This window comes from Agromyces sp. P2_B3 (genome assembly GCF_056404815.1).
In genome coordinates this window covers 1-55,603 of the sequence record NZ_JBFUDH010000012.1, presented here as the reverse complement: position 1 = coordinate 55,603, position 55,603 = coordinate 1, and the positions used below count along the sequence as shown (strand labels likewise).

Annotated in this window: 54 protein-coding genes (1 of these 54 cut by a window edge); 26 read left to right on the top strand and 28 right to left on the bottom strand. The window is 69.6% G+C overall.

From position 1 onward, the window contains the following. The 7 genes from AC1DZA_RS15740 to AC1DZA_RS15710 form a co-directional block, all read right to left on the bottom strand. Positions 1–309, bottom strand: the 5' portion of a protein-coding gene (locus tag AC1DZA_RS15740; protein ID WP_476773452.1) for a MarR family winged helix-turn-helix transcriptional regulator. 183 nt of this gene lie to the left of the window's left edge; 309 of the gene's 492 nt are visible here — the first part of the coding sequence; its start codon is at positions 307–309; its stop codon lies off the left edge, out of view. Further along, a complete protein-coding gene (locus AC1DZA_RS15735) occupies positions 306–1,493 on the bottom strand; it encodes a CE1758 family FMN-dependent luciferase-like monooxygenase (RefSeq protein ID WP_476773451.1) in 1,188 nt (395 codons plus the stop codon). The genes AC1DZA_RS15740 and AC1DZA_RS15735 overlap by 4 nt, the downstream gene beginning before the upstream one ends. Before the next feature lie 81 nt (positions 1,494–1,574). Beyond that, the gene (locus tag AC1DZA_RS15730; RefSeq protein WP_476773450.1) at positions 1,575–2,129 is read right to left on the bottom strand and encodes an HPP family protein; all 555 of its coding nucleotides are present in this window, start codon (positions 2,127–2,129) and stop codon (positions 1,575–1,577) included. 112 nt (positions 2,130–2,241) lie between these two features. Next, positions 2,242–4,230 carry an acyl-CoA dehydrogenase family protein gene (locus AC1DZA_RS15725; RefSeq protein WP_476773449.1) on the bottom strand — a complete coding sequence of 663 codons (1,989 nt, stop codon included), beginning with the start codon at positions 4,228–4,230 and terminating at the stop codon, positions 2,242–2,244. 32 nt (positions 4,231–4,262) lie between these two features. Next, entirely contained in the window at positions 4,263–4,868 is a 606-nt protein-coding gene (locus AC1DZA_RS15720) for a TetR/AcrR family transcriptional regulator (RefSeq protein ID WP_476773448.1), read from the bottom strand. Further along, the gene (locus AC1DZA_RS15715; protein ID WP_476773481.1) at positions 4,858–5,877 is read right to left on the bottom strand and encodes an NADP-dependent oxidoreductase; all 1,020 of its coding nucleotides are present in this window, start codon (positions 5,875–5,877) and stop codon (positions 4,858–4,860) included. The genes AC1DZA_RS15720 and AC1DZA_RS15715 overlap by 11 nt, the downstream gene beginning before the upstream one ends. 80 nt (positions 5,878–5,957) lie before the next feature. After that, positions 5,958–6,818, bottom strand: coding sequence for an alpha/beta fold hydrolase (locus tag AC1DZA_RS15710; RefSeq protein ID WP_476773447.1), 861 nt, complete (start codon positions 6,816–6,818; stop codon positions 5,958–5,960). Between the two features lie 173 nt (positions 6,819–6,991). On the opposite strand from AC1DZA_RS15710, the gene AC1DZA_RS15705 reads away from it, so the two are divergent. After that, positions 6,992–7,699 carry an SDR family oxidoreductase gene (locus tag AC1DZA_RS15705; protein WP_476773446.1) on the top strand — a complete coding sequence of 236 codons (708 nt, stop codon included), beginning with the start codon at positions 6,992–6,994 and terminating at the stop codon, positions 7,697–7,699. Between the two features lie 9 nt (positions 7,700–7,708). Here AC1DZA_RS15705 and AC1DZA_RS15700 read toward each other — a convergent pair whose 3' ends face one another. The 3 genes from AC1DZA_RS15700 to AC1DZA_RS15690 form a co-directional block, all read right to left on the bottom strand. Further along, a complete protein-coding gene (locus tag AC1DZA_RS15700; protein WP_476773445.1) occupies positions 7,709–10,627 on the bottom strand; it encodes a hypothetical protein in 2,919 nt (972 codons plus the stop codon). 120 nt (positions 10,628–10,747) lie between these two features. Beyond that, positions 10,748–12,145: an NERD domain-containing protein gene (locus AC1DZA_RS15695; RefSeq protein ID WP_476773444.1), complete on the bottom strand. Its 1,398-nt coding sequence runs from the start codon at positions 12,143–12,145 to the stop codon at positions 10,748–10,750. Between the two features lie 81 nt (positions 12,146–12,226). Next, positions 12,227–13,561, bottom strand: a complete 1,335-nt coding sequence (locus AC1DZA_RS15690; RefSeq protein ID WP_476773443.1) for a low temperature requirement protein A — start codon at positions 13,559–13,561, stop codon at positions 12,227–12,229. A gap of 114 nt (positions 13,562–13,675) precedes the next feature. On the opposite strand from AC1DZA_RS15690, the gene AC1DZA_RS15685 reads away from it, so the two are divergent. Continuing rightward, a complete protein-coding gene (locus tag AC1DZA_RS15685; protein WP_159601346.1) occupies positions 13,676–14,026 on the top strand; it encodes a metallopeptidase family protein in 351 nt (116 codons plus the stop codon). Positions 14,027–14,106: 80 nt separating this feature from the next. On the opposite strand, the gene AC1DZA_RS15680 is transcribed toward AC1DZA_RS15685, so the two are convergent. Together AC1DZA_RS15680 and AC1DZA_RS15675 are read right to left on the bottom strand one after the other, a co-directional pair. Then, a complete protein-coding gene (locus AC1DZA_RS15680; RefSeq protein WP_476773442.1) occupies positions 14,107–14,592 on the bottom strand; it encodes a peptidoglycan-binding domain-containing protein in 486 nt (161 codons plus the stop codon). A 143-nt stretch (positions 14,593–14,735) separates the two neighbouring features. Then, positions 14,736–15,962 (bottom strand): serine hydrolase domain-containing protein, encoded by a 1,227-nt coding sequence (locus tag AC1DZA_RS15675; RefSeq protein WP_476773441.1) that lies wholly within the window; start codon positions 15,960–15,962, stop codon positions 14,736–14,738. Positions 15,963–16,186: 224 nt separating this feature from the next. Between AC1DZA_RS15675 and AC1DZA_RS15670 the strand changes: the two genes are divergently transcribed. Then, positions 16,187–16,549, top strand: coding sequence for a hypothetical protein (locus tag AC1DZA_RS15670; protein WP_476760828.1), 363 nt, complete (start codon positions 16,187–16,189; stop codon positions 16,547–16,549). Positions 16,550–16,559: 10 nt separating this feature from the next. Here AC1DZA_RS15670 and AC1DZA_RS15665 read toward each other — a convergent pair whose 3' ends face one another. Continuing rightward, positions 16,560–18,290, bottom strand: coding sequence for an HNH endonuclease signature motif containing protein (locus AC1DZA_RS15665; protein WP_476773440.1), 1,731 nt, complete (start codon positions 18,288–18,290; stop codon positions 16,560–16,562). 43 nt (positions 18,291–18,333) lie between these two features. On the opposite strand from AC1DZA_RS15665, the gene AC1DZA_RS15660 reads away from it, so the two are divergent. Both AC1DZA_RS15660 and AC1DZA_RS15655 read left to right on the top strand, forming a co-directional pair. After that, a complete protein-coding gene (locus AC1DZA_RS15660) occupies positions 18,334–19,548 on the top strand; it encodes an NAD(P)/FAD-dependent oxidoreductase (protein WP_476773439.1) in 1,215 nt (404 codons plus the stop codon). Positions 19,549–19,623: 75 nt separating this feature from the next. Further along, complete coding sequence (locus AC1DZA_RS15655) at positions 19,624–20,364, top strand: ABC transporter permease (protein ID WP_476773438.1); 741 nt, start codon at positions 19,624–19,626, stop codon at positions 20,362–20,364. Between the two features lie 82 nt (positions 20,365–20,446). Here the strand turns inward: AC1DZA_RS15655 and AC1DZA_RS15650 are convergent, their stop codons facing one another. Next, positions 20,447–21,346: an NAD(P)H-binding protein gene (locus AC1DZA_RS15650; RefSeq protein ID WP_476773437.1), complete on the bottom strand. Its 900-nt coding sequence runs from the start codon at positions 21,344–21,346 to the stop codon at positions 20,447–20,449. Positions 21,347–21,386: 40 nt separating this feature from the next. Beyond that, complete coding sequence (locus tag AC1DZA_RS15645) at positions 21,387–22,262, bottom strand: sigma-70 family RNA polymerase sigma factor (RefSeq protein WP_476773436.1); 876 nt, start codon at positions 22,260–22,262, stop codon at positions 21,387–21,389. Between the two features lie 224 nt (positions 22,263–22,486). On the opposite strand from AC1DZA_RS15645, the gene AC1DZA_RS15640 reads away from it, so the two are divergent. After that, on the top strand, positions 22,487–22,792 hold the full coding sequence (locus tag AC1DZA_RS15640) for a nitroreductase family deazaflavin-dependent oxidoreductase (protein WP_476773435.1): 306 nt from the start codon (positions 22,487–22,489) through the stop codon (positions 22,790–22,792). Positions 22,793–22,816: 24 nt separating this feature from the next. Here AC1DZA_RS15640 and AC1DZA_RS15635 read toward each other — a convergent pair whose 3' ends face one another. The 5 genes from AC1DZA_RS15635 to AC1DZA_RS15615 form a co-directional block, all read right to left on the bottom strand. Further along, positions 22,817–24,613 carry an ABC1 kinase family protein gene (locus AC1DZA_RS15635; RefSeq protein WP_476773434.1) on the bottom strand — a complete coding sequence of 599 codons (1,797 nt, stop codon included), beginning with the start codon at positions 24,611–24,613 and terminating at the stop codon, positions 22,817–22,819. Between the two features lie 5 nt (positions 24,614–24,618). Next, positions 24,619–25,188: a PadR family transcriptional regulator gene (locus tag AC1DZA_RS15630; protein WP_476773433.1), complete on the bottom strand. Its 570-nt coding sequence runs from the start codon at positions 25,186–25,188 to the stop codon at positions 24,619–24,621. Positions 25,189–25,421: 233 nt separating this feature from the next. Then, positions 25,422–25,658 (bottom strand): hypothetical protein, encoded by a 237-nt coding sequence (locus tag AC1DZA_RS15625; RefSeq protein WP_476773432.1) that lies wholly within the window; start codon positions 25,656–25,658, stop codon positions 25,422–25,424. A gap of 514 nt (positions 25,659–26,172) precedes the next feature. Beyond that, on the bottom strand, positions 26,173–27,123 hold the full coding sequence (locus AC1DZA_RS15620; RefSeq protein WP_476773431.1) for an HAD family hydrolase: 951 nt from the start codon (positions 27,121–27,123) through the stop codon (positions 26,173–26,175). Further along, positions 27,123–27,539: a hypothetical protein gene (locus tag AC1DZA_RS15615; protein ID WP_476773430.1), complete on the bottom strand. Its 417-nt coding sequence runs from the start codon at positions 27,537–27,539 to the stop codon at positions 27,123–27,125. Before AC1DZA_RS15615 ends, AC1DZA_RS15620 begins: the two co-directional genes overlap by 1 nt. Positions 27,540–27,837: 298 nt before the next feature. Here AC1DZA_RS15615 and AC1DZA_RS15610 point away from each other — a divergent pair, with 298 nt between their 5' ends. The 8 genes from AC1DZA_RS15610 (at position 27,838) to AC1DZA_RS15575 (ending at position 39,058) form a co-directional block, all read left to right on the top strand. Beyond that, positions 27,838–28,779: a thymidylate synthase gene (locus tag AC1DZA_RS15610; RefSeq protein WP_476773429.1), complete on the top strand. Its 942-nt coding sequence runs from the start codon at positions 27,838–27,840 to the stop codon at positions 28,777–28,779. Then, the gene (locus AC1DZA_RS15605) at positions 28,752–29,585 is read left to right on the top strand and encodes a metallophosphoesterase family protein (protein ID WP_476773428.1); all 834 of its coding nucleotides are present in this window, start codon (positions 28,752–28,754) and stop codon (positions 29,583–29,585) included. The genes AC1DZA_RS15610 and AC1DZA_RS15605 overlap by 28 nt, the downstream gene beginning before the upstream one ends. Next, positions 29,585–30,475 carry a hypothetical protein gene (locus tag AC1DZA_RS15600; protein WP_476773427.1) on the top strand — a complete coding sequence of 297 codons (891 nt, stop codon included), beginning with the start codon at positions 29,585–29,587 and terminating at the stop codon, positions 30,473–30,475. The genes AC1DZA_RS15605 and AC1DZA_RS15600 overlap by 1 nt, the downstream gene beginning before the upstream one ends. 16 nt (positions 30,476–30,491) lie before the next feature. Then, positions 30,492–31,205: a MazG nucleotide pyrophosphohydrolase domain-containing protein gene (locus AC1DZA_RS15595; RefSeq protein WP_476773426.1), complete on the top strand. Its 714-nt coding sequence runs from the start codon at positions 30,492–30,494 to the stop codon at positions 31,203–31,205. Next, complete coding sequence (gene tmk, locus AC1DZA_RS15590) at positions 31,202–31,879, top strand: dTMP kinase (protein ID WP_476773425.1); 678 nt, start codon at positions 31,202–31,204, stop codon at positions 31,877–31,879. The genes AC1DZA_RS15595 and tmk overlap by 4 nt, the downstream gene beginning before the upstream one ends. Positions 31,880–31,982: 103 nt before the next feature. After that, positions 31,983–34,565: an ATP-dependent Clp protease ATP-binding subunit gene (locus tag AC1DZA_RS15585; protein ID WP_476773424.1), complete on the top strand. Its 2,583-nt coding sequence runs from the start codon at positions 31,983–31,985 to the stop codon at positions 34,563–34,565. Between the two features lie 284 nt (positions 34,566–34,849). Beyond that, positions 34,850–35,683 carry a hypothetical protein gene (locus AC1DZA_RS15580; RefSeq protein ID WP_476773423.1) on the top strand — a complete coding sequence of 278 codons (834 nt, stop codon included), beginning with the start codon at positions 34,850–34,852 and terminating at the stop codon, positions 35,681–35,683. A 210-nt stretch (positions 35,684–35,893) separates the two neighbouring features. Next, on the top strand, positions 35,894–39,058 hold the full coding sequence (locus AC1DZA_RS15575) for a glucan 1,4-alpha-glucosidase (protein ID WP_476773422.1): 3,165 nt from the start codon (positions 35,894–35,896) through the stop codon (positions 39,056–39,058). Between the two features lie 8 nt (positions 39,059–39,066). On the opposite strand, the gene AC1DZA_RS15570 is transcribed toward AC1DZA_RS15575, so the two are convergent. Continuing rightward, positions 39,067–39,897, bottom strand: coding sequence for a hypothetical protein (locus tag AC1DZA_RS15570; protein WP_476773421.1), 831 nt, complete (start codon positions 39,895–39,897; stop codon positions 39,067–39,069). Between the two features lie 58 nt (positions 39,898–39,955). Then, the gene (locus AC1DZA_RS15565; RefSeq protein WP_476773420.1) at positions 39,956–40,351 is read right to left on the bottom strand and encodes a nuclear transport factor 2 family protein; all 396 of its coding nucleotides are present in this window, start codon (positions 40,349–40,351) and stop codon (positions 39,956–39,958) included. 120 nt (positions 40,352–40,471) lie between these two features. Between AC1DZA_RS15565 and AC1DZA_RS15560 the strand changes: the two genes are divergently transcribed. After that, positions 40,472–41,356: a hypothetical protein gene (locus tag AC1DZA_RS15560; RefSeq protein WP_476773419.1), complete on the top strand. Its 885-nt coding sequence runs from the start codon at positions 40,472–40,474 to the stop codon at positions 41,354–41,356. Positions 41,357–41,453: 97 nt separating this feature from the next. After that, a complete protein-coding gene (locus AC1DZA_RS15555; protein WP_476773418.1) occupies positions 41,454–42,146 on the top strand; it encodes a hypothetical protein in 693 nt (230 codons plus the stop codon). A 4-nt stretch (positions 42,147–42,150) separates the two neighbouring features. Here AC1DZA_RS15555 and AC1DZA_RS15550 read toward each other — a convergent pair whose 3' ends face one another. Next, a complete protein-coding gene (locus AC1DZA_RS15550; protein ID WP_476763744.1) occupies positions 42,151–42,558 on the bottom strand; it encodes a hypothetical protein in 408 nt (135 codons plus the stop codon). 80 nt (positions 42,559–42,638) lie between these two features. On the opposite strand from AC1DZA_RS15550, the gene AC1DZA_RS15545 reads away from it, so the two are divergent. The 5 genes from AC1DZA_RS15545 to AC1DZA_RS15525 all read left to right on the top strand — a co-directional run bounded on the left by AC1DZA_RS15545 (position 42,639) and on the right by AC1DZA_RS15525 (position 46,755). Beyond that, entirely contained in the window at positions 42,639–43,262 is a 624-nt protein-coding gene (locus AC1DZA_RS15545) for a glyoxalase (RefSeq protein WP_476773417.1), read from the top strand. Beyond that, entirely contained in the window at positions 43,259–43,648 is a 390-nt protein-coding gene (locus AC1DZA_RS15540; protein WP_476773416.1) for a hypothetical protein, read from the top strand. Before AC1DZA_RS15545 ends, AC1DZA_RS15540 begins: the two co-directional genes overlap by 4 nt. Positions 43,649–43,738: 90 nt before the next feature. Next, positions 43,739–45,331, top strand: a complete 1,593-nt coding sequence (locus tag AC1DZA_RS15535) for a carboxylesterase/lipase family protein (RefSeq protein WP_476773415.1) — start codon at positions 43,739–43,741, stop codon at positions 45,329–45,331. An 83-nt stretch (positions 45,332–45,414) separates the two neighbouring features. After that, positions 45,415–46,233 carry a CPBP family intramembrane glutamic endopeptidase gene (locus AC1DZA_RS15530; protein ID WP_476773414.1) on the top strand — a complete coding sequence of 273 codons (819 nt, stop codon included), beginning with the start codon at positions 45,415–45,417 and terminating at the stop codon, positions 46,231–46,233. Positions 46,234–46,284: 51 nt separating this feature from the next. Further along, positions 46,285–46,755, top strand: coding sequence for a GNAT family N-acetyltransferase (locus AC1DZA_RS15525; protein ID WP_476762878.1), 471 nt, complete (start codon positions 46,285–46,287; stop codon positions 46,753–46,755). A gap of 27 nt (positions 46,756–46,782) precedes the next feature. On the opposite strand, the gene AC1DZA_RS15520 is transcribed toward AC1DZA_RS15525, so the two are convergent. After that, the gene (locus AC1DZA_RS15520; protein WP_476773413.1) at positions 46,783–47,517 is read right to left on the bottom strand and encodes a DUF2306 domain-containing protein; all 735 of its coding nucleotides are present in this window, start codon (positions 47,515–47,517) and stop codon (positions 46,783–46,785) included. Between the two features lie 98 nt (positions 47,518–47,615). On the opposite strand from AC1DZA_RS15520, the gene AC1DZA_RS15515 reads away from it, so the two are divergent. Then, the gene (locus AC1DZA_RS15515) at positions 47,616–48,485 is read left to right on the top strand and encodes a hypothetical protein (protein ID WP_476773412.1); all 870 of its coding nucleotides are present in this window, start codon (positions 47,616–47,618) and stop codon (positions 48,483–48,485) included. 12 nt (positions 48,486–48,497) lie between these two features. Here AC1DZA_RS15515 and AC1DZA_RS15510 read toward each other — a convergent pair whose 3' ends face one another. Next, positions 48,498–49,532: a GlxA family transcriptional regulator gene (locus AC1DZA_RS15510; protein WP_476773411.1), complete on the bottom strand. Its 1,035-nt coding sequence runs from the start codon at positions 49,530–49,532 to the stop codon at positions 48,498–48,500. A gap of 62 nt (positions 49,533–49,594) precedes the next feature. Here AC1DZA_RS15510 and AC1DZA_RS15505 point away from each other — a divergent pair, with 62 nt between their 5' ends. Beyond that, positions 49,595–50,173 carry a TetR/AcrR family transcriptional regulator gene (locus AC1DZA_RS15505; RefSeq protein ID WP_476773410.1) on the top strand — a complete coding sequence of 193 codons (579 nt, stop codon included), beginning with the start codon at positions 49,595–49,597 and terminating at the stop codon, positions 50,171–50,173. A gap of 120 nt (positions 50,174–50,293) precedes the next feature. Then, entirely contained in the window at positions 50,294–51,115 is an 822-nt protein-coding gene (locus AC1DZA_RS15500; protein WP_476773409.1) for an alpha/beta fold hydrolase, read from the top strand. 60 nt (positions 51,116–51,175) lie between these two features. On the opposite strand, the gene AC1DZA_RS15495 is transcribed toward AC1DZA_RS15500, so the two are convergent. The 3 genes from AC1DZA_RS15495 to AC1DZA_RS15485 all read right to left on the bottom strand — a co-directional run bounded on the left by AC1DZA_RS15495 (position 51,176) and on the right by AC1DZA_RS15485 (position 54,488). Beyond that, on the bottom strand, positions 51,176–51,946 hold the full coding sequence (locus AC1DZA_RS15495) for an alpha/beta fold hydrolase (RefSeq protein ID WP_476773408.1): 771 nt from the start codon (positions 51,944–51,946) through the stop codon (positions 51,176–51,178). Between the two features lie 183 nt (positions 51,947–52,129). Continuing rightward, positions 52,130–52,963, bottom strand: coding sequence for a hypothetical protein (locus AC1DZA_RS15490; RefSeq protein WP_476773407.1), 834 nt, complete (start codon positions 52,961–52,963; stop codon positions 52,130–52,132). Positions 52,964–53,045: 82 nt separating this feature from the next. Continuing rightward, positions 53,046–54,488 (bottom strand): MFS transporter, encoded by a 1,443-nt coding sequence (locus AC1DZA_RS15485; protein WP_476773406.1) that lies wholly within the window; start codon positions 54,486–54,488, stop codon positions 53,046–53,048. Between the two features lie 106 nt (positions 54,489–54,594). Between AC1DZA_RS15485 and AC1DZA_RS15480 the strand changes: the two genes are divergently transcribed. Both AC1DZA_RS15480 and AC1DZA_RS15475 read left to right on the top strand, forming a co-directional pair. Continuing rightward, positions 54,595–55,164 (top strand): TetR/AcrR family transcriptional regulator, encoded by a 570-nt coding sequence (locus tag AC1DZA_RS15480; RefSeq protein WP_476773405.1) that lies wholly within the window; start codon positions 54,595–54,597, stop codon positions 55,162–55,164. A gap of 210 nt (positions 55,165–55,374) precedes the next feature. Beyond that, positions 55,375–55,542, top strand: a complete 168-nt coding sequence (locus AC1DZA_RS15475) for a hypothetical protein (protein ID WP_476773404.1) — start codon at positions 55,375–55,377, stop codon at positions 55,540–55,542. Positions 55,543–55,603: the final 61 nt, after the last annotated feature.

The following is a 55,603-nucleotide window of genomic DNA, read 5'->3' as shown; positions in this document are numbered from 1 at the left end:
GTCTGGCGTGAGACGGATGCGACGTGCCCGGCCGTCGGCGGCGTCGTCGACCCGTTCGACGAGACCTCGTGCCTCGAGGCGCACGATGAGGCGAGACATGCCCGGCTGGGTGATGAGCACGTCGTCGCCCAGCTCGGTGATCCTGAGCCCGTCGGGCTCCGACGAGAGGGCGAAGAGCACCGCGTACTCACGGGTGAGCAGCCCCTCCCAGATGTCGGCGTCGGTGAGCTCGCGGGCGATCGTGGCCTGGGCGCGGTAGTACGCCTCCCAGGCCTCGTTCGCGAGCCGCGCCTCGTGCGCCACGGTCACGCCGCCAGGGGGAAGCGAGCCGGAGCGTTCGGGTCGCTGTCCTGGTAGGGCGAGGCGCCCGACAGGTTGTCGCCGCGGTTCGGGTTCGGTCGCGGCTGGCGGGGCTCCGCGTCGCCGTACTTGGCCCTGACGAGACTCGCGTGCTTCGGGGCATCCGGAACCCCAGGTGCGCGCCGCGCCGCCATCTCCTTGCGCAGCACGGGCACCACCTCGGTGCCGAGCAGCTCGACCTGCTCGAGCGCGACCTCGACGGGAAGCGCCAGGCCGTCGAGCGACCACAGCTGGCGCTGGTAGTCGCCGAACCCCTCCTGGAACGTGAGGGTCTTGTCGATGACCTCCTGCGGGCTGCCCACGCTGAGCGGCGTGCGGGCCATGAAGTCGTCGAGCGAGCTGCCCTTGAAGAGCGGGTACTCCTCGAAGTACGGCCGGAACGCGGCGACGGCGTCCTGCGAGCGCTTCGCGATGAACGCCTGTCCGCCGAGGCCGACGATCGCCTGGTCGCGAGTGCCGTGACCGTAGTGCTCGAACCGGTCGCGGTAGAAGTCGACGAGCGGCTTGAAGTGGAAGTTCGGGGCGAGCACGTTGTTCGCGAAGTAGCCGTTGCCGTAGAAGGCGGCCTGCTCGGCGATCTCGGGAGTGCGGATAGAGCCGTGCCACACGAACGGCGGGACGTCGTCGAGCGGGCGCGGGGTCGACGTGAAGCCCTGCAGCGGTGTGCGGAAGCTGCCCTCCCAGTCGACGACGTCCTCACGCCAGAGCCGGTGCAGCAGGTTGTAGTTCTCGAGCGCCAGCGCGACGCCCTGGCGGATGTCCTTGCCGAACCACGGGTACACGGGGACCGTGTTGCCGCGACCGACCATGAGGTCAAGGCGCCCCTTCGCCACGTGCTGGAGCATGGCGTAGTCCTCGGCGAGCTTCACCGGGTCGTTGGTGGTGATCAGGGTGACCGACGTGCTCAGCACGATCTGCTCGGTGAGCGCCGCGATGTGCGCGAGCAGCGTGGGCGGCGACGACGGCACGAACGGGGGATTGTGGTGCTCGCCGAGTGCGAACACGTCGAGGCCCACCTCGTCGGCCCGCTGCGCGACGCGCACGAGGTTGCTGATGCGCTCCGCCTCGCTCTGGGTGGTTCCGGTGGTGGGGTCGGGGGCGATGTCGCCGACGCTGAAGATGCCGAACTGCATGGGGTCCGCCTTTCTGCGGTCGTTCGAGAAAGGTAAACAACATGACTGAGCATGTATTCCCCGGATGCCGCAGGCGGCGCCTCACCCCTCCGGGCGGGACGGACTCATGCCGAGCAGCATGTTCAGCCCCCAGCCCGCGATGATGACGAACGCGAGGGCCGACGCCATCGAGAGGATGCCGATCGGGTCGGCGATCACGCCGAGGCTGATGATCATCGTGGTGGCTCCGGCGGGCGGATGCGGCAGCTTCAGGGCGCTCAGCACGAACGCCGTGACGGCCACGGAGAACGCAGCTGCCAGGAGGTATCCCGGTGTGAGGCCCTGGTCGGGCGCCGACGGCTGGCCGTCCATGCCGAAGACGATCAGGCAGAGCACGCCGGCGCCGATGCCGACCCCGTGCCCGACCGCGGCGTTCAGCGGTCGCGACGACGGATCCTTGGCGGCGCCGAAAATCAGCATGACCGTCGGGCCGAGGCTCGGGAACAGCCACGGCGTGCGCAGGGCGAGGCCGATGGCGCCGGATGCCGCGAGCACGACGAGGCTGAGCACGCCCACGTATGCTCCGGTGCCGGGGGAGCCGGCCGCCTTCGTCAACCGGTCGAGCACCGGCCGGCGGGTCGAATCGTCTACGGTCATCGCAGTCTCCATCCCGGTCTGTTGGGGTGGAAGCTACGCGCGGGTTCGACGGGTGCACAACGGGCTTGCGTTCACGCGAACGCGGACTCGCGGGGCGCTCGCGCCGAGCCCCCTACGGCGAGCGGATGACGCGGCGCGCGACGTTCTCGGATGCGTCGGCCGGCACCGCCTCGGTGATCCACGGGCCGGTGCCCTCGCTGCGGTCGAGGATCCCGTGCTCGAGCCACTCGTACGCGCCGTCGAGCACCCGTTCCGAGAGGCGCTCGTCAGCGGCATCCGTGTTGTGCCAGAGCCCGTCGAGCAGTCGTTCGGTGCGAAGACGGGACTGCTCGGCGAACGTGTCGGCGAGCTGGTAGGCCGCCTTGCCGTGCTCGGGGGTGTCGGCGGCGATCATCATGGCGCGAACGCACGAGGCCGAGACGGCGAACAGCTCAGCGCCGATGTCGACGACCCGTCCCAGGAACCCCTGCTTGCGCTCGAGCGCGCCCTGCCAGCGCGTCATCCCGTAGAAGGTCGCTCGGGCGAGCTTGCGGCTGGTGCGCTCGACGTAGCGGAGGTGCGCGGCGAGCGGGCCGAACTCGTCGAAGGAGGTCGGCAGGTCGCCCTTGCCGGCCACGAGCTGCGGCAGCCAGCGGGCGTAGAACCCGCTGGCGGATGCGGCGGCCTTGAGCTTGCGGGCGAGTTCGAGGTGCGGGTCGATGAGGTCTCCGGCAGCGGTGAGATGTGCGTCGACGGCCTCCCGGGCGATGAGCAGCCGCATGATCTCGGTCGAGCCCTCGAAGATGCGGTTGATCCGCATGTCGCGCAGCACCTGCTCGGCCCCGACGGCGCGCTCGCCGCGGGCGGCCAGCGACGCCGCGGTCTCGAACCCGCGGCCGCCGCGGATCTGTACGAGCTCGTCGGCGATGCGCCACCCCATCTCGGACGCCCACATCTTCGCGAGCGCCGCCTCGATGCGGATGTCCTTGCGGTCCTCGTCGGCGAGCACGCCCGACAGGTCGACCACGGCCTCGAGCGCGAACGTCGTCGCGGCGATGAATGCGACCTTGTGCGCGACCGCGGCGTGCTCGCCGACGGGTCGGCCCCACTGCACCCGCTCGCGCGACCACTCGCGGGCGATCTTGAGGCTCCACTTGCCCGCGCCCGCGCAGATCGCCGGGATCGCCAGTCGCCCGGCGTTCAGGGTGGTCAGCGCGATCTTCAGGCCCTGGCCCTCGCGGCCGATGAGGTTCTCGCGAGGAACCCGCACGTCGTGGAGCGAGGTCAGCCCGTTCTCGATGCCGCGCAGACCCATGAAGGCGTTGCGGCGGTGCACGGTGATGCCGGGGGCGCGCGCCTCGACGATGAACGCGCTGATCCCGCCGGGGTGCCCGTCGGACTTCGGCACGCGCGCCATCACGACGAGCAGCTCGGCGACGACCCCGTTGGTGGTCCACAGCTTGGTGCCGTTGAGCACGTACTCCGCGCCGTCGTCGGTCGGCACCGCGGTGGCCCGCAGCCGGGCGGGATCGGAGCCCACCTCGGGCTCGGTGAGCAGGAAGGCGCTGATCGCACCCGCCGCGCACCGCGGCAGGTACTCGCGCTTCTGCTCCTCGGTGCCGGCGAGCACGAGCGGCTCGGGCAGGCCGACCGACTGGTGCGCCGAGAGCAGCGCGCCGAGGCTGGCGTTCACCGACCCGATCATCACGAGCGCGCGGTTGTAGTACCACTGCCCGAGGCCCAGACCGCCGTACTCGACCGGGATCTTCATGCCGAACGCCCCGATGTCGGCGAGCGCCTGGAAGGTCTCGTCGGGGATGCGCGCCTCCCGCTCGATGCGGGCGATGTCCACGTCGCGCAGCACCGTCTCGAGCGCCGCGAGGAACGCCTCGCCGCGCTCGCGGCGGGCCGGATCGGGTCGGGGATGCGGATGGATCAGCGACAGGTCGAACTGCCCCAGGTACAGGCCCTTGGCGAAGCTCGGCTTGCGCCAGTCCTGTTCGCGGGCGGCTTCGGCGACGGCGCGCGACTGCTGCGCGTCGACCTCGGGAGCTGATCCGGCGGCGACGGCCCCCTCGGCGCTGGTGGCGGTGGAAGTGCTGGACTCACGAACGGTGCTCACGCGAACCTCCTCGTTCGTGCCCAAATCTACGCTCAGCGGGGTGAGAGCATCACTCCGACCTGCTCGCGGATGACCCCGACGACCTCAGCGTCGGTCAGGCCGCGGTAGAGGGTGGCGGTGATGCTGATGAACATGACGGCCGAGATCGCGCGGGCGAGCGCCGCGGCATCCGCTGCACTGATGCGCTCGTCGCGCCGCAGCACGTCGACGAACGCCGCCTCGACGCGGGCGCTGAGGACGAGTCCCTCGCGGTGGTGCGGCTCCTCGGGGTCGCCGAAGACGAGCTCGCGCAGGTAGGTGCGCCCGTTCTCGATCTGCACGCGGTTGCACTCGACGATCGGGCTCACGATGGCCATGAGGGCATCGAGCCGGTCGGTGGTTCCGGATGCCGCGGCCTCGCCGCGCTCGATCGCGTCGGCGAACTTGACGTTGTGCACGAGCAGCAGCAGCTCGGCCTTGGACTTCGCGTAGAGGAAGACCGTGCCGGCACCGACGTCGGCGCGGTCGGCGATCTGCTGCGTCGTGACCTCGTCGACGCCGTGCTCGCTGAACAGCTCGGTCGCGGCGGCCGTGATGCGCTCGAGCTTCTGCTGCTTGTTGCGCTCACGGCGGCCGATGGGCGGTGCGTCATGCTGCACGTGTCCGGTCCTTCCCGCTCACCACCACCTTCCCACGGATGCCTCCGCGCTCGAGCGCGGCCAGCGCCTCGGGCGTCTCGGCGAACGGGAAGACCCGGCCGACCTGCGGGCGGATGATGCCGGCGTCGACGAGCTCGGTGATGCGCTCGAGCTGGGCGCCGTCGGCGCGCATGAACAGGAACGAGTACTCGACCCCGCGGCGCCGCGCCCGGCGCCGCACCCCGCTGCTGAGGGCCCGCATCGCGAGGCGCAGCGGCGGGCTCGCTCCGAGCTCGTGTGCGAAGCCGGGATCGGGCGGACCGGCGATGCCGATGACCCGGCCGCCGGGCCGTGCGACGCGGATGGACTTCTCGAGGGTCTCGCCGCCCTGGCTGTCGAGCACCAGGTCGATGTCGACGTCGTGCAGCTCGTACTCGAAGTCCTGGTTTCGGTGGTCGATGACGATATCGGCGCCGAGGCCGCGCACGTAGTCGGCATTCGAGGCGCCGGCCGTCGTCGCGACGATCGCGCCGAGGTGCTTGGCGAGCTGGATGGCGATCGACCCGACGCCTCCGGCGCCGCCGTGGATCAGCACGGTCTGTCCGGGCCGCAAGTCGGCCCGCTCGACGAGCGCCTGCCACGCGGTCAACGCCACGAGGGGCAGGGATGCCGCCTCCTCGACGGTGGTCGACGCGGGCGCGGGCGCGAGGTCGCGCTGATCGACGGCGAGCTCCTCGGCGAACGTGCCGATGCGGTCCTTGCGGGGTCGCCCGTAGACCTCGTCGCCCGGAGCGAACCGGTCGACCTTCGCGCCGACCTGCACCACCGTGCCGGCGAGGTCGTTGCCGAGGACCTGCGGCAGCCGGTACGGCAGGATCTGGCGGAACCGGCCGTCCCGGATACCGGCGTCGAGTTGGTTGACGCCGGCGGCCTGTACGCGAACGAGCACGTCGTGGTCGCCGACGGTCGGTCTCGGGACCTCCGCCTCGTGCATCGGCTGCCCGTAGGCGTCGATGACGAAAGCTGTCATGGTCTGCGCGCTCGCCGGCGGGGTGGGTGGCGTCTGGGGCGTCTGGGGCGTGCCGGGGGTCTGCGGGCTCATCTGCGCGCTCATCGGGCCAGGAATTCGAGCGCCATGGCCACGAACTGCCGGTGGTACTGGAAGATGCCGGCGTGCCCGGCGTCGGGGTAGAGCACGAGTTCGGCGTCGGGCAGGCGCCGGCTCAGGTCGATCGAGTTCTCGGTCGGGATCATCGCGTCGTGCTCGCCGTTGGCGACGAGCACGGGCTGGGTGATCTTCGACAGGTCGGCGGCGGGCCGGGTCGCCCAGTCGTGCACCGCGGCGAGCTGGGCGCGGTAGGCCCGCGTCGTGATCTTGGCATCGCGGTCGACGGTGCGCTCGGCGATGCGTGCGAGGAACTCGCGGGCGGCGCGCTTGCCGTTCGCGGTGCGCGTGAAGAAGAGGGTGGTCTTCGGGTCGCTGAACGTCATGATGCCGCGGAGCACCGCCGCGTTCGAGACCCAGGTGATGCGGTCGATGCCGATGCCGCCGGCGGGGCCCGTGCCCGCGAGGATCAGCTTGCGCACGAGCGCCGGGTCGGTGACGGCGAGGACCTGGGCGATCATGCCGCCCATCGAGAGCCCGAGCAGGTCGACCCGGTCGAAGCCGAGCGCTCGGATGAACGCCACGGCGTCGCGCGCCATGCCCTCGATCGTGGACGCGGGAGTGCCCGTGGTCGCCCCGACGCCGCGGTTGTCGAAGGCGATGACGCGCCGGCCGGCGGCGAGGCCGTCGACGACGCGCGGGTCCCAGTTGTCGAGCGTCGCGGCGAGGTGCGTGAGGAGGACCAGCGGAACGCCGGTGGAGGGGCCGAGCTCGCGGTAGGCGAAGTCGACGCCGGCCGCGCTGATGGTGCGAGTGGGCACGGTCGCGAACGAGAGCGCGGTGCCGGGGTGGGTCGTGGTGTGCATGGCCGTAACCGTACTCCTAAAACTGAGCCAACTCAAGAATGAATTGAATCAGAAACCGCGAAGACGCGGCGGCAAGGTGGTCGTGCGCGTCATCCGGCATGCTAAGTTGGAAATACCAACTCAGGATGCCGCGATCTCGCGGCGCCCCGCCGGCATCACCGAAAGGCCACATCATGACTTCACTGCAGGGAGCCGTCGTGCTCGTCACCGGAGCGAACGGGGGGCTCGGCACCGAGTTCGTGCAGCAGGCGCTCGAGCGCGGCGCCGCGAAGGTCTACGCGACCGCCCGCACCCCGCGCGAGTGGAGCGACGACCGCGTCGTCGCCCTTCAGCTCGACGTCACGGATGCCGCGTCGATCGCCGCGGTCGCCGCACGCGCCGGCGACACCACCGTCGTCGTGAACAACGCCGGCGCCTCGGCTCCTTCGACGATGCTCGACGCCGACCTCGACGACGTGCGCGCCCTCTTCGAGACCAACGTCTTCGGACCGCTCGCCGTCGCCCAGGCGTTCGCGCCGGTGCTCACCGCGAACGGCGGCGGCGCGCTCGTCGACATCCACTCGGCGCTCAGCTGGTATGCCGCGGGCAACGCCTACAGCGCGTCGAAGGCCGCCTTCTGGTCGATCACGAACTCGCTGCGCCTCGAGCTGGCGCCCCGCGGCACCCAGGTCGTGGGCGTGCACCTCGGCTACACCGACACCCCGATGATCGCCGACCTCGACGTGCCGAAGGGCCGCGCCGACGACATCGTGCGACGCGTGTACGAGGGCGTCGAGGCGGGGGAGCACGAGATCCTCGCCGACGACACCGCCGTCTGGGCCAAGAGCACGCTGTCGCGCACGGTGCTCGAGCAGTACCCGCAGCTCACCGCCGTGAGCTGACCGGCCCGATCAGTCGCGCGGCGGCCCCGGCGGCACGGTCGGCCGATCGCTCGGCGGGCCCGGCGGGATGGTCGGCCGCTCGCTGGGCGGGATGGTCGGCCGTTCCCCGCCGCCGGGCACGCCGCGCGGTGCCGGCAGGATGTCGATGTGCGGGCCGCTCGCCTCGCCGATCGAGCTCGCGACGTTGGCGACGCCCTTGCAGGCGCCGCTCACGTCGTTCGACAGTGCGCCGCGGGTGTCGATGTCGCGCTGCCCGTCGATCACCACGTCGATGTCGCTCTTCGTGCCGGTTCCCTTGCCCGGGGGCAGGTCGGTCTCGACGGCCCGGCCCATTCCGCGGCCTCGGCTGCCGGTGACCTGCAGCCTCGTCTGGTGCTTGTTCGCGATGCCCTGCAACTCGGCGAGCTCCGCCGCGGTCAGCGTCTGCGGGCCCGGAACCCGCATGTCGGGGGTCACCGGGTCGACGACGGGCGGCTTCTCCTCGGGCACGGGGGGCTTGTCCTCCGGGGGCGGCGGTCGGTCCTCCGTGGGCAGTCCGCCCTTGCGTGCCGCGCGCACCCCGGCAGCGAACTCGTCGATCACTGCGAGCACCGACGCGGGCAGGAACCCGCGCAGCACCGAGGCGCAGGCGGCGGCGATGCGGCCGCCGATCCATCCGAGCCCCACGAGGATCGCGGTGATGCCGAGTGCGAGGCCGCTGTCGGCGGCGGTGTTGTAGTCGTCGGCCTTCTCCTGCCGGGTCTGGCGGGTGGTGAACAGGTCGGCGAGCACCTTGACGAGCGCGGTCACCTCACCGGCGGCGAACGACACGAGGAAGGCCTGGCCGAGTCCCATCGCGACCCCGAAGCCGAGCCCCGCCCCGCCGACGCCGCCGACGGCGAATCCGCCACCGGCTCCCGGCGCCGCGCCGATGCCGACTCCGGCCAGCGCACCGGCGATTCCACCAAGCACGGTGCCGGCCAGGCTGCCGCCGATGAAGCCGATCACGGTGAGCACGATCGTGATCGGGCCGAGCAGCAGCAGCGCGATGTTGTTCAGCCGCCGCCACAGGATGAGCGGGAAGTCGAGCAGCTTCATGAGGTCGCTCCACAGGTCGTGGAAGAACCCGAGCGGGTCGTCGAAGAGGTTGCGCGGCGAGAACAGGGTGCCCCACGCCTTCGACATGTCGGCGGCGATGCCGGTGAGCTCCTCGCCGATCTTCGGCCACGGCCAGACCAGGCTCTTCAGCCCGTCGAGCGCCATCTTCTTCACGTCGAGCTTGGCCCACTTGTCGGTGAAGGCCGCGCCGAGCCCGGCCCACATCTCGGCGCCGCTCGAGGTGGTGCGCGTGACCGCCTCGGTCGAGGTATTCGTCGCCTGGCGCTGCACCGGGGCAGGCAGAGCGGATGCCGCCGGCGCCGTGTTCGCGCCACGCACCGCTGCCGGCATGTGGGGTGCGACTGCATCGGATGCCGCGGCCGGCATGCCGGCCGAGAGCTTGCCCGCGATGCCCTCGGCGTAGGGTTCGATGGTCGACATCGGGTCGGCGACGAGGGTGCCGAGGCCCGTCATGGCCTGGCCGTACTTGCGCAGCTTCGCGACGAGCGAGGTGATCGAGAACGAGCGCACCCGTTGCACGAACGACCGCACGCCGCCCGTGATCTTGTCGGCGGCACCCCCGACGCCGTCCTTCACGCGCGTCCACGCGCGGCCCGCGGTGTCCCATGCTGAGCTCGCCGCACCCGACACGGTGTCCCACGCGCCGCGTGCGCTCGAGACGATGGATGACCCGATGCTCCCGGCCGTGTCCCGCGCCCGCTGCCACCCCGACTGCGCGGTGCTCCATGCGCGTTGGGCACCCGACAGCAACGCGCCGCCGATGCGCCGAACGATCGCGCCGCCCCAGCTGTCGGCCGAGATCAGGTCGGAGCCGAAGCCCTCGACGCGCGACCACAGCGCGCCGAGCCGGCTCGTGGCCGACGACGCGAGCCCGACCAGCCCGTCGACGACGGCGTTGGCGCCGGCCCGCGCGGAGTCGACGACGCTCCGGAATCCGGCTGCAGCGCCGTCCCACAGGCCCGAAAGTGCACGCCCGACGGCGCCGGCCATCGCCTGGGCGGCACTCCACGCACCCGATGCCATGCCGGTGATCGAGCTCCATGCGCTGGCGAGGCCGTCGGCATCCAGGCGCAGCACGGCGTCGCGCAGGCGGGCCGCGCCGCCGACGATCGCGGTGATCGGCGCCAGGACCACCCCGCGGATGGCCGTGAACGCCGCCGTCGCCGAGTCGGGCAGGCTCGTCGCGACCGACCGCACGAAGTTGGCGACTCCCGCGCCGGCCGCCCGGATCGTGTCGAGGGCGCCCGCACCGCGCTGTCGGAGGCCGTCGACCACGTCGCCCACGCCGCTCGACACGCTCGTCCAGCCCGACCGGATGCCGTCGCCGATGCCCGACAGCCGACGGCGGATCGAGGCGAAGAAGCCGGGGTCCTCCTCCTCGCGTTGCAGGGCCGGTTCGTCGCGTTGCCGCGGGGGCTCGTCGGGTTGCTGCTCCGGTCCGCGCAGCGCGGTGTGGTCGGGCAGCGAGTCGGTCGTCCGGGTCTCGCTGTCGAAGCCGGCAGCGGATGCCTCGGTGTCGAGGTTGCCGGCCACGGGCGCCGCCTCGGCGGACGCCGGCTGCGCCGACTGGGGCGTCGGCGTCGGCGTCGGCGCGTGCGGATGCGGATGCGCCAGCAGTCGCGCGACCGCGGCGTTGCCGGCCGACCGCTGCAGCGCCGGCAGCGCCACGCGACTCGGCATGGCCCCGCGGACGGCCCGATCGGCCACCGACGGGTCGGCGACTGACGATTCGGCCACTGGCACGGCGATCTCAGCTGCCTCGATGCCGGTGGCGCGGTGGGCAGGGGCAGCGGGCTCCGCACGGAATTCGTGGGCCGCAGTCGAGCTCATCGGTCCCCCCGCTCACCAGCGTCACCCGGGTCGGCCCGCGCAGCGAGCGACGGCGGGTCGCCGAGAAGGCAGCGGATGTGGCCCGAGTGGGCAGGTGCCCTCGCCGCCGCATCCGTCGCTTCACTGCTCGGTCGCGACGACCCCGAGTTCAGGCGTGACGGTGACCGAGGCTCCGGAACCCGGAGCGACGAGGGTCAGCGAGTACGACAGCCCGTCGGCGCTCACGGCGTACGTGCCCGTGGTGCCGTCGGGGAGATCGGCGATCAACACGCCCGTATCGGTCGTCAGCAGCGCGGCGCCCGGGCTGATCTGCAGGGTCGCCGGCGGCGGTCCTCCCGCGGTCATCTGGTCGAGCGCGGATGCCACGGCTTCCGCCGACGACGTGAGGGTCGCCAGTTCAGCTCGCTCAGTGATCCTCGCCTGGCTGGACGCGACGAAGTGCTGCAGGACGAGCGGCAGCACCGTCGTGAGCCCCCACCACACGCCGAGTCCGATGGCGGCCACGCCGAGCAGCCTGAGCAATGTCGCGCGGAAGCCCCGAGTTCGGGGTCGGGCTGGCCGCGTGGTGGACGTCGGTGCAGGTGCGGCGAACGCGCCTTCGGGTCCGAACGCGGCGCGGCGAGCGATCGGCGTCCGCGTCCTGCCGCCCTCAGCCCGGATCCGAGCGTCGATGCGCGAGAACTCCTCGAGCAGCGCCGCGGGGTCTGCTGCATGCCGTGGTGGGAGCGCGCTCCAGGTCTCGGCGCGCACGGCTGCCGCGACGATGCTCGCCAGTTGTTCGTCGCTGTAGGCGCGGCGCACCTGAACCGTCTGCAGCAGGGCGCTCGCCGGAATGACGCCGATCTGCGCCGTGTCGCTGTGCGGCCGTTCCCTCACGGTGACACTGGCGCCGACGATCACGATGATGCCGACCACCTCCACCGTGAGCCCGCTCGCCTTCGACAGCAGCCGCTCCGCGCGGGCCGCCTCGTGCTCCGCGTTCGAGAGGTAGTGCTGCGGATGATTGTTGACACGGAGCCCGCGGCCGGCGACCCAGACTCGCGCCCCAGGATGGTGCTTCGTGTTGATGGTGAATACGCCGGGAGGTCCGATCAGCACGTGATCGATGTCGCTGCCGTCGGAGCCGACCGGGACGGAGTGCAGCACCGTCCACTCCGTCCCCAGCCGTGCGAGCAGGTCGGCCACGTATCGTTCACCGATCGCGCCGGAGTGCCAGGAGTGCTGTTCGGCGCGAAATCCGGTGCGCTCGAGCTCGATCAGCTTCTCGATGACCGACTGAGCGGGGATGCGGTTCCGGAGGTCGTTCGTCAGCGGAGTCGAAGCTGAGCGAGCGGACCCCTCGGGCGCGTACTGGGCGGCATCCGCCGGGTTTCGCGCGTGCCGGTGCGCTGTCCACACGCTGCCTGTCCAGAACCGCCACTGCCCCGGATCGGCTGCGTCGGGATACCAGCCGCGCGGTGGCGTCGGCGGACTCGCAGCAGGGGCATCGTCGGCGATGCCGGCGAACCCGGATGGCATGCGCTCACGCTAGTGAACGCGGATGCTTCCCCGATGCCCCCAATGCGTGGGCCGCGGCCGCCCAGCGAGGCATCCGTCGCTTCAGTCCTCGTCTTCGCTGCTCTGGCGCGGCAGGTTCCGCTCGACCGCGCGGAGCGTGTGCGTGTAGCCGACCATCTCGTGCCCGACCACCTCGACCACGCACGAGAGCGACACGAGCGCGATCACCGTGACCAGCGCGGCGACGTCGGCGTCGTCCTCCAAGTCGATGGGTGCGCCCGATTCGGATGCCACGACCGCGACGACGATCGCGGCCACGAGGGGAACCAGCGTGCAGAGGAACAGCGGGATGTGCGTGAGGTCGTAGGAGCGGAGCAGCACGCTCCAGATCAGGAACACGAGCACCACGACGCATCCGACCGGCACCGCCAGTGCGAGCGTGATCTCGAGGAGCGTGAGTTCCTGGTGCTCGACGCCGTCTGCGGCCACACGGAGGCCGGCGCCGACCGCGGCGATCGCGCCGAAGAGCGGCAGGTGGGCATAGCGCCATGCGAAGGTGCGCTCGGGCCACCGCGTCAGGATGGTGCGTGTGGGAATGAGGTAGTACGCCCACCAGAGGCCCGCCGCGATGACCAGCCCCGACGCGGCGATGACGACGGCGCCGGCCGACCACCCCTGTTCGCTCACGAGCACGCCGACGGCCGCGACCGTGGCGGCGACGACCTCGCCCACGGTAATGAGCGTGAGCAGCCCGAACCGCTCGGCGATGTGTCCGGCGTTCCACGGCGCGCGCCCGTACCGGCGTTCGATGACGACGGGCGCGATCATCTCGGCCGCCGCGACGGCGACCAGGAAGGTGACGGTGGCACCGAAGGAGAGCCCGGGCAGCGTCGTGAGGGCCCAGCCGACCTGGGCGATCGCGATCACCACGGCGTAGGCGAGGGAGGTGCGCCGATGGGCCGGATCCTCGCGTGCGGCACGGAGCCACAGCACGATGAGCGGCACGCGCATGATGATGTAGCCCACGACGAGCATCCCGTTGTTGGGGCTCTCGCCGTGCGCGGCATTCTCGAAGCTCACCGGCAGGCCGAACGTGAGGACGACCACGCCGACCATCTGCACGACGGTCGCGACGCGGAACACCGCATCGTCGTTGCCGTACGCCGAGGCGAACCAGGTGAAGTTCAGCCACGCCCACGTGATGGCGAAGATCGCGAAGGCGTAGGCCCCGAGCCCGGGGCCGACTTCGCCGTCGATGATGGCGTGCGCGAGCTCGTCGGCGGCCGCCGCGAACGCGATGACGTAGACGAGGTCGTAGAGCAGTTCCAGCGGCGTGACCACGCGGTCGCGTTCGTTCGGGTCCCGGCCCGTCATCGGCCGCAGCCGGTGCCGGAGGTCTTCGCGCAACTGCGCCGCCAACGCGGTCGTCGTCGTCATGGGGACCATCATCGTCCGCGGGTCGCCGGCTGTCAGCAGGTCGGGTGGCGGCCTGGTGCGACCGGGTTGCGCCGCGCAGGCCGCGCGCGCCGGCGAAGCGCGCAGAATGGGGAGATGGTCGAGATCTCGGACGACGACTTCGAGCGCATGGTCGCCGAAGAGCTCGACGCGCTGCCCGACGAGTGGATCCGCGGCATCGAGAACGTCGCCGTCGTCGTCGAGAACCAGCCGCTCCGCGAGCGGCCGCGACTGTTCGGCCAGTACCGCGGGCATCCGCTGACCACGCGTGGCGTCTACGGCTTCGGCGAGCTGCCCGACCGCATCACGCTCTACAAGAACAACCTGCAGGAGCACAGCGTTGACCTCGAGTCGCTGCGTCGGCGGGTGCGCATCACGCTCGTGCACGAGATCGGCCACTACTTCGGGCTCGATGACGCGCGGCTGCACGAGCTCGGGTGGGCGTAGATCTCCGGTGGGCGTAAGCACGGCGACGGGCACGGATGCCGCGTGCGTGCGGCATCCGTGCCCGTGAAGATCGCCTGCTGCTAGTACCTGGAGATGACCTCGATGCCCGCGACGCCCACGGGGCGGTCGACGTAGCATCCGGCGTCGTAGGCGGCCTGCCAGGCGGACTTCTGCAGCGCCGACGAGTTGTATTCGGCGAACGAGCGGGTGCCCGCGTAGCGGCAAAGCTGGTTCCACGAGTTGCGGCCGACGATGCCGTCGGAGACCAGGCCCGTGTAGCTCTGGAAGCGGCGCACGTTCGTGTTGGTGTTGGCGCCGAAGCTGTTGTCGACGACGAGCTGGTAGCCGCCGTAGCTGCCGCCGCGCACGGAGGCGATGCCGTTCAGCATCCGCTGGATGTAGCCGACGCACGTCGAGTAGCCGCCCGACGAGTACTGGTAGGCCGTGCAGCCCTGGCCGGTCGCCCCGGTGGTGGCGCTCGCCGCGGTGGCCGGGGCGATGGCGCAGATCCCGGCGATCGCGAGCGCCACGGCGCCCCCGGCGATGGTCTTCCTGAACGTCTTCATGGCAGTTCTCCGATTTCGTGGTGGTGGGTACCAGTACCGCGGTACGCCCCAGGGTGATCGCCGCATCCGCGTGCGCCGCGAGCCTATCCACGCGCCGGATGCTGCCGGAATGGGGAGGACTGCCCTGCGAGCCCCGTGACCCGTCATCCCCAAGGAGCGGCGCACGGCTCGGTCGGCGAGCCCTTGAGCACGGGACCGAGCAGCGGCGCCAGCGCCTTCGAGACCTCGAGCACCGCCTCGCCCGTTCCGCCGTCGCCGTTGCCGAGCATCGCGAAGACCGCGCCGGTCTGCGGGTAGTACGCCACGCTGGTGCCGTACCCGGGTTCGGCTCCCGCGTGCGAGACGCTCGTGACGCACCCGCTGTCGACGTCGTACTCGACGCCCGCACCGAGGCCGTAGCCCGCACCGGTGTTTCCGGGGACCGGCGCGAGATCCGCATACCGCGCGGCCTGCAGCTCGGGAGTGACGCCGGCACCCTCGCCGAGGGCCTCGCCCCACGCGTGGAGGTCGTCGAGGGTCGAGACCATGGCGCCGCCCGCCCAGCTCTCTCCGTTCGACCAGTCGACGGTGTCGACGGGCTCGCCGAGTTCGGGGCAGAAGAGCGAGTACCCGTGGGCCAGGGGAGCGGCGACCTGCCCGTCGGGAGCGAACCGGCTGCGGTCCATGCCGAACGGCTCGGTGATGCGGTCGCGGATGAGGGTCGCGAGGTCGGTGCCGGTGACCTGCTCGAGGATGCCGCCGAGGAGGAAGTAGTTCGTGTTGGCGTACTCGAATCCCTCGCCCGGCGCGAAGTCGGCGCGAGGCGTCGCCGCGCCGACCGCGATGAGTTCGTCGGACGTCGGAATGGCCTGCGGGGCGCTGCAGATGCGGTCGACCTGCGCCCGGCCGGACTCGCCGATGCCGCTCGACTGGTTCAGCAGCATCCGCACGGTGATGTTCGACGCCTCGGGGAAGTCGGGATACCACCGGTCGAGCGTGTCGTCGAGACTCACGTCGAATTCGGGCTCGCCGATCACCTGCAGCATGACCGTGCCCACGATGGTCTTGGTGATGCTGCCGATCTTCTGCTGGTTGTCGCGGCCCATCGGCTCGCCCGTCTCGACGTCGGCCGTGCCTCGCGCCGAGATCCATTCGTCCTCGCCGGGGATCCACATCCCGACGATCACGCCGGGTATTCCGGATGCCGCGAACCCGTCGTCGAGGGCCGTCTCGAGTTGGGCGCGAAGCGCGGGGTCGAGCGCGGTGCCGGATGCCGTGGGCTCGGCCGATTCGCTGACGCTCACGGGTGCGGCGACGCATCCGCTCAGCATCGCGATGACGGTCGCTGCGACCGCAGCCGCCGCGACGTTCGCCCACTCCATGTTCCGCATGACCAGCCCCTCGGCGTCGCGCGGGACGCAGTCGGATCGCGCTCGGCATAGACAACGAGGTCGTGACCATGCCGTGGCCCCTCGCTGAGGCTAGGGATCCGGATCGCGGGGCGGGAGCAGGTGCCCCCATCCGCGACCCTATGCCCCATCACCCGGTTGATCGGGATCTGGGCCGCCCCAGTGCGGGGGCCGAAGGAGTCGCCTCGGCAGGCCACAATGACCGTATGCACGAAGAGGTGCTCGTGAGCAAGATCGCCAACGCGCTGGTCGAAGACGTGAACGTCCACGTGACCGTGCCGGTGGTCTCGCTGTTCCGCTCCGCCTGGGGCGGTTTGTGGGTCGGCGGCCGGGTCACGCTCACCACGCGCACCGTCAGCTTCTCAGCGAACGGGATGAACCGTCTGATGCACTCGGGGACCCTCGACGTCAGCGTGCCGCTCGCGAAGGTCACCGATGTGAAGGTCCTCCGGGGACTCTTCACCAATATCGTGGCGATCACCACCCTCGAGACGGTGTTGAAGGTTCGCTGCTACGGCGCCGCGAGATTTGCGGAGGCAATACTGGCTGCGCGCAACCGGCTCGCCTGATCGGCGCTGGTCACGCCGCCCTCTCCTCGCGCAGCTCGAAGCGCGCCCGGCCGCCGAGTCGGGGAACCTGCGCCGGGTCAACGTGCGGTGGCGGGATGAACCACACCTCGTTCGGGCTCGGAAGGATCTGCCACCCCTCGCGGTGGATCATGTGGTGGCAGAAGCTGCAGAGCATCACCCCGTTCGAGAGGTCAGTCGGGCCCGCATGCCGTTCCCACCAGGCGATGTGGTGGGCTTCGACGTAGGCGATGTTCTGACCGCACGAGGCGCAGCCGCCGTCGCGCTCGCCGAGTGCGAGTCGTTGCGCCTTGCTGAACAGCCGGGCGGCCCGTCCGAGGTCGAGTGGGATGCTGTCGCCGCCGAGGACGGCGGGGACGAGTTCGGCGTCAGCCGCCATGCGACGGGCCGTCGCGGCGCAGACGGGCTGATCGAGGCCGTCGATCTGCGCGTGACCGAGTCCGCTGACCAGCGTGTCGAGGTCGACGCGAACGACCACCGTCGTCTTCGCGAGCGGCGTGAGCGTCTGCGCGCAGCCGAGCGTGTGCCGGGCGAGCGCCGCGAGCGCATCCGCCTGGATCTGCGGAATCGAACGTCGGTCATCCACGACAGCGGCGCCTTCGCCTACGCCATCGCCGTCGCCGGCCTGGCGTCGGCGCAGCACGTCGCTCACGAGCACCTCGATCGCCGTCTTCACCGGTGCGGCGCTCTCGGGGTCGAGGCGGGCGTGCAGGTGCACCATGCCGTGGCCGTCTTCGCGCATCGTCAGCGAACGCTCCGTGCGGAGCTCGTCTTCTCGCGGCTCGACGCCGTCGGGGTCGAGCCGTGCCTCTGCTTCGCGAACGCCGCGAAGGAGCGTCTCGAGCGGCACCTGCACAGCCAGTGCGACGAGCGCCGCCTCGACGCGGTCGGCCCGACCCGCCTCCGCCCGTGCCGACGCGCGGTCGAGCATCGAGGTGATCGCGGATGCCGCCTCGATGCCGATCTTCGCGGCCGCCAGGGCAGCGGCCACGTGCGGATGCCGCGACGGGAGGCGCTCACCGCTGAAGGTCTGCCGTTGTGCGGTGACGCTGCCGACGGTGATGAGTCGTTGCGCATCGGCCCGCGACGCGCCGGTGGATGCGGCGATCAGTCGCGCCGGGTTGTGGAACCCCTGGGCCTTCGCCAACCCGATGTCGCCGAACTCAGGCCCCGATCGCTTCGTCACCTCGGCGGCGACCCTGGCCAGCACGGCGTCGATGTCGCGCCGGACCAGCGCGAGCGCATCGGTGACCCGCATGAGCCCGGAGTCGCTCATCTGCTCCAGCTCGAACTGCACGTCGCCAGGAACAGCGCCCCACGTCGGCATGGAGCCTGCCCACACCTCCAGCAGCGCCGCGACATCGCGCCCGAGCGCCGCGAGCGCGCCCGGCGACGCCAGCGGCTGCGGCGCCGGCAGCCGCACCGCTGCCTGCGCTGACAGCGCCGGTGCCGGGTGCGGCGGCGGGAACTCTTCCATGCTTCGATCATGCACCCAGCCACCGACATCCGATGACGCCTGAAACCACGCCTGACCAGCGATTAACTCTGTGCACAACTCCGCCCACCAGCCCGTTGTGGAGGACGAGTCGCAGCCCCGATCACCCGCGGGCACGCGCCTGCAGCGCCGCCGATGGGCAGCCGACGACAAGCCAGGTAGACCCAGACCCAGCGAGCACTCGACGCCCGTCGAGTCAAGCGGTCGCTTCGCCGCGGGGCGGCGCATAGGTTCGGATCCGGCTGCGCATCGACGTTCCAAGGAGGCAGTCATGACTCACCACCGCATCGTGATCATCGGCGGAGGCAACGCGGGACTCTCGGTGGCCGGGCGACTGCATCGGCACGGCGTCGATGACGTGGTGGTGATCGAACCACGTGACCAGCATCGCTTCCAGCCGTTGTTCTCGCACGCGGCCGGTGGCGTCGCTCGCGCCAGCATGACGGTGCGGTCGCAGGCTTCCGTCATGCCCAAGGGCGTCGGGTGGATCCAGGAGGCCGTCGTGGATCTCGACCCCGACGACGACGCCGTCGTGCTCGCGTCGGGTCGTCGCGTCACGTACGACCACCTGATCGTGTGCCCCGGAATGCAGCTGGACTGGGACCGTGTGCCCGGCCTCACCGCCGCCCTGAGCACGCCGGAGGTGGCATCCCACTACGAGTTCGGGCTGGTGCCCAAGGCGTCTCGGCTCCTCCGCGACCTGCGCCGCGGAACCGCCGTCTTCACGCAGCCGCCGGGGCCGGCGAAGTGCGCCGGTGCGTCGCAGAAGCCGATGTACCTGGCGTGCGACTACTGGCGCGCGAAGGGGGTGCTCAGCGACATCCGTGTCGTGATGATCGTGCCCGACCCGACCGTGTTCGGGATCCCGGAGATCGACCGGGAGCTCGAGCGGAAGATCGCCGAGTACGGCATCGAGCTTCGAACCGGAACCGAGCTGCGCTCGGTCGACGGAGCGAACCGCACCGCCGAGATCGGCCCGGTCGCTGTCGGCCCCGTCGGCGGCGGTGGAGCGAGCGAGCGCCTGCAGTACGACGTGCTGAATGCCGTGCCGCCCCAGTCGGCTCCCGACTGGCTGAAGTCGACAAGCCTCCCGGCCGCCGGCGATACGGGCGGGTTCGTCGAAGTCGACCCCGAGACGCTCCGCCACGTGCGCTATGACAACGTCTGGGCGCTCGGCGACGCCGCGGCGACTCGCAATTCCAAGTCGGGTGGCGCGCTGCGCAAGCAGACCAAGGTCGTCGCCGAGAACGTGCTGGCCGTGCTCGACGGAAAGGAACCCACGACCCGCTATGACGGCTACACCGTCTGCCCGATCACGGTCTCCCGCTCCACGGTGGTCTTCGCCGAGTTCGACGACCAGTACCGGCTGAAGCCCACGATCCCGTTCTGGAAGTCGCTGTCTCGCGAGCGCCGCCTCTCGTGGCTCTTCGACCGGCACATCCTGCCCTGGGTGTACTGGCACATGATCCTCAAGGGGCGCGCCTGAGCACACGTGTGCGTCTGCACAGACCCGCGGATGCCCCAGCGACCCTGACCCCGATCTGGCCGTAGAGTCTGCCGCATGGACTGGAGCGTTGCCCTCACGACGTTGATCGGCGTCAGCGCGCTGGTCGCGATCACCGCGATCGCGCTGCGGCTCTATGGCGTGCGGCAGTGGTACGCCGGAGCCCTCGCCATCCTTCGGGCCGCCGTGCAGCTCGCCGCCTTGAGCCTCGTGCTCTCGATCGTCATCGAGGATCTGCTCTGGGTCTGGCTGGCGCTGGGAGTGATGCTGCTGGCCGCGATCCTCACGGCCGGCCGACGCCTGCACGCGGACTGGCGGATGCTGCTGACGATCGCGGGGGTCATGGCGGGTTCCGCCACCGTGACGCTCGCGGTGATCTTCGTGTCGGGGGCGGTTCAGCTGACGCCGCAGTACGTCCTCGCCATCGGCGGAATCGTCGTGGGCAACACGATGACGATCACCACGCTGACCGGGCGTCACCACCACTCGTCCGTCGTTGCACGTCGCGACGAAGTCGAAGGTTGGCTCGCGCTCGGAGCAACCCCGCGGCAATCCACCCTCGACGTGGCCCGCATCGCCGTGCGTGAAGCGCTCATCCCGTCAGTCGACCAGACGCGAACGACCGGTCTCGTGGTGCTGCCGGGCGCCTTCGTCGGTGCGGTGTTCGCCGGCGCATCACCGATCGAGGCCGGTCGATTCCAACTGATCGTGCTTGCGGGAATCCTCTGCGCCGGTGCCCTGGTCGCCGTGGGCCTCAGTGAGTCGATGAGCCGGTCGACGACGGTGCCGACGCAATAGACGCAATAGACCCAATAGACGCAATAGACGCAATAGACGCAATAGACGCAACAGGGACCGGCCGCACATCGCGGCCTCCCCGTCAGCCGCTGACCCGCAGGTCCTTCCACCCGAAGCCACCGGGCTCTGGCAGTGACTCGCGAATCTGCTCGGCCGTGAACCTGCGCCGCGGGCGAAGGTCGTCGGGCACGGATGCCGCGGGCGGCGCGGCATCCGTCACGCCCTCGGCCAGCATGCGCACCTGCGCCTTCGCGACGAGCGGCACCTTCATGGTCCACTCGGTCACCTGGGCGAGCGCGTACTGCGCCCACACCGGCCACGGCACCACGATGACCCGACGGTCGACGACGGATGCCACGCGCCGCACCGCCTTCGACAGCAGCAGCTGCTCGGCACCGACGACCGCGACGGTGGCGTGCGGCATCCGCCCGTCGATCGCGGCGACGAGGATGTCGGTCAGGTCGTCGATCGGGATGGGCCGGATGGGCTTCTCGCGGAAGCCGACGGTCGCGAACACCGGCAGGGTCTGCACGGTGTGGCTCAGGTGGTCGATGAGGTGGTCGCCGCGGCCGTAGATCATGCCGGCCTTGAGGATCGTGTAGTCGAGGCCCGAGGCGCGGATGAGCTCCTCGGCCTCCCACTTCGACTCGTGGTACGGCGATCCGCAGTCGGGCCGCGCCCGCAGGAAGCTCAGCATGATGACCTTGCGCACCCCGGCCCGCTTGGCCGCCTCGATCACATTCGCGGTGCCCTCGATGTGCACCCGCTGGTAGGTCTGGTCGCCGATCTCGCGGTTGATACCCGCGCAGTGCGCGACGACCTCGCACCCCTCGAACGCTCGCGTCAGCGCGTCGACGTCGCCGGTGTCGACGCCGGTGCGTCGAGAGATGATGACGGATGCCGCGGGCCCGAGCCGCTCGGCCAGGTGGCGTCCGACGAAGCCGGTGCCGCCGGTGATCGCGGTGCGAGGGTGCTGGGTCACGGGCCGAGTCTAGGGCGCGGTCGCAGACGGCCCGAAGCACTCACCGCACGTGTGTGAGCTTCTTCGGATTCCCGATGCCGTGGATGGCCGAGATCCGGTCGTCGGCGAACTCGAGCGCGAGCACGGCGATGACGCGACCCCGCCGGCGAACGACGATCCCGGGCTCGGCGTTCACCTCCGCGGCCTCGAAGTCGAGACCAAGCCCGCCGACCGCGGCGAAGAACTGCCGGGCGACCGTCGCGGCGCCGACGACGACCTCGGTCGGGGCGTCGGGGAAGATGCCGCCGGAGTCGAAGTGACCCGAGGCATCCTCCGCAAGCACTGCGACCAGCCCGGCGAGGTCACCGTCGGACGCCGCGGCCGCGAATCGCTCCGACAGTCGGCGGGCGGCGGCGGGATCGACGGAGAACCGGGCCACGCCCTGCGCAGCGATCCGCTTCCGCGCGCGTGACGCTGACTGACGCGCGCTCGCCGGGCTCACGCCGAGGACGTCGGCGATGCGGTCGAAGTCGAGGTCGAAGACGTCGTGGAGGAGGAACGCCGTGCGCTCCGCGGGCGTGCATTGCTCGAGCACGACGAGCAGCGCCATCCGCACCGAGTCGTCGAGTGTGACGCGGTCCTCGGGAAGCGTCCGCTCGTCGGTGACGATCGGTTCGGGCAGCCAGGGCCCGACATAGGCGCGACGGGAGTGCTCGTGGGCGCGAAGCCGGTCGATCGCGAGCCGGGACGCGACCGTGATCAGCCACGCGCGCGGTTCGTCGAGCGGCTCCGCGTCGGGCTCGTCGCTGCGGGCGAGCAGCCGGAGGTACGTCTCCTGGGTGACATCCTCGGCCTCGGCGACAGATCCGAGCGCTCGGTAGGCGACGTCGCGGACGACGTGGCGGTGCGCGGTCCACAGGTCGGCGAAATCGGTCATGACAAGAAGACGATCCACCCGCGTCGAATGTGACGCAAGCACGGATTGCCAAGCGCGGATGTCGCGGTCGGATGTCACATCCGCCCCTTCTCATCCGTTCTCCCTGTATGAACGAGACCTCCGAACAGTCCCGACCACCCCAGGAGCGCGTCGGCGGTGGGCCGCCGCGCCGTCTCGTGAAGGCGACAGCGCCGATCGCGCGGACCCTGGCAGGTCGCCGCTGGGTGCCGATCTGGGCGCTCATTCGCCATCGCGGACGACGCAGCGGCACCGCCTACGAGACCCCGATCGCGGTGGCGCCGACGGCGGATGCGTCCATCGTGATGATCGGCCTGCCGTGGGGCGCGAAGACCAACTGGGCGCGCAACGTCGTGGCGGCGGGCGGGGCGTCGCTTCGGTGGAAGGGGCGTGACGTCGAGCTCCGACATCCACGAATCGTCGACGGCGCGGCGGCGGAGCGGCTCGCGAAGGCGCCGTTCCGGCCGGTGCTCAAGCGATTCCCTGCGGCCATCGTGCTCGATCGCCGGTGAACGCGGAGCTGCGGTGCGTGCCGCTCAGCCGCGGCCGCGCCGCCCGAACACCCCGCCGAACACGGCGTGCACCAGCGGGATCACCGACACCACCATCAGCGCCACGCCCCATACCGGCTCGTCGAGGCGCAGCAGGATGCCGCCGATGAAGAGGCCGACGAACACGACCGCCGAGACGATCCGGCCCGCCGTGCGCTCGAGCTTCGCCAGGCGCCGCTCGATGCGGGGCGAGTTCGCGACGAGGCGTCCCTCCTCGATGCGGTCCGCGAGGGCATCGAAGCGCTGCGGCATCCGCGCCACCCTGGTGGCGAAGGTGAGGGCCTCCTTGCCGAGCGCCTGCACGATGTTGCCGCGCTCGTCGCGCAGGAGCTTGCCGGCGTAGGGCTCGACGGCGTCCCACATGTTGAAGTCGGGGTCGAGCGAGCTGCACAGACCCGACGTCAGCGACATCGCGCGGATGATGAGCAGGAAGTTCTCGGGCAACTGGAACGGCAGCGCCCGCATCACCTCGCCGAACTCGATCGCGAAGCTGCGCAGCTCGCGCTCGTCGATCTGCCGAACCTCGGCGAGGCCCATGCCCCCGAAGCGCGCGAACAGCTCGGACATCGCCCGCTCGAGTTCCTCGGTGTCGGCCGAGGGCAGCAGGATGCCGACGCCACGGATGCTGTCGACCAGGCGCTTGCCGTCACGCGCGGCGACCGCGAGCAACAGCTGCTGCAGTCCACGGCGCAGCCCGTCGGGCACCTCGCCCATCATGCCGAAGTCGATGAACGTGAGCCGCCAGTCGGGGGAGGAGGGGGAGTCAGCGGATGACCCGGGCGCAACGGATGACGCCCGCGGCGCGGCATCCGGCGCCCACGCGGCATCCGCCAACCGCTCGACCGGCGTGACGAAGATGTTGCCGGGGTGCGGGTCGGCGTGGAAGAAGCCGTCGCGGAAGAGCTGGTCGAACATGACGGCCGCGAACTGCTTCGCTACCGCCTTCGGGTCGATGCCCGCCGCCAGCAGGGCCTCGCGGTCGTTGATCTTGATCGCCGTCACGTCGGCGAGCGTCAGCACGCGGCGCGTCGTGCGCTCCCAGACGACCTCGGGCGCGGCGACGCGTGGGTCGCCGGCGAAGCTCGCGGCGAACCGCTCGGCGTTGCCTGCCTCCTGCAGGTAGTCGATCTCCTGCAGGCTCGTGACGGCGAACTCCTCGACGAGCGAGGGCAGGTCGACGTGGCTCGCGACGAATCGCACGCGGCTGAGCCATCCGGCGACGCGGCGCAGCGCTGACAGGTCGACGTCGACGATCGTCTCGATGCCCGGTCGCTGCACCTTGACGACGGCCTCGTCGTATCCCATGTCGGCGGCGTCGATCGGCGAGAGCGTGGCGCGGTGCGCTTGCCCGAGGGATGCCGCGGCCAGCGGTTCGGGGTCGAACGACGTGTACGCCTGCTCGAGTGGCACGCCCAGCTCGGCGCTTGCGAGGCGCCGAATCGCGTCGAACGGCACCGGCGGCACCTCGTCTTGGAGGCCGGCGAGCTCCTTGGTGATCTCGGGCGGCAGGATGTCGAGCCGCGATGAGAGGTATTGGCCGACCTTGATCATGAGGCCGCCGAGGTCGACCGCGAGCACGTGGAAGCGCTGGGCGATGCGGGTCAGCCGCGCCTCCCGCCCGCGCGCGGCGACCCTCGCCAGGCCGAAGCGCGGCAGCACGAGCTCGTACCACCACGTCTGCACGATGTACCGTGCGGCGAACCGCAGGATCCGCCGGTAGCGGGCACGCGTGTTGCCGACGTCGGGCGTCGGGTCCCCAGGACCCCGACGTGCCGAGGGCACCGAGGTCAGTCCTGAGCGAGGATCGAGTAGAGACGACGACGCGCCTCGTCGAGCGCCTCGACCGCCTGCTTGACCTGCTCGGGAGTGCCCGTGCGCTGCACCTGCGCCGCCGCCTGTGCGAGCTCGATGCCGGCCTTCGGGAGCGCCCCCATGCCGCCGGATTCGCGCGAGCTCGAGGTCTTCCACGGCGCGTCACGATCAGCGGATGCCTCGACCTCGACCCGTCCCGCCTCGGTGAGCGAGTACGTCTTGCGGCCGTTCGACTCCTCGGCGCTGATGAGCCCCTCGTCGGCGAGCAGCTGCAGCGTCGGATACACCGAGCCCGCGCTCGGCTTCCACGCGCCGCCGCTGCGCTCGGCGATCTCACTGATGATCTGGTAGCCGTGCATCGGCTTCTCGGCGAGGAGCGAGAGCACCGCCGCGCGGACGTCGCCGCGGCCCATGCGCGGTGCGACCTTCTGCTCGAACATGCCGCGGAGTTGCTCCATGGCCTCCCACAGATTCGGTCCGGAGCGGCCCTGCCCCCACCCGCCGGAGCCGCCGGTGAAGTTGTCGCCCATGTACGAAGCGCTCATGATGTCCTCCCTGAACCGGGCGGTCGCCCGGTCTCGACGATATATCAACGATATATCGTTCGGATGCTCCGGGGTAGAAGTGAATCGCGACGACTGGTCGATTGGGGTATGTCAGCTGACCCGGTTCAGGCGGATGGGTCTGCCGCCTTCACTCGACTGAGCACGGCAGGTCGACACTTTCCATCGACCCGCCGCGCTCGCATTCGCGGGAGATACCCTCGGACTGGCTCGTTCTATAGCTCAGACCGCCGCGCCCATGCCGGGTACGAGCCATTTAGGTCCGCTGCGATGCGTTCAAGCTGTTCCGCGTCAGCGTGGGCCGCAACCTCGCGGAGTGCATCTTCGGTTTCGACACGAGGAGCGGTCCAGAAGTAGTTGTCTTCGCCACCCTCGCGATCGAGTGGCATGCCGGCGTCATCGGGGTTGATGAAGGTTTCGTCGAACAGAGCACGGATCTCGTCGTCAGTCATTGGTCCTCCTTAGGTGTACTGCGGACTGGTCCGCCAGAACTGTTTCTACGGGGCTGGAGGGCTTTTTCCAAGGCTGGATCGCGGGAATCGCAAGCGCCGGGCGAAAACGTACGGCTGCTCGGCGGCGAATTGCCGTTTAGAGCGCGCTCATGGGCGGCGCGGCGGTTGCCGCGGGCGGCGCGGAATCGGTCACGCCCAGAATGATCCTCCCGTGTACTCCAATTCAGCAGGCCGCCGGCTGGGCAGTCAATCGATGGGCGTCAAGTGTCACACCGATCAGACCTGCGCATTCATATAAGTTCGCCTCGTCGACGCGGTTCGCTCACCTGCCGGGTACGTACTGCGTAAGACGGGCCACGGCACCATGAACCACATGACGGCCGGAGACGTCGAACATGGCATCGCTGGTCGAGAAGGGTGACACACTCTAGCGCTCGGCTAGACCCGCGCCCGGGGCGTTCCTCCGGCCGCCACGGCGGGCCCGAGACAGCTCGACTCCGGGGACAACAACGTTCTACTTGACGACATGCCCGCCCGGAGCAGCGATGCTGCCGAGCCGCCTATCTCGAGCTTCGCAGATGCGATCCGCGATTGCTCGTAGTGAGGCGGATAGCCACATGTCTGCAGCTTCACCCTCTGAATAATCTGCTTTCGCAATGCTATTCACGCGCCCGTCGTCCTCCAGACGCCGAACGTTGTCGTAGTTGTCGCCGTCCGTCCACACTCCGAGAGTGCGCCCACCACCCCCTCCGACGACAGAAAAGACCGGTACGTCACTCGGCCCGTCGGCGATGTAAATCATGTTCGGGATCGGGACTCGACGGTCGTCAGGGTCGATGCGCGCGTTGACGTCGAGCTTGGGCTCAACATTGACTCCCTTATTTATCTCGAATATCGCTCGCGTCTTCGTCGTGTTGTCAAGGACGTAACCCATTTGAACCAGTTTGTCCGAATATTCCACGGCCCCCAGTTCATTCATGTAGCCGGGTCCTGGAGGGTCGGGAAGCAATTCGCAAGCCCATATTTCTTCTACGTGCCGGGCGATCGGACTTCCTTTGATCATCTGTCGGAGCCCAGTTGACACGATGTAGTGCTCTACCTTGAGCTCGTGATGCGCGTATCGTTCCTCATCGACCACTAATCGCCGCATTCGATCCATTAGGTCTGGCATGCCTGGCGCCAACGGTATCCGCGCGCCAAGCTCCCGCAACTTGGCGTTCGTCAGGCCGTCAAGCTTCCCCTCACCGATATATGCAAGAAGATGCCCGAGGTATGCGGTGTCCTTCGAAACGAGCAACTCTCGCTGTTCGTAGTGCTTTACCAGTCCATTGACCTCACGCCAGAACGCAACCGCATCTATCCCGTACTCATCGAATATGGGTTGCTGCATGTATCCGGGGGTTAACGTCTTATCGAAGTCCCAAATGAAGGCGATTACGTTCTGCGTATTGAGCGCCGGGGGCACTAGAGGGTCTCCATCATGCTAAATCGCAGGGAACGGTCATCAGCGGCCCACCACCCCTGTAATTCGGCGGCGCAACCGTACAGATTAGCGTGCACAGCGCCCATCGCTGCTAGCGGAGCGAGGATGGTGACTGACCAGCCAGTATCGATGATCGCTTCAATTCCGACGCGAAGCGCGTGCCAGTCGGGCGAGCTATCTATGACGCATTCAATCGCTTGCGACGTGGGTACAACCACTGTGCAAAGGCCTTCACCCAGCCGATCAGGGATACCGATTGCCCGTGCGATTTCATCCCAGGGGGCGACGTGCGCTTCGTCACCGTGTAGTAGCCATCGCTCGCACGAACTCGCAGCGACTACCGACCAATCTGAATCTGGTTCAACAATTTTCGAAGCCCCCAGTTCAACCATGGTCATGCCTCGAAGCTTAGGGGAGGCGTTCGCAACTCGGACATCATTCGCTCGTCGATTTCGGTCATGTCGTGACGGTATCTACGACCCCTGACGCCGCCCGCGCCGTGCTCGCAGCGCGGGTGAGTCCGGGTATCTCGAAAATGCGCCGTCTTTCCAATCAGCCTGTTACTTCTTACCGCGGTTGGCACGTCTTGTACGCAGCGAGAGCGCGCACAATACGATCGACCCAAGGTCTGGGGAGGGCACAGGGATGCTGACGGTTCGGGCAGAAACAGCCGATGGAATATGGGAGCAGGCCTGGATGGCCACGAACGCGGATGGGGTGCGTCGGACGCATTCCAGCGGTGACTCGGTGGAACTCCTCCACGCTGTTCTTGAGCTTGAAGACCCGCGACAGCGATGGGTGACTATTCGGACGCCGGCGATGAATGCCGCGTTCGCGATCGCGGAGGTTGTTTGGATCATGCGCGGACGCAATGACTCAGGCTTCTTGACGGCGTGGAACAAGTCGCTGCCGAAGTTCGCCGGTTCTGGTTCGACATTCGATGGTGCGTACGGCGAGCGGCTAAGGTCGCGGTTCGGCATTGATCAGTTGTTGCGGGCAGCCGCAGCCCTGCGAGAACGGCCGGAGCAACGCCAGATCGTGCTTCAGATCTGGGACCCGCGATCGGACCTTCCGCTCGAAACAGGTGCGGCCCAATCCCCCGATGTGCCGTGCAACGTCGTCTCCATGCTGAAGATCGTCGATGGCAGGCTCGATTGGCTACAAGTGATGAGAAGCAACGACTTGGTCCGAGGTCTTCCTTACAACTTGGTCCAATGGACGACGATTCACGAGGTCCTCTCCGGTTGGGTGGGGGCGGCCCTCGGTACGTACGTGCACATCAGTGACAGCCTTCATGTCTATGAGAATGATCGCGGCAGGTTCGACATGGACCGCGTGTCCACATCCGCCCGCAGCTCAGGCGATCTTCGGTTGCCCATCGAACAGAGCGAGCAGGTGTTCCGGGCTCTGGAGGTTGCCATTTCCGGAATGGCCGCGTCCACCGACGCCGGCCAAATCGACGAACTCGCGAGCGTGGTGAGCATGCCCGTCTACAGGGATTGGCTTCGCGTGATGTCTGCCGAGCGGTTACATCAGATTGGCCGCTTCGACTTGAGTACTTCGGTGGCAGGTTCGGTGGAGGACCCGGTCTTACAGACTGTCCTGCAGCGATGGCTTTCCAGAGGGAAGTTGTCGTGACGAGCCTTCGAATCATCCACTTTAGCGATCTCCATTTCGCCGCAGTTCCACGTCCCGTGCTGACGCCAACTCGCGCCCTAAAGCGCGCCACGGAAGCGATATTGCGCGACTTCCCGGAAGAGGAACTCGTCCTCGTTATTTCTGGTGACGTGACAACCCAAGGATCGGCCGAAGGCTATGTGGAAGCGTTGGCGGCCCTGAACGAGATGAAGAAGCAACTTCGCATAGCCAAGATCGTTGTGTGCCCGGGAAACCACGACATAGCGCAGGTCGCGCCAAAAGAGTTCCGGGAGTTCAACCGGTTTGCTTTTGACCTTACGAACGATCCAAAGCAGACCTGGAATGACGAGCAACCCGTCGCAGTCTCCACGCTCGGAACCTACGCTTTCGTGCTCACGAACACTTCCTTTCACGGTGACCATTCGTTCGGACGAGTCCCACTGGGCTCTTTGAAGAGGGCCATGGCCCAAGTATCAGACCGACATCTCATCGTGGTCGTTCATCACAGTCCCATCTCGAGCCAGTACGGCGGAGGGGGCATGGCGGACGCCTACGAGCTGCTAGCCGCGGTGTCGAACGAGGGGGCGACGGCGCTCCTGCACGGACATGTTCACAGTGACCAGGGACTGCGCATCGGAAACCACGGCACCCTTCTGTCCGGTGCAGGGTCGTTGGGTTTTCAGCCGGACGGGAACATGAACAACCAGTTCGCTATCCACGAGTTCACAGACGGCACTTTCGCTCGATCGATTACCTATCGTTACTACCGCAATTGGGACAGGTTCGAAGGAAGCGAGAACGGGTGATGGTGGAGTTGATTCGCACAGATTCTCCAGGCGAGGCCGCGGAACAGGCCAAGATCGCGTGCGCTGACGCGCCAGTGATGAATCTGGTCTTGTCGTTTCCAATGAGTCTTCCTGCATCATCGAAGGGATTTCTCGCGGCCTTCCGGGAAGAGGCCCTACTGTGGCAGAGCAGCGTTCGCCCCAATGTGCTTCAGATGTCTCACGGAGAGTACATGCATGCACATGGAGACCCGATCGAGTATTTGACGAGCGAGCTCAAGGCAAAGGGCACTTCGAATAGGGCCTGCATCAGTCTCGTGGACAGCAAACCGATCATGGAAAGTGGCGATGGCCGGCTACCGAGCTTCATGCTGTTACAGGTCGGATTCTATGGACCCAAGCGAGACGTGCTCTTCCTAAGCGCCTACTATCGAGCGCTCGAGGTCTCGGCCTTTCTTCCCATCAACATCACAGAGATGGCTCTGATTGCTGAATCCATCGCACAGAAGATTCCGTCGGTCACGGATGTGGACATCACGATGCACGCCTTTCGTGCACACCTGGTGGAGGGTTTCAGGGCTCATCGACGGAGCAAGATCGATACGGTCTCGCGAACGCGGATCCACGAAATGGTCCAGGGGCGAGATGCCCACGGAATCGCCAAGCTGCTTATCGAGAAGTCGGCACCCGAATCTATTATTGAGGTAGCGGGTCTCGTTGCCCTTCGAATCGAGGTAGAGTCGGCCGGCTGGTCGTCCGACGTACAGGATGAACTCGACAGGGCGATCAGTGCCATGACGCGACTGAAGACCGTTCGTGAATCTGGCACGCACGAAGTTTCGATCGATGAGCTTCAGGCTGAGCTGACGGCGCGACTAGCAACGGCTGCCGAATTGATCTTGAACCAATGAGAACGGAGTCCTCAACGTGGAACTGAAGGATCTTGTGCAGTTGCAAAGAAACTTCGACGAACGGCGCAGCACTACCTTCGCTTGGTCCGGTTCGATTACTGAAGATGACGCACGTCCTCTCCTTCACAACGTGCTGTCGCTCTCCGGCGAGGCGGGGGAGATCGCCAATCTCGTCAAGAAGTATGATCGCGGCGACTTCGATTTCGAGCAGCTCATGAAGGAGTTACCAGGCGAGTTGGCGGATGTCGCTATCTACCTAATGAAGATCGCATACCAATCGGACATTGATCTTGAACAAGCGATCCTCAACAAGATGGCGAGAAACGAGCAGCGTTTTCCCAGCCGCCCTGATGACGGCGAGACGGAGGCTCAGGGTTCATTGACGACCTGGCAGCAATCCATTCTTGACGCCTCAGCGCGGTGTGCGCGTAATTTGCCGCCTCAGGTGACTGGCGAAGTGTTGAGCTTGTTTAGGGCAGTGGGAGTTGAGGCGCCCACCAATGCTGAAGACGTTGTTGCAGCCGCACTCATCGCGATTGAGTTCTCAACGGCCGGCGACCTCGAGGGCAGGAGTCACGACCGGGAGCGTGCATGGCTGGCCCTCGAGCCGATCGCCACGCGCGTGGGCGTCGATCGGCGAGAGGTCGCCGCTTTGACTACCAAGGAAGCCGCACTTCGCCATCTTCTGGATTCAGCCCTCGATCCGAGGGTGGGTGCCCGGGAGGGATGACTGGACGAGAACGGGGCCGGTTTATCGTCTTCGAAGGGATCGACGCATCAGGCAAATCCACTCAAGCCAACCGCTTGGCGCAGTACCTAGAGGCTGAGGGAGTTGCGGTTCACCTTACAGCCGAGCCAACGAACGGTCCCATCGGCTCGCTCATCCGTCAAGCATTCTCGGGCAGGGTCACGATGGACGACCGCGTAATCGCCGCCCTCTTCGTGGCAGATCGCATCGATCATTTGACGAATGAAAGGGATGGGATACTCCGGTTCCTCGAGGAGGGCGTCACCGTAATCAGTGATCGCTACTACATGTCATCTCTCGCCTACCATTCCGGCGATGTCGATATGGAATGGGTGGTCCAGGCCAACACGATAAGTACAAGCCTGTTACGTCCGGATTTGACTATCTACTTGGACCTGGCGCCGGCCGTCGCGGCAAAGCGACTCAAGGATCGCAGAGGCCCGACGGATCGGTTTGAGGTGGATGATCGCTTGTATGTCGCGCATCGCGACTACTCGCGAGCCCTCGCCTCCGTTGAGAGCGGCGAAACCATCGCGAGCGTAAACGCCGACAATGACCCCGCCCTTGTATTTCGCGACGTGAAGGCAGCCACCATGTCGTTCTTCAGTTCAGCGCCAGTTGTGCGCCATGCGCACGCGATGGGTCGGATGGAGTAGTCATCAGCCTGCTTCGGCCGACGACGGACATCCCTAGCGGGAATACCCGCGGCCCCTCCACGTTTAACTTGAGCGTACCCAACTCAAGTTCCCAGGAGGATTGGTGCCCGAAGACTTCAACCCCGAAGCCGGCGCGAGCTCGTTCGACGAGTTCCTCAGCCGGTACCTTGCGGGTGAGCAGGCGCGACAGGCTCGGTCGATCGACCTCAGCCGGTTCCTGACCGCCCGCACGCAAGGCATCCTGCAGCAGGCAGGACGCTTCGCGCTCGAGCGCGGCCAGACCGAGCTCGACGCCCTGCACATCCTGCGCGTGATCGTCGAGGACGAGAGCGTGAAGCAGGCCGTCGCCCGCATCGGCGTGGCCCCCGAGCGGCTCATCACCGCGACCGAGGCGCGCCTGCCCGCGGCATCCGACCCCGCCGACATCAACGCGGCCACGATCACGCCGAGCGCCAGCCGCGCGCTGTTCCACAGCTACCAGGTGGCGCGCTCGGCCGGCTCGACCTACATCGACCCCGAGCACCTCTTCTTCGCGCTCGTGCTCGGGCAGGACGCCCCCGCTGGCCAGGTGCTGGCGCGCGCTGGCGTCACCGCCGAGGCGCTCACCCAGAGCGTGCGCGACACGGTCATGGGCGAGTCCGGAACCGAGCAGCAGACGGATGCCGCAGGCACCGGCTCAGCGGCATCCGCGACCCCGATGCTCGAGAAGTTCGGCACCGACCTCACCGCGCTCGCCGAGAACGGCGAGCTCGACCCCGTGATCGGACGCGTCGACGAGATCGAGCAGACCATCGAGATCCTCAGCCGCCGCACCAAGAACAACCCGGTGCTGATCGGCGAGGCCGGCGTGGGCAAGACCGCGATCGTCGAGGGCCTCGCCCGCGCGATCGTCGAGGAGTCGGTGCCCGAGGCCCTGCTCGGCAAGCGCGTGATCTCGCTCGACCTGCCCGGCATGCTCGCCGGCACCCGCTACCGAGGCGACTTCGAGGAGCGCCTCACCAAGACCATGGAGGAGATCGCCCAGAACAAGGGCGAGTTCATCGTGTTCATCGATGAGATCCACACCGTGGTCGGCGCGGGCGGCTCGGGCGAGGGCGGCACCGACGCGGGCAACATCCTGAAGCCGCGTCTCGCGCGCGGCGAGCTGCACCTCGTGGGTGCGACCACGCTCAAGGAGTACCGCACCATCGAGAAGGACCCCGCGCTCGAGCGCCGGTTCCAGCCGGTGAAGGTCGGCGAGCCCTCGATCGAGGACGCCGTGCTCATCCTGCACGGGCTCAAGCCCGCCTACGAGGAGCACCACGGCGTCGAGTACACGGATGCCGCGTTGCGTGCGTCCGTCGAGCTCTCGGCCAGGTACCTCACCGACCGGGTCCTGCCCGACAAGGCCATCGACCTCATCGACCAGGCCGGGGCGCGGCTGCGCCTGCGGCTCGGCGTGAAGACGGATGTCTCCGCGCTCATCGCGCGGCTCGCCGACCTCGAGGCCGACAAGAACGCCGCCGTCGGCGCCGAGCACTACGAGGAGGCGTCGCGCATCCGCGACGAGATCTCGAAGGTGCAGGCGAAGCTCGACGAGGTGACGGCTTCCGGGCGGGCTGCGGCATCCGCTGACCCTCTGGCGACCGTGATCGACGAGGCCGAGATCGCCGCGGTGATCTCGCGGGCCACCGGGATTCCGGTGAACCGCCTCACCGAGAGCGAGCGCGAGCGCCTCGGCGACCTCGAGGGCGAGCTGCACGCGCGCGTCATCGGCCAGGACGACGCGGTCACCGCGGTCGCCAAGGCCGTGCGCCGCAGCCGCACCGGCATGGGCGACGCGCGTCGGCCCGTGGGTTCGTTCCTGTTCCTCGGCCCGACTGGCGTCGGCAAGACCGAGCTGGCGCGTGCGCTGGCGTCGTCGCTCTTCGACGACGAGCAGGCGATCGTGCGCTTCGACATGAGCGAGTTCGGCGAGCGGCACACCGTGTCGCGCCTCGTCGGAGCCCCTCCCGGATACGTCGGCTACGACGAGGCCGGGCAGCTCACCGAGCGCGTGCGGCGCAACCCGTACTCGATCGTGCTGTTCGACGAGATCGAGAAGGCGCACCCCGACGTGTTCAACCTGCTGCTCCAGGTGCTCGACGACGGACGCCTGACCGACGGCCAGGGTCGCACGGTCGACTTCCGCAACACGGTGATCGTGATGACCTCGAACCTCGGTTCGGAGTTCCTCGCGTCGCGCTCGGGAGCGCTCGGGTTCGTGGCCTCCGCCGATGGCTCCGGCTTCTCGTCTCAGGACGACGTGCGCCAGCGGGTCATGGGCAAGGTGCGCGAGGCCATGCGGCCCGAGTTCCTGAACCGCATCGACGAGATCGTGCTGTTCCAGAAGCTCGGCGAGTCGGAGCTTGCTTCGATCGTCAGGCTGATGCTGGGTGCGACCGAGCGGCGGCTCGCGGCGCGTGAGGTCACCTTCGAGGTGACGGATGCCGCGGTGGCGCTCCTCGCGGAGCGCGGCTACGAGCCCGAGTACGGTGCCCGTCCGCTGCGCCGCGTGATCCAGCGCGAGATCGACGACCGCATCAGCGACCTGTTCGTCTCGGGTGCGCTGGGTGACGGCGAGGGCGTGCGGGTGGATGCCGCCGACGGCTCGTTCGTCGTGGTGCCTGTGCCGCGGGCCACCGTGGAGGTGCCGCTGGCGGCGTAGCGGCCTCCACGCGGCATCCGCTCGGCTGAGGCATCCGCTTGCCCCGCTCGGCGGAATCCCGTTTCGGCGATGGAATCCCACGCGACGTGGACTCCACCGCACGAACGGGATTCCGCAGCGCTACATCGAACGCCCGGTCCTCCTCGCGAGGGCCGGGCGTTCGTCGTGTTCCGGAGTGTCGTCCCACGCGCCGCCCCCGAAGGAGGGCTTCCCGCGGCGGCGCAAAGCTGAGAGATTGTCAGTAATGCGTTCGGCGATTGCTGATCTCGGAATGGAGCGGCACCATGACGCGGGCAGGCGTGGACGGTGCTCGCACCGGGCGCTTCCTGCGAGCGGTCGGAAGCGTGTCGGCGATCGCGCTCCTGTGCTCACTGGTGCTGGTTGCCTCGCCGGCTCACGCGGCTGCACCCTGTCTGTCCGGATGGGATCGCCAGATGCCGACGGCGGAATCTCCCGACGAGGTGCCGTACCTCGACAAGATACTCGTCTGCGTCGAGGGCTCGACCGGAGCCGTCGTCGTGAAGAACAACAGCAACATGGTCTGGTCCTTCATCGATGCCGTCCAGGGTGATGTCTGGTACGAGCAGTGGTCGGAAAAATCTGGCGCGTTCTACGAGATGTTCACGGAGTTGAACCTCTCGACCTCTCCGATCCTGGTTCCCGGTGATCAGGTCCGGCTCCTGGCCGACCGCGCGACGCGGTGGGTCATCGACGGACGCGCAAGCGTGCTGTGGGCCGGAATGGGCGAACTGTATTCGGTCGTGGCGGCCGCTCAGATCGGTGCGATCAAGGCGGCGGTGACGAAGGGCTCGCTCACGCGCAAAGCACTCTGGACCTGCGGGAGCACCCTTGCGGAGTTCCTCGAGACGCGGGGCGATTCATCCGGGTCCATCACCGGCAAGCAGGTCGTGAAGGCCCTTGGACTCACAGCTGCGACATCGCTCTGTGCGAAGGACTGGAAGGCCGCAGCAGCCAAGCGGTCGTGGTTCCCCTCGTGGGGCGACGACCTCGTGGCGATCGGCAAGAGCGCCGAGGTTGCGAAGAAACTGGGCACCTACGCCTCACGCGCGTCCCAGGCCGCCGAACTCTTCTGCGGGTTCATACCGCGATTCTGTTAGCGCATCGCCGTGCTCCGAGAACGGGGGAGCCGCGGGCTCTGGTGGTCGCCTCCGGGCGAGCCTATGCTGACCGGGTCACAGCGGACTCGACGAGGAGTGGCGATGCGTTCGACGGAGTGGTCGGCAGTTGCGGGATCAGGATCGACGAGTCGAGGGCGTGATCGCGGGCGCAGGCGCCGCGCCGCGGCATCCGTCGCCGTGGCAGCGCTGGTGAGCGCCGCGCTCTTCGGCGGAGCCGCAGCCGCGAACGCCGCGCCGAAGCCGACGCAGCCGACGCAGGCCCCGGGCGCTCCCGGTGCCCAGGCGACGTGGACGACAGGCGCGAAGCAGGGCGTCGGAACGTCCACGACCACGGACTCGAAGGTCTGGTACACGCTCTCGGAGGGCACGCTGGCCGAGGTCTACTACCCGCGCGTCGACGTGGCGAACAGCCGCAGCCTGGAGCTCATCGTCACCGACGGCTCCACGTTCACCGACCTCGAGTCGCGCGACACGACGCACGAGGTGAGCCTCGCCGACGCACGGGCACTCGTGTACACCCAGACGAACACCGACAAGGACGGCCGGTACCAGATCGTCAAGACCACGTTCACCGATCCCGCCCGTGCGAGCGTGATCATCGACGTCTCGGTGCGCTCGCTCGACGGCGGCAAGTATCGGGTCTTCGCGCAGTACGACCCGTCGCTGGCGAACAGCGGCCGGCACGATTCGGCCCGGTTCTGGCGCGGCGCGCTCGTCGCGGAGGACCTCGCCGGCGACCCGGGCACCGGCGCCGATCCCATCGCCACCGCCCTCGTCGCCGACAAGGACTTCGTCGCGACCTCCAACGGGTTCGCCGGCGTCAGTGACGGCTGGACCGATCTCGCCGTCGATCACCGCCTCGACCACCGCTACGCGGAGGCCCTCGACGGCAACGTCGTGCAGACCGCCGAGCTGAAGCTCACCGGCCCGGCGAAGAACGCCTCGGCGACGCTCGCGCTCGGATTCGGGGCATCCGCCGACGCCGCGCGCACGGCCGCGACCGCGAGCCTGGGCAAGGCAGGCAAGGGCGCCGACGCTGCTGCCGAGGCCTACGCCGACGGCTGGCACGACTACCTCGACAGCGTCAGCGCGGTGCCGGCGAGCGTGGCCGGCGATACGAACCTCACGACGCAGTACCACGTCGCCGCGATGACGCTGAAGGCGCACGAGGACAAGACCTACCGCGGCGCGAACATCGCCTCGCTCACGATCCCGTGGGGCCAGGCGCAGAACGCCAACGAGGCCGGCGTCGGCGGGTACCACCTCGTGTGGGCGCGCGACCTGTACCAGGTGGCGACCGCGCAGATCGCCCTCGGCGATTCGGATGCCGCGAACCGCTCACTCGACTACCTCTTCGACGTGCAGCAGAAGAGCGACGGGTCGTTCCCGCAGAACTCGCTGCTCGACGGCACGCCGTACTGGGGCGGCCTGCAGCTCGACGAGGTCGCCTTCCCGATCGTGCTGGCGTGGAGTCTCGGGCGAACGGATGCCACGACCTACGCCGACCACGTGAAGACGGCCGCCGACTTCCTCGTGGGCCACGGCCCGTCGACCCCCCAGGAGCGCTGGGAGGAGGAGGGCGGCTACTCGCCGAGCACCATCGCCGCCGAGATCGCCGGCCTCACGGCCGCCGCGTCGATCGCCGCAGCGAACGGTGACGAGGCATCGGCCGCGATCTACACCGGCGTCGCCGACGACTGGCAGCGCAAGGTGGAGAGTTGGACGTTCACCACCACCGGACCGCTCGGCAACGGGCAGTACTACGAGCGCATCGACGACAACGGCAACCCGAACGACGGGCACACGCTCGACATCAACAACGGCGGCGGCGCCTGGGATGAGCGCTCGATCGTCGATGCCGGCTTCCTCGACCTGGTGCGCCTCGGCGTGAAGCCGGCAGCGGATGCCGCGATCATCGAATCGCTGCCCGAGGTCGATGCGACGATCAAGGTCGACTCGCCCAACGGGTCGCTCTGGTACCGCTACAACCACGACGGCTACGGCGAGAAGGCCGACGGGTCGCCCTATGACGGCACCGGCATCGGCCGCCTCTGGCCGCTGCTCTCGGGTGAGCGCGGCGAGTACGAGCTCGCGAACGGCCGCCCCGCCGACACGTTCCTCCACACGCTCGCCGCGACCGGCAACGCCGGCTACATGATCCCCGAGCAGGTCTGGGACCGGCCGGATGCCGCGGGCTTCGTGTTCGGCGAGGGCACCGGCTCGGCGACGCCGCTGGCGTGGTCGATGGCCGCGTTCGTGCGGCTCGCTCAATCCATCGACGCGGGGCGGCCGATCTCGACGCCCTCCGTCGTGGCCGACCGGTACGCCGACGGCGCGCTTCCCGCCGGGCCGAGCCTCACGTTGACGGAGCCGGTCGCAGGCGCCGTCACCACGGAGTCGAGCGTCACGGTCGCGGGCTCGACCGACGCGGCATCCGTGTGGGTCTCGGCCGGAGGGCACGCCGTCGAGGCATCCGTCACCGGGGGCGCCTTCACCGCCGAGGTGCCCGTCGTGCTCGGCGCGAACACCATCACCGTGGTGGCGGTGGGCGCCGACGGCGGCACGACCGCCGTGCAGGTGGCGGTCACGTCGACGAACTTCGGCACGTCGGTCGGCACGGTCGACGACCCGTCGGGCGACGACCACGGCCCGGGCGACTACGTGTACCCGACGAACAGCGCCTTCAACCCGGGCGCGTTCGACCTCACGCAGTTCGGCGTCTACGACGACGGCACCTCGATCAACTTCGTCACGACGCTCGCGGGCGACATCAACAACCCCTGGGGCGGCAATCAGATGTCGGTGCAGCGGGTCGACATCTACGTGAGCACGGATGCCGCGGGCGCGGCCGTCGCGGCGCGGCCGGGCACGAACGCGACCCTCGCCCACCCGTACGACTTCGTCGTCGGCGGGTCGGGCTTCATCCAGCCGGCCGTGCGGGACGCGACCGACGCGGTGCTCGCCAACGCCAACCTGCTCGTGCTGCCGGCGACGCACCAGATCGCGATGTCGGTGCCGAAGGACGTGTTCGACGGGGTCGACCTCGCGGGCGCGACGTACCAGGTCGCCCTGATGTCGCACGCGGATCCGAACGGCGAGGGCACCGGCGGCATCCGGCCGGTCTACGACTTCGACTACTGGAACACGAGCCCCGACATCGGCATGAGCTGGATCAAGGAGTACCGCTTCGGCGGCGGCGCCGGCGTCTGGACCGGCGACAACGACGCGCACGACACCGACACGCGCGACCCGAACACGATCGACGTGCTCGTGCCCGACGGTGCGACGCAGTCGACGGTGCTCGACTGGCGCGCGGGTTCGCCCGTGGTGCTGCCGTACGTGCCGCTGGGGTAGTCCCGCGGCTACGCGCTCGGCACGCGGAAGAGCTCGGTGCGGGCGATGACGCGGTCGCGCTCGGCGGTGAGGGCGAGCCGGCGCGGGTCGGCGAGGTAGGCGTCGAGCAGCGCCTGGTTCGGCACCCGGTAGAGCTGCACCTCGACCGGGTGTTCCGGTCCGCGGTCACCGCGGGTGCGCTCGATCACCTCGATGCCGTAGTCGGGCATCAGCGCGAGCACGTGATCCTCGTAGGCGACGAGGTCGTTCTCGAGCCCGGGCTGCGCCCAGAGCAGGCAGCAGAGGGTGAACGGCGAGCCCTCGGCGGCGAGCGGGTCGGGATCGCGCCGGTCGCGATCGGATGCCCCGTGAGGCGCGACGTCGGGGGAGGGGGAGACTTCACGGCGCTCGGCGTTCCACGACGAGCTTCCCCAGCGCAGGATTCCCTCGACGCCGGTGTATCCGGCGCTGTGCACGAACATCGCGATGACGGCGCTCGCGAGCAGTACGACCCCGGCGATCCAGCTGACGTCCCAGAAGGTCGTCACGATGCCGGCGAATGCGGCGCCCATCGCGAGCGAACGGGCGACGGTGACGGTGCCCGACTTCGCGAGGCGGTGGCGGTAGAGCTCCTGCCAGTTCAGCACGATGAGCCCGGCGAGCATCGGGATGGCCGCCGCGAAGAGGATGATGCTCGCAAGCCCCAGTGGGGACGGCTCGGCCTCCGTGATGAGCGGCTGCACGAGCACGATGCAGATGCCGACGAGGGCGCCGTACGTGAGGTTGTTCTGCCGCAGCCATTCATCCGCGAGCGCCGGCTCGCGCCGAAGCTCCTGCGCCACGTACTCGTCGTCCCGCATCAACGCCTCCGTTCGGTGACCATTCCGCGATTCTGGCAGCGGGCGGAGGCGAGGTCGACTACCCGAGGGCGTCGGCGTGCCGGTGCACGACGCGCCATTCCCCGCCCTCGCGACGGTAGACCTGGGTGGCGCGCAGCGTGAACGTGCGCGGCGTGCCGTCCATCGACGCCGAGATGCGCTCGTATCCGACGGTGTACGCCATGTCGCCGCGGAGGTCGAACGAGATCAAGTCGAACGAGTAGGCGGTGCAGTCCGAGAAGCTCGACGCGAGCACCTCGAACGCCTCCACGAGTTCGTGACGGTTCGTCGCGTTGCGCCACGCGCCGAGCACGCTCACCGGCTCCTCACTCGACCAGATCGCGCGTCTCGGGCGGTCGTCGCCATCGAACTGCGCTCGTTCGGCCTCCGCGAGCGAGGTGTGCACCCAGATCAGGAAATCCTCACGGTCATTCATGGGTTCAGCATCCTCCCCTCGGCCACGCGCCGCGAGGGTCGGATCAGACGTTCAGGGCGCACACCGATCACGTGAGCGACGCTCAGGAATAGGATCTGAAGCGACCCGTGAGATGCAGTCATGCCAGCAGAACAGGGCGAGCGCGAGCAGCCGCACGAGACCAGCCCGACCACCGATCCGAGGCCGGTCTGGCGCCGAGCTGGAGTCTGGATCGGCGGTGTCGCCGCGGCCGCACTCGCCACCGTCATCGCCGGCGCGGTCACGCAGGGGTTCGGATGGTTCGCGACCATGGCGGTCGACTCGCAGGGCGACCCCGTCGACGTCAGGGTCGAGGCCGAGGCGGGCACCGACGACGTGGTCCTTCCGCGGGGCGCCACGCTCGCGTCGAGCGAGCTCGACCTGCTCGCCGGCCTGAGCGCCGCCGAGCAGGTCGGGTGGCTCGAGGCGCACGAGCACGGCCGCGTCTCGGGGACGCAGCAGGTCACGCTGTACCTGACGGGCAACCGCACCGGCGAAGTGCGTGTCACCGACGTGACGACGAAGGAGACGTGCAAGCCGATCTCGAGGGGAACGCTGGTGCGGATGCTGAGCGGCCGCGGGGCGGGAGTCGAGTCCGAGGTCATGAACGTCGATGTCGGCCACGGGCCGTCGGATGCCTACGAGTACGACCCCAGCGGCGCTCCGCAGAACTACTTCCCCGAACGCACGATCACGCTCGCGCACGACGAGGAGGTTCCGCTCGTCGTCGACCTGGTGCCCGACTTCTCCGGGTCGACCTGCGAGGTGGAGCTCGAGCTGACGGTATGGGACGGGAGTGCGGAGCGACGAATGCCGGTCTCGGGCCCCGACGGTCCGTTCGTCGTCACGTCGATCGAGCTCGAAGAGGACGAGGGCGAGTACGGCACGGTGTACCTGGGCGGCGACATCTGCCGGCGGTACGTGACCGCGACGCCGGGCTGGAGCAACATGCCGCCGTGCGGTGAGGGGAACTTCGCCGAGCGGTGAGCTGCGGGCGGCGCGTGTCGCCGAAGCGTGGGTGGCAGCGGGACGCACGGCTGTGCCAGTGTGAGCAGCATCGTGTCGGATGCGACGAAGGGCAGCCATGAGCGACGAGTCGACGACCCCGGCACCGGCCGCACCCGCAGCGCCGCCGTCCGGCCCGCCCGCCGCGGCGCCCGCTCGCGTCTCGCGGTGGCGGCATCGGCCGTTCATCGAGATCGTCGCCGTGGCGATGCTGTCGGTGACCGCGATCCTCACCGCATGGTGCGGCTTCCAGGCGTCGAAGTGGAGCGGTGAGCGGGCGATCGCGTTCGCCGAGGCATCCGCTGCCCGCGTGGAGGCGACGGATGCCGACGGCGAGGCCCGGGAGGCGCGGATCGTCGACCTCATCATCTACGCCGAGTGGGTCACGGCGACGGCGCAGGGCGATACGGCGCTCGCCGACCAGATCGAAGCCCGGTTCACGCCGCACTTCCGCGTCGCCTTCGACGCCTGGCAGGGCGACGGCGAGGCCGAGCCCGGCCCGTTCGCCACCGACGCCTACGTGCCGCCGGGCAGCGAGAAATCCGCCGAGCGCTCCGCCTACGCGGAAGCGCGATTCGCCGATGCGCTCGAGGACACCGAGCGGGGCGACAACTACTCGCTGCTCACGGTGCTCTTCGCCCTGGTGCTCTTCCTGACCGCGATGGCCCAGCGCGACATCCACCACGTCGCAGCGTGGATCATGCTGGGGCTCGCGGCCCTGGTCGCGCTGTCCGGCTTCGCCGTGATGCTGACGTTCCCGGTGCGGCTCTGACCCGTCAGCGGGCGGCCGAGGCCGCGGCGGCGGCGCGGCGCCTCGGCAGCGCGAGCACGCACACGACGCCGACGGCCGTGACGATGGGACTCGCGGTGAGCGGCGTCGACACCCACTGACCGCCGAAGATCCAGCTCGCCGCGAAGAGCAGCGCGGGCGCCGCCACGAGGGGAGCCGTCCACCAGCGGCCGCCGAGCAGGATGCCGCACACGCCGGCGCCCACGCTCGCGACCAGGCACAGCACGAAGAGCGGCGTCGAATCCGATACTGTCGTGTCGAAGCCGGCCCCGTTCAGCGCGGCGGTGAGTGCGCCGAACAGCACGCCGACCGCCGCCGCGAGCGCGACGATCGCCCAGGCCACGAGCAGGATGACTCGCGCGGGGCCGCGTGCGGGAGTGGGCGATGACGTCACGCCGTCAGGATACTGGCGCCGAGGTGATCGAGCAGGAACGAAGAAGCAGCCCGAGGGGCGGCATCCGTAGCGTGATGGTCATGAACAGCATCGACTTCGTCACCCTCGAGGTGGCCGACACCACGGCCGCCGAACGCTTCTCCGACGCCGCCTTCGGGCTCGGCGATCTCCTCCGCTTACGGGCAACGGATGCCCCGACGACGGGCTTCCGCGGATACACCCTCTCCATCACCGTGGCGCAGCCCGCTGACGCCCTCAGCTTCTACCAGTCAGCGATCGCGGCGGGCGCCACGGTGCTGAAGCCGGCCGCCAAGTCCTTGTGGGGCTTCGGTGGCGTCGTGCAGGCGCCCGACGGGTCCATCTGGAACCTCGCGACCTCGTCGAAGAAGGACACCGGCCCCGCCACCCGCGATATCGAGTCCGTCGTGCTCCTGCTCGGCGTCGAGGACGTGGGCGCGAGCAAGAAGTTCTACACCGACCTCGGCCTGAAGGTGGGCAAGAGCTTCGGCTCCTACGTCGACTTCGACATGCCGACGAGCCCGATCTCGCTGGGGCTCTACAAGCGTCGCGCGCTGGCGAAGTCGGCCGGGGTCGCGCCGGAAGGCAGTGGTTCGCACCGCATCGTCATCGGCGGCGGGAGCCGCGCCCTCACCGACCCCGACGGGTTCGCGTGGGAGCCCGCCGAGGTGAGCGCCGACGCGTGACCCTCGTGGTCGACGTGGCCAACGTCATGGGCTCGCGCCCGGACGGCTGGTGGAAGGACCGCGCGGGCGCCGCCGCTCGGCTGCTCGCGCCGATGCCTGCGCTCGTCGGTCGAGCCGTCACGGCTCCTGACGGCTCGGTGGTGGTGCTCGAGCGGATCGTGGCCGTCGTGGAGGGCCAGGCGAAGGGGGTCGCCGCCCCCGATGGCATCCAGCTGGTGCGTGCGCCGGCTGACGGCGACAGCGCGATCGCGGCGGCCGCACACGAGTCGGATGCCGCGGCGGAGCGCGTGCTCGTCGTGACGGCCGATCGTGGCCTGCGGGCGCGCCTGCCCGAGGCCGCCCTCGTCGCCGGGCCCGGCTGGCTGAACGACCTGCTCGGTCGCTGACCGGTCGCGTCGAACGGTCGGATGCGGCCGCCAGCAGTGGCGGCGCGGTCGCGACAGGGCTTGAATGGCGTGGATGAGGTGCACGCGGGCATGACCGCACACCCCGGAACGGACGACCGGCTCGAGGTTCGCGTCACCGGGGGCGTCGTGCGCGGAGTCCGCGAGGGCGACGTGCTCTCCTGGCGCGGCATCCCCTATGCGGCACCGCCGGTCGGCGAGCTGCGGTTCAGGGCGCCGGCTCCGGTGCATCCGTGGCCCGGGGTTCGCGACGCCTCGGACTACGGCGCGGTCGCCCCGCAGGCCCGGGTGACGCGGCGGCCGCGCGTGCTGCCCGGTGCGGTCGCCGCCGACGAGGACTGCCTGACCGTGAACGTGCATGCGCCGGCACGCGAGCCCGGCGGACCGTTGCTGCCGGTGATGGTGTTCATCCACGGTGGCGGCTACAGCGCGGGCTCCTCGAGGGACTTCTCGGGCCAGGGCGAGGGGTTCGTGCGCAGCGGACGCGTCGTGTACGTGAGCTTCAACTACCGGCTCGGAGCGCTCGGCTACCTCGACTTCACGCGGTACGGCACCAAGGAACGACCGTTCGATCGCAACCTGGGACTGCGCGACCAGGTCGCCCTGCTCGAGTGGGTGCGGCACAACATCGGCGCGTTCGGCGGAGACGCAGAGCGGGTGACGGTGTTCGGCGAGTCGGCTGGGGGCAATGCGGTCACCACGCTGATGGCCACCCCGTCGGCGCGCGGACTCTTCGCCGGCGCCATCGCGCAGAGCGCGCCGCCGGACGCGGTGTACCCGCCGGCGATGACCGGGCGGTGGGCGGCGGAGTACCTCGCCATCCTGCGCGACGTCGTGCGCGAGCGCGCGGTGCGGGCGGTGCGGGGGCAGCCCGGCGCGCTGAACGCCGGAACGGCGAGCGCGCCGCAGCTGCTGACCGAGTCGAACGCCGAAGACCTCGTCGCCGCGTCGGTCGAGCTCCAGATCCGCACCCCCGACGCCTACGCCGGCGCGTTCTGCTTCGCCCCGGTGATCGACGGCGACGTCGTGCCCGAGCGGCCGTTCGTCGCGTTCCGGGACGGCCGGGCGCACCGGGTGCCGCTCATCATCGGCACGAACGACCGCGAGGGATCCGTCTTCCGCGGACGCGTCGACATCCTGCCGCGCTCGCCGAAGCGCATCGACGAGGTGTTCGCCCGTGCACCGGGCGCGGCACGACGCGCCATGCGCGCCGCCTACCCCGAGCTCCCCGCCCGACGGCCGGCTGCCGACTTCGGCGGCGACTACGGCTTCTGGTTCCCGAGCACCCGCATCGCCGACGCCTGCTCGCGTCACGCACCGGTCTGGTCGTACCGGTTCGACTTCGCGCCACGCCTGCTCACGCTGGTCGGGCTCGACGCGACGCACGGGGTCGAGATGTTCGCGCTGTTCGACCGCACCGATGTCCCGCTCGCGAGAGTCATGACGTCGCTCGGCGGCAATGAGGAGTATGCCGCGGCGGGCGAACGGATGCGGCAGCACTGGCTGCACTTCGCCGAGACCGGTGCTCCCGGGCCGGGCTGGCCGCCCTACGAGGAGCGCGCGCGATCGACCCTCGTGATCGATGCGTCCGACCGCGTCGAGTCCGACCCGCGCAGCGAGCGCCGACGCGCGTGGACCGCGTTCGCGCCGTCGCTGGCCGGCTGAGCGGGTGGGCGAGGCGCCACCTGGCATCTGCCAGACTCGGTGAAGCGTCGCGTGCAGGACGCTGACGACACGAGGGGGAGCACATGACGACCGAGCCCACGGCGGCCGCCACGATTCCGGGCGGCCGCATCCGCCCGCTGACCGACAAGGACCGCTTCGGGCGGCTCATCGAGCGCCGCGATGGCCGGGACTTCCCCTTCTACAACGGCGAGCCCGTCGAGCTCTCGGTGGGCAAGTGGATCATCGTGTGGCTGTCGGTGGCCGTCGGATTCCTCGCGCTCATCTTCATCCCCCAGCCGAACAACATCGTGGCGATCCTGCCGCGGGCGCTGTTCGTCATCATCCCGCTCGCCGTGCTCGCACTCGTGGCCGGCCGGCACTGGACCGCGATCTTCCGTCGGGTCCGGCTCGTCGACGTCGGCAACATGTTCTTCTTCGCCGCCCTCAACATCGCGCTCACGTTCGTCATCGGCGCGCTCGTGGCGCTCGTGTTCCCGGTCGCGCCCAACACCGTCATCACGGATGCCGGTTCGGCCGGGGTCGCCGACACCATCGCCCTGTACGTGGGCAGCGGCATCCAGCTCATCGGCGAGGAGATCTTCGTCGTGCTGCCGTTCCTCGCACTGATGTACTTCCTCTTCGCCAAGGCGGGCGTCTCGCGCAAGACGGCGGTCATCCTGGCGTGGATCATCTCTGCGCTGTGGTTCGGCGCCGCCCACCTCCCCACCTACGACTGGAACTGGGCGCAGGCCTTCCTCATCATCGGCTCGGCGCGCATCGCCCTGACGCTCGCGTTCATCCGCACGAAGAACCTCTGGGTGTCGGCGGGCGCGCACATCATCAACGACTGGGTGTTCATCACCATCTCGGTCATCGCCGCCGCCGCCGTCGCGGCGGGCTGATCGAGCTCGCGACGAAACCAACGCGAAACGGGCGCCTGCGAGACTCGTGAGGTGACCAGCACCATCGACATCCAGCCCGGCGACCTCACCGACGAGCGCGTCATCCGCCTGCTCACCGACCACCTCGACGACATGTTCGCGACCTCGCCGGCCGAGAGCGTGCATGCCCTCGACGTGTCGGCGCTCGCGGCATCCGGAGTCACCTTCTGGACCATCGCCGACGGCGACGACGTGCTCGGCTGCGTCGCGTTGAAGGAGCTCGACTCCGGGCATGGCGAGCTCAAGTCGATGCGAACGGATGCCGCGGCGCGCGGCCGAGGGCTCGGGGCGCGCCTGCTCGAGCACGTGCTCGCGGAGTCACGGCGACGCGGATACCGCCGGGTGAGCCTCGAGACGGGGTCGCAGGACTTCTTCGCGCCCGCCCGCTCGCTGTACGCCAAGTACGGCTTCAGCGAGACCGGGCCGTTCGGCGACTACGCGCTCGACCCGCACAGCGTCTTCATGACGCTCGAGCTCGCGTAGCCCGGCTCGCGCCCACGCCGCCTGCCGTCACGCGGTCGCCAGGCGATACGACGGCAGGCCACGACGCCGGATCAGCCATTCGGCGAGGAGCAGGTTCGGCAGCCACGCGAGGAAGGCCATCGCGACGTAGGCGTTCGCGAACGCCGTCCCGAAGTCGAACCCGCCGGCCGAGAACGGCACCTGCACGAGGATGAGCGAGAAGAGTCCGAGGCGCAGGGTGACCGCCGCGTAGGTGAGGGCGAAGTTGCGGATCATCCACGCCTGGTGGCTCGCGACATCGCCTCGCCGGATCGAGCGGTAGGCGCGCCACCCGGTGACCAGCCACAGCACGCCGAGTGCGCCGAATCCGAACAGGCCCGTCAGGCCGGCCTGGCTGATCGGGGCGATCGCGAGGCCGCCCAGGGCCGCGATGCCGACGGCGGTGAGGTAGACCCGTCCCATCGAGCGGTGCACGAGCGGATGCCGCGTGCGCAGCCCGCGCCAGAACTGGAACGGGCCGACGACGAGGGCGATGCCGCCCGCCACGATGTGGGCGTAGAACGCAACGAGCACGAACCACGGCCGTCCGGCGTACGCCTCGGCGAGGCCGCCCGAATCGGACTGCGACAGCGTCTCGAGCGACGCGGTGAGGTAGGGCGTGACGGCGAAGGCCGCGATGCCGAGCGACGTCAGCACGACCGCGAGCCATCCGGCCCTCGAGCGCCTGGCGATCGTGCGCGTGGCCGTCGACGGCGGCTGCTGGCTGGTGGGTGTCGTGGTCATGGCCGCACGCTATGACGGGCGTCCAACCGCCGACATCGGGTGAACCCCCGTACCCGACGGGGGTCAGCTCTATGCTGAGCCACGACCGAGGGAGTTCGATGACCGATCTGCGACCCACGCCGACCACCGACGCATCGCCACGCGACGGGCGCGCCCTGCGGGGGGCCCGCCGCATCACGATCATCGGCGTCATCGTCTCGGTTTCGCTCGCGGCAGTCATCGCCATCATCTCGGTGATCACAGGCGACCTCTCGCAGCAGGGCCCCATCATCCTCACGACGCTGCTCGTGACCGGCTTCGGCCTCACGATGCTCTGCCACCTCGCCGTGGCGGGCCGCCCAGTGCGGGCCGTGAGCTTCGTGGGGATCGGCGCGAGCACCGTCGCCCTCATCGTCGGACTCACGCTCACCTGGGCATGGTCGTGGAGCGTCTACGACAGCGGCGTCGACCTGTGGCGCTGGTTCGGCGTCAGCGTCATCCTCGCGGTGAGCCTCGCGCAGGCGAACCTTCTCCTGCTCCTGGCCGGGCGACGACATCCGGTGGTCAGGATCGCGCTCGCCGTCACGCTCTGCGCCATCGCGGCGCTGGCGCTGATCGGCATCCTCCCGATCGTCAGCGATGGCGAGATCCCGGCGCCGGGCACCGAGGACGCCTACTTCAGGACCGCGATCGTGGTCGCCATCATCGACGCGCTGGGCACCGTCGTGCTGCCGGTCGCGGCGCTGTTCCTGCGTGATCCGGCGGCAGGCGCGACCGTGTCCGATGCCTCGGCCGCTTCGGAAGTCGCGGCGGCTCCGGATGCCTCGGCTGCTGCCGATGTCGCGGCCGCTCCGCATGTCGCGGCGGATGACGCGCTCGAGCAGCGCATCGCGCGCCTCGAGGCCTCGACGGGCCTCGGGCGAGACGCGCTGCTGACGGCCGCGCTCGACGCCCTCGAAGCATCGCATCGGGAGACGGATCCGAGCTGAGGCCGAGGCCGCTCAGCCGGTCGGGCGCAGCACGCGCACCGGAGCATCCGTGGTCACCGCTTCGGGCGCCGTGGTGCGGAACCGGCGCTGGTACTGCGACGGCGAGATGCCGAGCCTCGCGATGAACGCGCGGCGCAGGGCCTCGGCGCTCGGGAAGCCGGCGTCGAGCGCGGACTGGGCCACGGAGCATCCGCTCTCGAGCCGCGACCGGGCGAGGTCGAACCGCAGCCCGGCGACGTACTCGGCGGGGGAGGCGCCGAGCTCCTCGCGGAACAGGCGGCTGAGGTGCCGCACGCTCACGTTCGCGTGCCGGGCGAGTGCGGCGACGGTGTGGCTGCGCGCCGGGTCGGCGTCGATGAGGTCCGTGACCTGGCGCACGATGCTGTGGTGCGGGGCGCGCGCCCGCAGCGACGCCGAGAACTGCGACTGGCCGCCCGACCGCTGCAGGTACACGAGCAGCAGCTGCGCGACCTGGCGTGCGACGTCGCTGCCATGGTCGTCCTCGACCATCGCGAGCGCCAGGTCGATGCCGGCGGCGACTCCCGCCGAGGTGGCGACGTCGCCGTCGCGCACGAAGATCGCGTCGGGCTGCACGTCGATGCGCGGATGCCGCCGGGCGAGGTCGTCGGCGAACTTCCAGTGCGTGGTGGCGCGGCGCCCGTCGAGCACGCCGAGCGCGGCGAGCACGAACGCGCCGCTGCAGATGGAGACGAGGCGCCGGCTGCGCGAGGCGAGGTCGGCCGCGGCCGAGAGCAGCGGATCGCGCACGAAGACCGAGGGCGACTGCTCGCTGCCCGGCACGACGAGGATGTCGAGGTCGCCCGCGTCGCGCGCCGAGGCGTGCACCGAGACGCGCCCGCCGAGCGAGGTCGACACGTCGGCGCCGTCGGGCGAGAGCAGCAGGATCTCGTAGCCGTCGACCGCCTGGTTCGCCTCGACGAAGACCTCGGCGGGGCCGACGTAGTCGAGCGCCTTCACCCCGTCGAAGAGGAGGAAGCCGATGCGGCGCCTGCGGCCGGCGGGAAGGATCGACACTGCGGAGCTCATGTCTCCCATCATTCTGGATTCTTCACTCCAATACCAGTCGACACGGCTTGTAAGCTGGTGGGATGGCCAGGCCACGAAGCTTCGACGACGACGCACTGCGCGCCGCGGCGCTGCAGGCGTTCTGGTCGCACGGCTACGAACGCACCGCGATCGGCGACATCGCCGAGGCGAGCGGCGTGGGCAACGGCAGCATCTACGGTGCCTACGGCAGCAAGCTCGGCCTCTTCCTCGTCGTCTTCGAGGCCTACTGTCGCTCCCGCATCGAGCTCGTGCGCACCGCCATGGCCACCGACGGCTCGGCGGCCGACGCCGTGCGAGCGCTGTTTGACGCGATCATCGCCGACTGCGCCAGCCAGCCCGGTCGACGCGGATGCCTCATGCTCAACAGCCTCGCCGAGTTCGGCGGACGCGAACCCCGCGTGCTCGAACTCTGCCAGCAGGCGACCACGGGCATGCAGGCCGCGATCGAGGAGCGCCTCGCCGCCGAGCGGGTCGCCGCCGACCGGGCGGAGCTCGAGCTGCTCGCCGCGCAGATCCTGCTCGTGACCCAGGGGCTCATCCAGGCGAGTCGCCTGCAGACCCCTGCGCCCGAGCTGCGCGCGGTCGCCAGGGAGTACGAGGCGCTGCTGCCGGTGGCGTGACGGCGTGAGCTGAACCTGTCCCGAATCGAGGGACGGGCGGCCGCTGCGGCGGGGCATCCGTCGAACCGATGCGCGCAGAGTGGAGGGGAACATGTCCACCACCATCACTCTGGAGCGCGCATGCCCTTCTTCACCACGTCCGACGGCACCGACATCCACTATTCCGACTGGGGCACCGGCCAGCCCGTCATCCTGAGCCACGGCTGGCCCCTGAGCTCCGACGCCTGGGCCGTCGAGCAGAAGCTGCTCGCCGACCACGGCTACCGCGCCATCGCCCACGACCGCCGCGGCCACGGCCGCTCGTCGCGTCCCTGGCAGGGCAACGACATGGACACCTACGCCCGCGACCTCGCCGAACTCGTCGAGGCGCTCGACCTGCGCGACCTCGTGGTCATCGGCCACTCGACGGGCGGCGGCGAGGTCGTGCGCTACGCCGCGCAGCACGGTGCCGGCCGGGTCGCGAAGGTCATCACCGCGGGCGCCGTGCCGCCCGTGATGGTGAAGTCCGACACGAACCCCGAGGGCACGCCCATCGAGGCGTTCGACGACATCCGCGCCAACGTGCTGAAGGACCGCTCGCAGTTCTTCCAGGACCTCTCGCTGCCGTTCTTCGGCTTCAACCGCGAGGGCGCCGCCGTGTCGCAGGGCGCCCGTGACGACTTCTGGCGCCAGGGCATGAACGCCGGCCTCACCGCCGCCTACGACTGCATCAAGGCCTTCTCCGAGACGGACTTCACCGAGGACCTCAAGGCCCTCGACGTGCCGATCTTCATCGCCCACGGCAGCGACGACCAGATCGTGCCGATCGCCGCCGCGGCGCTGAAGACCGTCGAGCTCGTGAAGCACGGCACCCTCAAGGTCTACGAAGGCGCGCCCCACGGCATCTTCGGCGCGTACCAGGAGGAGCTCGACCGCGACATCCTGGCGTTCATCGCCGGCTGAGTCCGGTCATGCGAACGCGGCCGCCTTCCGACGGAAGACGGCCGCGTTCGTGTGTGCGGGTCAGGAGGCGATGCGGTCCTCCGCCTCGGAACCAGCGGAGTCGACGCCGGCCTCCCCGGCCAGCTCCGCGAGCGCGCCCGTGATCACGGCCACGACCTCGGCGGGATTGGTCTGCATCACGAGGTGCGGCGCGTCGATCTCGACCACCGAGCGCAGCCCGGCGCGGGTGTAGCCGAAGCGCTCCACGTCGGGGTTGATCGTGTGGTCGGCGCTCGAGACGATGCCCCAGCCGGGCTTCGTCTTCCACGCGGCATCCGATGCGGGCTCGCCGAACGCGAACGCCGCCAGCGGGCGCTGCGACACGGCGAGCACGCGGGCGGTCGCCTCGGGCACGCCCGCCGCGAAGACCGCCGGGAAGGCGTCGATGGCGACCGAGACATCCGTGCCGGGCTCGCCGCCCTCGACCGGGTACGGCGTGTACACGAGGTTCGCGGCCAGGTCGGAGTCGGGGAAGCCGCCCTGCAGCTGGCCCAGGCTCTCGCCCTCGTCGAGCGCGTAGCCCGACACGTAGACGAGGCCGACGACGTTCTCGGCCACGCCGGCGACGGTGATCACCGCGCCGCCGTAGGAGTGGCCGGCGAGCAGCACCGGGCCGTCGATCTGCTCGACGAACGCGCGCACCGAGGCGGCATCGGCCGAGAGGCTGCGGTTGTACACCGGCGGGACGCGCACGGCGTGGCCCTGCTCGAGGAGCAGCGACGTGACGGGCGCCCAGCTGGCGGCGTCGGCGAAGGCGCCGTGCACGAGCACGATCGTGGGAGTGGTGGACATGGAACTCCTTCGAGACGACGGGACTCGACCGACGACGGCCTGCCTGCCATCGCGCCGCGTTCCCGGTTGTCCCCAGCATCGCGCCGGGGCCGCCATCGTCGTCCGCCCCGAGCGGCCGCGTATCGCGCGGAATCGGACACCGTGGGCCGCGTCCGCGCGCGCCGGTCGGCCACCCGCCCGGGCTCAGTGCGCTGAGCGCAGCTGCTCCTCGGGCAGCAGCGCGGTGGCCGGGGTGCAGCCCAGCTCGCCCGGCTGCAGCAGGATGCGCGGTACGTACAGCACCCGCACGCCGGCGGCGGCGCGCTTCACGAGGAGGCAGTCGTCGGCGTCGCCCATCGCGAAGCCGATGTCGCCGTCGGTCACGGCGGCGTGCGGCTCGAACGCCTGCTCGCGCCCGCCGGTCGGCTGCGGCATCCGCTCGGTGATCTCGGCGACGACCTGGTCGGCGGATGCCGCGGTCGGCGCGTTCGTGAGCACCTCCACCGCGAGCGCCTCGGCGCCGTCGGGCACGACGAACACGGTCCGGGTGTCGGCGGGCGGTGCGATGCGGTGCGCGTCGGGCGGACAGGGGACGTCGCGAGCGACCGCCGTGTCGACGTCCCAGTCGCCGAACTCCGCGGTCGCGACGCCCCAGAAATCGAACTCCGACTCGAAGCACGCCACGTAGGGCTCGTCGTACTGCGTGGGCTGCACCGTCGCCTGGAACTGCAGGGCCCCGAACGGCTCGCCGTGCACGGCGCCGGGATAGGGCTCGACCCCGATGAGCTCGACCGTCGTGGAGTCGGCCGTCGCGGCATCCGCCGATCGTGCGTAGTCGTCGATCACGTCGGTGCCGTACCGGTAGAGGCCGCGCGACACATCGGCCACCGCAGCGCGGGCGGTAGCGTGCGACTCGGCGTCGGGCCGCAGCTGCGCCAGTGCGTTGCAGCCGGTCAGGGCGAGCACTGCGGATGCCGCGGCGACGGCAGCGGCGAGCGCGAGGGGCCGGCACGATCGGCGTGATGCGGTAGGGCGCATCCTCCGAGCATGGCCGACGCGCGTCGCGCTCGCCACTGCGAGGGGTGGACCAAGCCGCTTCGGCGGCGCCGGCTGGGATGGATCAGGCCGCTTCGGCAGCCTCGACGAGGGGCGACTCGGCGATGGGGATGACCTCGGCGGCCGGCCGCTCGGTGCGACCGGTGCGGCCTCGGGCGAGGAACGGCGCGAGGCCGCCCGCGAACGCGAGCACCGCGCCGACCACGAACGCGGCCACGTAGCCCGACTCGGTGGGCAGGCCCGACGCGCCGAGCACCGCTCCGATCGCCGCCGCGAACACCGTGGTGCCGATGGCGCCGCCGATCGTGCGGATGTTCGCGTTCATGCCCGTGGCGATGCCGACTTGGTCGGCCCGCACGCTGCGCACGATGAGGTTCGGCGTCGACGAGGTGACGAGCCCGGTGCCGAGTCCGAGCACGGCTGCGGCGATCGCGAGCGGCACGACGCCGTCGTGGAACAGCGCGATCGAGAGCGACGCGGCCGCCGAGAGGAACGCGCCGAGGGTCAGCTGTGCCGCGAACGGCAGCACCCGGCTCAGCGGGCCGGCGACGAATCCGACCGAGGCCATGGTCACGAGCATCGGCAGCATGATCAGGCCGGCGGTGCTCGCGTCGACGCCGAGGCCGTAGCCGCTCGACGTGGGCGTCTCGGCGAGGCGGGGGAGCGTCGCCCAGATGCCGAACATCGCGGCGCCGGTGAGCAGGGCGGTGAGGTTGGTCGTCCACACGGCAGGGAGGCGCATCATCCGCATGTCGACGAGCGGGTTGCTCGAGCGCACCTCGACCATCACCCACGCGGTGGCGAGCACCGCCGCAAGCGCGAACAGCGAGATCACGAGTGGCGAACCCCAGCCCCACTGGTTGCCGGCGCTCAGCGGCAGCAGCAGCGCGACGAGCCAGCTCGACAGCAGCACCGCGGCGCCGACGTTGATGCGGCCGGCCGTGCGGGCGGCGGCGCGCGACAGGCCGCGGACGCCGACGACGAGCCCGACGCCGGCGAGCACCAGCGGGAGGGCGAAGAGGCCGCGCCAGCCGATGGCGGCGGAGATGGGGCCCGCGATCACGGTGCCGAGGCCCGAGCCGACGGCCATGATCGCCGAGAGGGCGCCGATCGCGCCGGCGAGACGGGCGGGAGTGAAGGCGTCGCGCACGAGTCCGAACCCGAGCGGGAACACGGCGCCGCCGAGGCCCTGCAGCACGCGGGCGAGCAGCATGACGGTGAGGTTCGGCGCGAACGCGGCGAGCACGGAGCCCACCGCCACGGCGCCGAGCGCGAGGAGGTACATGCGGCGACGGCCGACGAGGTCGCCGGCGCGACCGAGCAGCGGGGTGGCGACCGCCGCGGAGATGAGCCACGCGGTGAGCATCCAGGTCTGGCCGACCGCGTCGGCGCCGAGGTCGCTGCCGATCGTCGACAGCACGGGGATGATCAGGGACTGCAGGCTCGCGACCGCGGTGAAGCTCGTGGCCACCGCGATGAACGTGAGGCGAGTGGTGGAGGTTGGCATCAAGCACCCTTCGGGGCTGAGGAGTTATACTGGAGGGAACCTCCGATAGGAGGCCGCCTCCGGTTAGCTTAGCGGAGGCACCCTCCGGTTTGCAAGCAGGTGTTTCATGACGGATGCCACGCTCCGCGCGTTGCTCGACGAACGGCGCCCCACGCGCGCCGACGCGCGCCGCAACTTCGACGCCCTCGTCGAGTCGGCCAACCTGGCGTTCGCCGAGCACGGCGTCGACGCCTCGCTCGAGGACATCGCCCGCCGCGCCGGCGTGGGCATCGGCACGCTGTACCGCAACTTCCCGACCCGCGACGCGCTCGTCGAGGCGGTGTACCTCGATGAGGTCGCCGGCGTCGCCTCGTTCGCCGAGGAGCTCGACGACCTGCCGCCGTTCGAGGCGCTCGCAGCGTGGCTCCGGCGCTTCGCCGACTACGCCAGCCGCAAGAAGGTGCTGCTCGAGGGGCTCAACCGCGACTCCGAGCTGCTCGCGACCTGCCGTGAGGTGATGTACGAGTCGGGCGAACCGCTGCTGCGCCGCGCCCAGTCGGCCGGCCTCGTGCGCGACGACATCGCGATCGACGACGCCGTGCGCCTCGTCGCCGGGGTCGCCGGGGTGGCGTTCCCCACGCCGGGCCAGCGCGAGCGCGTCGTCGACCTGGCGCTCGACGGGCTCCGCGCGCGCTGAGGCCCGCGCCCGCTGACGCCCGCGCCCGCCGGAATCCCGTTCGGGCGGCGGAATCCCTGAATGGGTGGATTCCAGCGCGCGAACCGGATTCCACCGCACGCGGCACCTCGTGACGTGGGCCGCGCGGGCTGGCAGGATGGCTGTCGTGCGGGCTCGACGCGAGCCGCCGCCGCGCTGGATGCGACCGCACGCCGAGCGAAGGGTGCAGTCATGGACGACTTGAAGGGCACGGCGACCGAGCGGATCGCGCAGCTGCGAGCTGCCGGCGAGGTGACGGATGCTTCGTGGCTCGAGCGCCAGCTCGTCGCGGCGCTCGAGGCGTGGCAGGACACCGAGGACGACCTGCGCGAACTCCGCGAGGCGCGGGAGGACTACTGAGCACGGCGCCGGAGGAGCCCGCCGCGCCGACCCGCCCGGCCGCGGTCGACCCCGCCGCGCC

Excerpts from the sequence above, each read along its gene's own strand:
- AC1DZA_RS15680 (WP_476773442.1), bottom strand. The coding sequence starts at position 14,592 with ATGAAGACGTTCAGGAAGACCATCGCCGGGGGCGCCGTGGCGCTCGCG.
- AC1DZA_RS15705 (WP_476773446.1), top strand. The coding sequence starts at position 6,992 with ATGACTTCACTGCAGGGAGCCGTCGTGCTCGTCACCGGAGCGAACGGG.
- AC1DZA_RS15730 (WP_476773450.1), bottom strand. The coding sequence starts at position 2,129 with ATGACCGTAGACGATTCGACCCGCCGGCCGGTGCTCGACCGGTTGACG.
- AC1DZA_RS15665 (WP_476773440.1), bottom strand. The coding sequence starts at position 18,290 with ATGCGCCGCCCCGCGGCGAAGCGACCGCTTGACTCGACGGGCGTCGAG.
- AC1DZA_RS15555 (WP_476773418.1), top strand. The coding sequence starts at position 41,454 with ATGAGCGACGAGTCGACGACCCCGGCACCGGCCGCACCCGCAGCGCCG.
- AC1DZA_RS15515 (WP_476773412.1), top strand. The coding sequence starts at position 47,616 with ATGACCGATCTGCGACCCACGCCGACCACCGACGCATCGCCACGCGAC.
- AC1DZA_RS15660 (WP_476773439.1), top strand. The coding sequence starts at position 18,334 with ATGACTCACCACCGCATCGTGATCATCGGCGGAGGCAACGCGGGACTC.
- AC1DZA_RS15580 (WP_476773423.1), top strand. The coding sequence starts at position 34,850 with ATGACGCGGGCAGGCGTGGACGGTGCTCGCACCGGGCGCTTCCTGCGA.
- AC1DZA_RS15700 (WP_476773445.1), bottom strand. The coding sequence starts at position 10,627 with ATGAGCTCGACTGCGGCCCACGAATTCCGTGCGGAGCCCGCTGCCCCT.
- AC1DZA_RS15500 (WP_476773409.1), top strand. The coding sequence starts at position 50,294 with ATGCCCTTCTTCACCACGTCCGACGGCACCGACATCCACTATTCCGAC.
- AC1DZA_RS15675 (WP_476773441.1), bottom strand. The coding sequence starts at position 15,962 with ATGCGGAACATGGAGTGGGCGAACGTCGCGGCGGCTGCGGTCGCAGCG.
- AC1DZA_RS15495 (WP_476773408.1), bottom strand. The coding sequence starts at position 51,946 with ATGTCCACCACTCCCACGATCGTGCTCGTGCACGGCGCCTTCGCCGAC.
- AC1DZA_RS15530 (WP_476773414.1), top strand. The coding sequence starts at position 45,415 with ATGACGACCGAGCCCACGGCGGCCGCCACGATTCCGGGCGGCCGCATC.
- AC1DZA_RS15490 (WP_476773407.1), bottom strand. The coding sequence starts at position 52,963 with ATGCGCCCTACCGCATCACGCCGATCGTGCCGGCCCCTCGCGCTCGCC.
- AC1DZA_RS15565 (WP_476773420.1), bottom strand. The coding sequence starts at position 40,351 with ATGAATGACCGTGAGGATTTCCTGATCTGGGTGCACACCTCGCTCGCG.
- AC1DZA_RS15610 (WP_476773429.1), top strand. The coding sequence starts at position 27,838 with ATGGCCACGAACGCGGATGGGGTGCGTCGGACGCATTCCAGCGGTGAC.
- AC1DZA_RS15480 (WP_476773405.1), top strand. The coding sequence starts at position 54,595 with ATGACGGATGCCACGCTCCGCGCGTTGCTCGACGAACGGCGCCCCACG.
- AC1DZA_RS15520 (WP_476773413.1), bottom strand. The coding sequence starts at position 47,517 with ATGACCACGACACCCACCAGCCAGCAGCCGCCGTCGACGGCCACGCGC.
- AC1DZA_RS15685 (WP_159601346.1), top strand. The coding sequence starts at position 13,676 with ATGGTCGAGATCTCGGACGACGACTTCGAGCGCATGGTCGCCGAAGAG.
- AC1DZA_RS15485 (WP_476773406.1), bottom strand. The coding sequence starts at position 54,488 with ATGCCAACCTCCACCACTCGCCTCACGTTCATCGCGGTGGCCACGAGC.
- AC1DZA_RS15645 (WP_476773436.1), bottom strand. The coding sequence starts at position 22,262 with ATGACCGATTTCGCCGACCTGTGGACCGCGCACCGCCACGTCGTCCGC.
- AC1DZA_RS15670 (WP_476760828.1), top strand. The coding sequence starts at position 16,187 with ATGCACGAAGAGGTGCTCGTGAGCAAGATCGCCAACGCGCTGGTCGAA.
- AC1DZA_RS15630 (WP_476773433.1), bottom strand. The coding sequence starts at position 25,188 with ATGAGCGCTTCGTACATGGGCGACAACTTCACCGGCGGCTCCGGCGGG.
- AC1DZA_RS15510 (WP_476773411.1), bottom strand. The coding sequence starts at position 49,532 with ATGAGCTCCGCAGTGTCGATCCTTCCCGCCGGCCGCAGGCGCCGCATC.
- AC1DZA_RS15655 (WP_476773438.1), top strand. The coding sequence starts at position 19,624 with ATGGACTGGAGCGTTGCCCTCACGACGTTGATCGGCGTCAGCGCGCTG.
- AC1DZA_RS15560 (WP_476773419.1), top strand. The coding sequence starts at position 40,472 with ATGCCAGCAGAACAGGGCGAGCGCGAGCAGCCGCACGAGACCAGCCCG.
- AC1DZA_RS15505 (WP_476773410.1), top strand. The coding sequence starts at position 49,595 with ATGGCCAGGCCACGAAGCTTCGACGACGACGCACTGCGCGCCGCGGCG.
- AC1DZA_RS15735 (WP_476773451.1), bottom strand. The coding sequence starts at position 1,493 with ATGCAGTTCGGCATCTTCAGCGTCGGCGACATCGCCCCCGACCCCACC.
- AC1DZA_RS15625 (WP_476773432.1), bottom strand. The coding sequence starts at position 25,658 with ATGACTGACGACGAGATCCGTGCTCTGTTCGACGAAACCTTCATCAAC.
- AC1DZA_RS15710 (WP_476773447.1), bottom strand. The coding sequence starts at position 6,818 with ATGCACACCACGACCCACCCCGGCACCGCGCTCTCGTTCGCGACCGTG.
- AC1DZA_RS15475 (WP_476773404.1), top strand. The coding sequence starts at position 55,375 with ATGGACGACTTGAAGGGCACGGCGACCGAGCGGATCGCGCAGCTGCGA.
- tmk (WP_476773425.1), top strand. The coding sequence starts at position 31,202 with ATGACTGGACGAGAACGGGGCCGGTTTATCGTCTTCGAAGGGATCGAC.
- AC1DZA_RS15690 (WP_476773443.1), bottom strand. The coding sequence starts at position 13,561 with ATGACGACGACGACCGCGTTGGCGGCGCAGTTGCGCGAAGACCTCCGG.
- AC1DZA_RS15600 (WP_476773427.1), top strand. The coding sequence starts at position 29,585 with ATGGTGGAGTTGATTCGCACAGATTCTCCAGGCGAGGCCGCGGAACAG.
- AC1DZA_RS15615 (WP_476773430.1), bottom strand. The coding sequence starts at position 27,539 with ATGACCATGGTTGAACTGGGGGCTTCGAAAATTGTTGAACCAGATTCA.
- AC1DZA_RS15695 (WP_476773444.1), bottom strand. The coding sequence starts at position 12,145 with ATGCCATCCGGGTTCGCCGGCATCGCCGACGATGCCCCTGCTGCGAGT.
- AC1DZA_RS15545 (WP_476773417.1), top strand. The coding sequence starts at position 42,639 with ATGAACAGCATCGACTTCGTCACCCTCGAGGTGGCCGACACCACGGCC.
- AC1DZA_RS15715 (WP_476773481.1), bottom strand. The coding sequence starts at position 5,877 with ATGACAGCTTTCGTCATCGACGCCTACGGGCAGCCGATGCACGAGGCG.
- AC1DZA_RS15605 (WP_476773428.1), top strand. The coding sequence starts at position 28,752 with ATGGCTTTCCAGAGGGAAGTTGTCGTGACGAGCCTTCGAATCATCCAC.
- AC1DZA_RS15535 (WP_476773415.1), top strand. The coding sequence starts at position 43,739 with ATGACCGCACACCCCGGAACGGACGACCGGCTCGAGGTTCGCGTCACC.
- AC1DZA_RS15570 (WP_476773421.1), bottom strand. The coding sequence starts at position 39,897 with ATGCGGGACGACGAGTACGTGGCGCAGGAGCTTCGGCGCGAGCCGGCG.